General features: G+C 66.1%; 52 protein-coding genes and 1 pseudogene (1 of these 53 running past the window's edge). 30 read left to right on the top strand and 23 right to left on the bottom strand.

Annotated features, from left to right (window positions below; genetic code table 11):
* Positions 1-66 carry the start of a cation:dicarboxylate symporter family transporter gene (locus ACW2Q0_RS22805; RefSeq protein ID WP_457192925.1) on the bottom strand. Its footprint begins 1323 nt before the window's first position, so 66 of the gene's 1389 nt are visible here — the first part of the coding sequence; it begins with the start codon at positions 64-66; its stop codon lies beyond the left edge, outside the window.
* Positions 67-197: 131 nt separating this feature from the next.
* Between ACW2Q0_RS22805 and ACW2Q0_RS22800 the strand changes: the two genes are divergently transcribed.
* Both ACW2Q0_RS22800 and ACW2Q0_RS22795 read left to right on the top strand, forming a co-directional pair.
* The gene (locus ACW2Q0_RS22800) at positions 198-1865 is read left to right on the top strand and encodes a sensor histidine kinase (RefSeq protein WP_457192924.1); all 1668 of its coding nucleotides are present in this window, start codon (positions 198-200) and stop codon (positions 1863-1865) included.
* On the top strand, positions 1862-2563 hold the full coding sequence (locus tag ACW2Q0_RS22795; protein WP_457192923.1) for a response regulator: 702 nt from the start codon (positions 1862-1864) through the stop codon (positions 2561-2563). Before ACW2Q0_RS22800 ends, ACW2Q0_RS22795 begins: the two co-directional genes overlap by 4 nt.
* A 65-nt stretch (positions 2564-2628) precedes the next feature.
* Here the strand turns inward: ACW2Q0_RS22795 and ACW2Q0_RS22790 are convergent, their stop codons facing one another.
* On the bottom strand, positions 2629-3225 hold the full coding sequence (locus ACW2Q0_RS22790; protein ID WP_457192970.1) for a helix-turn-helix domain-containing protein: 597 nt from the start codon (positions 3223-3225) through the stop codon (positions 2629-2631).
* A gap of 64 nt (positions 3226-3289) precedes the next feature.
* Here ACW2Q0_RS22790 and ACW2Q0_RS22785 point away from each other — a divergent pair, with 64 nt between their 5' ends.
* Positions 3290-3826, top strand: a complete 537-nt coding sequence (locus tag ACW2Q0_RS22785) for an FAD-dependent oxidoreductase (protein WP_457192922.1) — start codon at positions 3290-3292, stop codon at positions 3824-3826.
* A gap of 6 nt (positions 3827-3832) precedes the next feature.
* On the opposite strand, the gene ACW2Q0_RS22780 is transcribed toward ACW2Q0_RS22785, so the two are convergent.
* The 3 genes from ACW2Q0_RS22780 to ACW2Q0_RS22770 form a co-directional block, all read right to left on the bottom strand.
* Positions 3833-5146 carry a cytochrome P450 gene (locus ACW2Q0_RS22780; protein ID WP_457192921.1) on the bottom strand — a complete coding sequence of 438 codons (1314 nt, stop codon included), beginning with the start codon at positions 5144-5146 and terminating at the stop codon, positions 3833-3835.
* Between the two features lie 103 nt (positions 5147-5249).
* On the bottom strand, positions 5250-5972 hold the full coding sequence (locus ACW2Q0_RS22775; protein WP_457192920.1) for a TIGR03089 family protein: 723 nt from the start codon (positions 5970-5972) through the stop codon (positions 5250-5252).
* A gap of 18 nt (positions 5973-5990) precedes the next feature.
* Positions 5991-7412, bottom strand: a complete 1422-nt coding sequence (locus ACW2Q0_RS22770) for an LCP family protein (protein ID WP_457192969.1) — start codon at positions 7410-7412, stop codon at positions 5991-5993.
* Between the two features lie 295 nt (positions 7413-7707).
* Between ACW2Q0_RS22770 and rfbD the strand changes: the two genes are divergently transcribed.
* The 3 genes from rfbD (at position 7708) to manB (ending at position 10794) form a co-directional block, all read left to right on the top strand.
* A complete protein-coding gene (gene rfbD, locus ACW2Q0_RS22765; RefSeq protein WP_457192919.1) occupies positions 7708-8574 on the top strand; it encodes a dTDP-4-dehydrorhamnose reductase in 867 nt (288 codons plus the stop codon).
* A gap of 91 nt (positions 8575-8665) precedes the next feature.
* Positions 8666-9565, top strand: a complete 900-nt coding sequence (locus ACW2Q0_RS22760; RefSeq protein ID WP_457192918.1) for a glycosyltransferase family 2 protein — start codon at positions 8666-8668, stop codon at positions 9563-9565.
* 149 nt (positions 9566-9714) lie between these two features.
* Positions 9715-10794: a mannose-1-phosphate guanylyltransferase gene (gene manB, locus ACW2Q0_RS22755; protein ID WP_457192917.1), complete on the top strand. Its 1080-nt coding sequence runs from the start codon at positions 9715-9717 to the stop codon at positions 10792-10794.
* Between the two features lie 30 nt (positions 10795-10824).
* On the opposite strand, the gene ACW2Q0_RS22750 is transcribed toward manB, so the two are convergent.
* Entirely contained in the window at positions 10825-12402 is a 1578-nt protein-coding gene (locus tag ACW2Q0_RS22750; RefSeq protein ID WP_457192916.1) for a carboxylesterase/lipase family protein, read from the bottom strand.
* Positions 12403-12555: 153 nt separating this feature from the next.
* Here ACW2Q0_RS22750 and ACW2Q0_RS22745 point away from each other — a divergent pair, with 153 nt between their 5' ends.
* Positions 12556-12783 (top strand): FmdB family zinc ribbon protein, encoded by a 228-nt coding sequence (locus ACW2Q0_RS22745; RefSeq protein ID WP_457192915.1) that lies wholly within the window; start codon positions 12556-12558, stop codon positions 12781-12783.
* Positions 12784-12796: 13 nt separating this feature from the next.
* Here the strand turns inward: ACW2Q0_RS22745 and ACW2Q0_RS22740 are convergent, their stop codons facing one another.
* The 4 genes from ACW2Q0_RS22740 to ACW2Q0_RS22725 all read right to left on the bottom strand — a co-directional run bounded on the left by ACW2Q0_RS22740 (position 12797) and on the right by ACW2Q0_RS22725 (position 17319).
* Positions 12797-13090, bottom strand: a complete 294-nt coding sequence (locus tag ACW2Q0_RS22740; RefSeq protein WP_457192914.1) for a SelT/SelW/SelH family protein — start codon at positions 13088-13090, stop codon at positions 12797-12799.
* 17 nt (positions 13091-13107) lie between these two features.
* Positions 13108-13497 carry a YchJ family protein gene (locus tag ACW2Q0_RS22735; RefSeq protein ID WP_457192913.1) on the bottom strand — a complete coding sequence of 130 codons (390 nt, stop codon included), beginning with the start codon at positions 13495-13497 and terminating at the stop codon, positions 13108-13110.
* A gap of 797 nt (positions 13498-14294) precedes the next feature.
* The gene (locus ACW2Q0_RS22730) at positions 14295-14861 is read right to left on the bottom strand and encodes a hypothetical protein (protein WP_457192912.1); all 567 of its coding nucleotides are present in this window, start codon (positions 14859-14861) and stop codon (positions 14295-14297) included.
* A gap of 34 nt (positions 14862-14895) precedes the next feature.
* The gene (locus ACW2Q0_RS22725) at positions 14896-17319 is read right to left on the bottom strand and encodes an AAA family ATPase (RefSeq protein WP_457192911.1); all 2424 of its coding nucleotides are present in this window, start codon (positions 17317-17319) and stop codon (positions 14896-14898) included.
* A gap of 475 nt (positions 17320-17794) precedes the next feature.
* On the opposite strand from ACW2Q0_RS22725, the gene ACW2Q0_RS22720 reads away from it, so the two are divergent.
* The 4 genes from ACW2Q0_RS22720 to ACW2Q0_RS22705 all read left to right on the top strand — a co-directional run bounded on the left by ACW2Q0_RS22720 (position 17795) and on the right by ACW2Q0_RS22705 (position 25715).
* Positions 17795-20650 (top strand): DUF5691 domain-containing protein, encoded by a 2856-nt coding sequence (locus ACW2Q0_RS22720; RefSeq protein ID WP_457192910.1) that lies wholly within the window; start codon positions 17795-17797, stop codon positions 20648-20650.
* A 14-nt stretch (positions 20651-20664) separates the two neighbouring features.
* Positions 20665-21747: an ATP-binding protein gene (locus ACW2Q0_RS22715; protein ID WP_457192968.1), complete on the top strand. Its 1083-nt coding sequence runs from the start codon at positions 20665-20667 to the stop codon at positions 21745-21747.
* A 127-nt stretch (positions 21748-21874) separates the two neighbouring features.
* Entirely contained in the window at positions 21875-24427 is a 2553-nt protein-coding gene (locus ACW2Q0_RS22710; RefSeq protein ID WP_457192967.1) for a DUF5682 family protein, read from the top strand.
* Positions 24428-24548: 121 nt separating this feature from the next.
* The gene (locus tag ACW2Q0_RS22705; protein ID WP_457192909.1) at positions 24549-25715 is read left to right on the top strand and encodes a VWA domain-containing protein; all 1167 of its coding nucleotides are present in this window, start codon (positions 24549-24551) and stop codon (positions 25713-25715) included.
* A 124-nt stretch (positions 25716-25839) separates the two neighbouring features.
* On the opposite strand, the gene ACW2Q0_RS22700 is transcribed toward ACW2Q0_RS22705, so the two are convergent.
* Positions 25840-27066 (bottom strand): helix-turn-helix domain-containing protein, encoded by a 1227-nt coding sequence (locus ACW2Q0_RS22700; protein WP_457192908.1) that lies wholly within the window; start codon positions 27064-27066, stop codon positions 25840-25842.
* A gap of 203 nt (positions 27067-27269) precedes the next feature.
* Between ACW2Q0_RS22700 and ACW2Q0_RS22695 the strand changes: the two genes are divergently transcribed.
* The 4 genes and pseudogenes from ACW2Q0_RS22695 to ACW2Q0_RS22680 all read left to right on the top strand — a co-directional run.
* Entirely contained in the window at positions 27270-27596 is a 327-nt protein-coding gene (locus ACW2Q0_RS22695) for a hypothetical protein (protein ID WP_457192907.1), read from the top strand.
* A gap of 5 nt (positions 27597-27601) precedes the next feature.
* Entirely contained in the window at positions 27602-27865 is a 264-nt protein-coding gene (locus tag ACW2Q0_RS22690) for a hypothetical protein (RefSeq protein WP_457192906.1), read from the top strand.
* Between the two features lie 17 nt (positions 27866-27882).
* Positions 27883-28260, top strand: coding sequence for a hypothetical protein (locus ACW2Q0_RS22685; RefSeq protein WP_457192905.1), 378 nt, complete (start codon positions 27883-27885; stop codon positions 28258-28260).
* 525 nt (positions 28261-28785) lie between these two features.
* Positions 28786-29323, top strand: a pseudogene (locus tag ACW2Q0_RS22680) (IS1634 family transposase); the annotation flags it as partial.
* Between the two features lie 1723 nt (positions 29324-31046).
* Here ACW2Q0_RS22680 and ACW2Q0_RS22675 read toward each other — a convergent pair.
* The 5 genes from ACW2Q0_RS22675 to ACW2Q0_RS22655 form a co-directional block, all read right to left on the bottom strand.
* Positions 31047-33578, bottom strand: a complete 2532-nt coding sequence (locus tag ACW2Q0_RS22675) for an ABC transporter permease (RefSeq protein WP_457192904.1) — start codon at positions 33576-33578, stop codon at positions 31047-31049.
* Positions 33578-34354 (bottom strand): ABC transporter ATP-binding protein, encoded by a 777-nt coding sequence (locus ACW2Q0_RS22670; RefSeq protein ID WP_457192903.1) that lies wholly within the window; start codon positions 34352-34354, stop codon positions 33578-33580. The genes ACW2Q0_RS22675 and ACW2Q0_RS22670 overlap by 1 nt, the downstream gene beginning before the upstream one ends.
* Positions 34355-34730: 376 nt before the next feature.
* Positions 34731-35549 carry an alpha/beta fold hydrolase gene (locus tag ACW2Q0_RS22665; RefSeq protein ID WP_457192902.1) on the bottom strand — a complete coding sequence of 273 codons (819 nt, stop codon included), beginning with the start codon at positions 35547-35549 and terminating at the stop codon, positions 34731-34733.
* Between the two features lie 78 nt (positions 35550-35627).
* A complete protein-coding gene (locus ACW2Q0_RS22660) occupies positions 35628-36206 on the bottom strand; it encodes a TetR/AcrR family transcriptional regulator (RefSeq protein WP_457192901.1) in 579 nt (192 codons plus the stop codon).
* 11 nt (positions 36207-36217) lie between these two features.
* Positions 36218-37684: an FAD-dependent oxidoreductase gene (locus ACW2Q0_RS22655; protein ID WP_457192900.1), complete on the bottom strand. Its 1467-nt coding sequence runs from the start codon at positions 37682-37684 to the stop codon at positions 36218-36220.
* Positions 37685-38014: 330 nt separating this feature from the next.
* Here ACW2Q0_RS22655 and ACW2Q0_RS22650 point away from each other — a divergent pair, with 330 nt between their 5' ends.
* Entirely contained in the window at positions 38015-38239 is a 225-nt protein-coding gene (locus ACW2Q0_RS22650; protein WP_457192899.1) for a hypothetical protein, read from the top strand.
* A gap of 148 nt (positions 38240-38387) precedes the next feature.
* Entirely contained in the window at positions 38388-38873 is a 486-nt protein-coding gene (locus ACW2Q0_RS22645; RefSeq protein WP_457192898.1) for a glutathione peroxidase, read from the top strand.
* A gap of 142 nt (positions 38874-39015) precedes the next feature.
* On the opposite strand, the gene ACW2Q0_RS22640 is transcribed toward ACW2Q0_RS22645, so the two are convergent.
* Together ACW2Q0_RS22640 and ACW2Q0_RS22635 are read right to left on the bottom strand one after the other, a co-directional pair.
* The gene (locus tag ACW2Q0_RS22640) at positions 39016-40839 is read right to left on the bottom strand and encodes a protein kinase domain-containing protein (RefSeq protein ID WP_457192897.1); all 1824 of its coding nucleotides are present in this window, start codon (positions 40837-40839) and stop codon (positions 39016-39018) included.
* A 174-nt stretch (positions 40840-41013) separates the two neighbouring features.
* The gene (locus ACW2Q0_RS22635; RefSeq protein ID WP_457192896.1) at positions 41014-42129 is read right to left on the bottom strand and encodes a serine/threonine-protein kinase; all 1116 of its coding nucleotides are present in this window, start codon (positions 42127-42129) and stop codon (positions 41014-41016) included.
* A 129-nt stretch (positions 42130-42258) separates the two neighbouring features.
* Between ACW2Q0_RS22635 and ACW2Q0_RS22630 the strand changes: the two genes are divergently transcribed.
* From ACW2Q0_RS22630 to ACW2Q0_RS22615, 4 genes are all read left to right on the top strand, one after another.
* Positions 42259-43029, top strand: a complete 771-nt coding sequence (locus ACW2Q0_RS22630) for a deoxyribonuclease IV (RefSeq protein WP_457192895.1) — start codon at positions 42259-42261, stop codon at positions 43027-43029.
* A gap of 278 nt (positions 43030-43307) precedes the next feature.
* Positions 43308-44237, top strand: a complete 930-nt coding sequence (locus ACW2Q0_RS22625; RefSeq protein ID WP_457192894.1) for a TauD/TfdA dioxygenase family protein — start codon at positions 43308-43310, stop codon at positions 44235-44237.
* 135 nt (positions 44238-44372) lie between these two features.
* On the top strand, positions 44373-45581 hold the full coding sequence (locus ACW2Q0_RS22620; protein WP_457192893.1) for a CaiB/BaiF CoA transferase family protein: 1209 nt from the start codon (positions 44373-44375) through the stop codon (positions 45579-45581).
* Between the two features lie 222 nt (positions 45582-45803).
* Positions 45804-46712, top strand: coding sequence for a hydroxymethylglutaryl-CoA lyase (locus ACW2Q0_RS22615; protein ID WP_457192892.1), 909 nt, complete (start codon positions 45804-45806; stop codon positions 46710-46712).
* Between the two features lie 11 nt (positions 46713-46723).
* Here the strand turns inward: ACW2Q0_RS22615 and ACW2Q0_RS22610 are convergent, their stop codons facing one another.
* Together ACW2Q0_RS22610 and ACW2Q0_RS22605 are read right to left on the bottom strand one after the other, a co-directional pair.
* Positions 46724-46933 (bottom strand): hypothetical protein, encoded by a 210-nt coding sequence (locus tag ACW2Q0_RS22610; protein WP_457192891.1) that lies wholly within the window; start codon positions 46931-46933, stop codon positions 46724-46726.
* A gap of 77 nt (positions 46934-47010) precedes the next feature.
* A complete protein-coding gene (locus tag ACW2Q0_RS22605) occupies positions 47011-47295 on the bottom strand; it encodes a hypothetical protein (RefSeq protein ID WP_457192890.1) in 285 nt (94 codons plus the stop codon).
* Between the two features lie 283 nt (positions 47296-47578).
* On the opposite strand from ACW2Q0_RS22605, the gene ACW2Q0_RS22600 reads away from it, so the two are divergent.
* Positions 47579-48049, top strand: a complete 471-nt coding sequence (locus ACW2Q0_RS22600) for a hypothetical protein (protein WP_457192889.1) — start codon at positions 47579-47581, stop codon at positions 48047-48049.
* 51 nt (positions 48050-48100) lie between these two features.
* On the opposite strand, the gene ACW2Q0_RS22595 is transcribed toward ACW2Q0_RS22600, so the two are convergent.
* Both ACW2Q0_RS22595 and ACW2Q0_RS22590 read right to left on the bottom strand, forming a co-directional pair.
* Entirely contained in the window at positions 48101-49255 is a 1155-nt protein-coding gene (locus ACW2Q0_RS22595; protein ID WP_457192888.1) for an acyl-CoA dehydrogenase family protein, read from the bottom strand.
* 9 nt (positions 49256-49264) lie between these two features.
* On the bottom strand, positions 49265-50437 hold the full coding sequence (locus ACW2Q0_RS22590; RefSeq protein WP_457192887.1) for an acyl-CoA dehydrogenase family protein: 1173 nt from the start codon (positions 50435-50437) through the stop codon (positions 49265-49267).
* 219 nt (positions 50438-50656) lie between these two features.
* On the opposite strand from ACW2Q0_RS22590, the gene ACW2Q0_RS22585 reads away from it, so the two are divergent.
* Positions 50657-51424 carry a hypothetical protein gene (locus tag ACW2Q0_RS22585; protein WP_457192886.1) on the top strand — a complete coding sequence of 256 codons (768 nt, stop codon included), beginning with the start codon at positions 50657-50659 and terminating at the stop codon, positions 51422-51424.
* 19 nt (positions 51425-51443) lie between these two features.
* Positions 51444-51827 carry an MmcQ/YjbR family DNA-binding protein gene (locus ACW2Q0_RS22580; protein WP_457192885.1) on the top strand — a complete coding sequence of 128 codons (384 nt, stop codon included), beginning with the start codon at positions 51444-51446 and terminating at the stop codon, positions 51825-51827.
* 9 nt (positions 51828-51836) lie between these two features.
* Here the strand turns inward: ACW2Q0_RS22580 and ACW2Q0_RS22575 are convergent, their stop codons facing one another.
* The gene (locus ACW2Q0_RS22575) at positions 51837-52754 is read right to left on the bottom strand and encodes an SMP-30/gluconolactonase/LRE family protein (protein ID WP_457192884.1); all 918 of its coding nucleotides are present in this window, start codon (positions 52752-52754) and stop codon (positions 51837-51839) included.
* A 122-nt stretch (positions 52755-52876) separates the two neighbouring features.
* Here ACW2Q0_RS22575 and ACW2Q0_RS22570 point away from each other — a divergent pair, with 122 nt between their 5' ends.
* From ACW2Q0_RS22570 to ACW2Q0_RS22545, 6 genes are all read left to right on the top strand, one after another.
* Positions 52877-53599 (top strand): alpha/beta hydrolase, encoded by a 723-nt coding sequence (locus ACW2Q0_RS22570; protein ID WP_457192883.1) that lies wholly within the window; start codon positions 52877-52879, stop codon positions 53597-53599.
* A gap of 45 nt (positions 53600-53644) precedes the next feature.
* Positions 53645-54022: a hypothetical protein gene (locus ACW2Q0_RS22565; RefSeq protein WP_457192882.1), complete on the top strand. Its 378-nt coding sequence runs from the start codon at positions 53645-53647 to the stop codon at positions 54020-54022.
* The gene (locus tag ACW2Q0_RS22560; protein ID WP_457192881.1) at positions 54015-55313 is read left to right on the top strand and encodes a PPE domain-containing protein; all 1299 of its coding nucleotides are present in this window, start codon (positions 54015-54017) and stop codon (positions 55311-55313) included. The genes ACW2Q0_RS22565 and ACW2Q0_RS22560 overlap by 8 nt, the downstream gene beginning before the upstream one ends.
* Positions 55295-56167, top strand: coding sequence for an ESX secretion-associated protein EspG (locus tag ACW2Q0_RS22555; RefSeq protein WP_457192880.1), 873 nt, complete (start codon positions 55295-55297; stop codon positions 56165-56167). Before ACW2Q0_RS22560 ends, ACW2Q0_RS22555 begins: the two co-directional genes overlap by 19 nt.
* Positions 56168-56178: 11 nt before the next feature.
* Positions 56179-56310: a hypothetical protein gene (locus ACW2Q0_RS22550; RefSeq protein ID WP_457192879.1), complete on the top strand. Its 132-nt coding sequence runs from the start codon at positions 56179-56181 to the stop codon at positions 56308-56310.
* Between the two features lie 151 nt (positions 56311-56461).
* Positions 56462-57379, top strand: coding sequence for a LysR family transcriptional regulator (locus ACW2Q0_RS22545; RefSeq protein WP_457192878.1), 918 nt, complete (start codon positions 56462-56464; stop codon positions 57377-57379).
* Positions 57380-57518 lie beyond the last annotated feature (139 nt).

Genomic DNA, 57518 nt, shown 5'->3' with positions numbered 1-57518 from the left:
GTCGCGAGGCACCGGCCGCTGTGGTGTTTTGTCGAGATCGGTTGTTCGATCGCTGCTATCGCTCATGGTGGGTGAAGTCCCCTTCAAATGGTACCGGCGTGATGTGGCGCACGCCCTCACGGCACAATATTGGCTGCTACAGGTGATGGCAGTCACGATTTGGTGCATTTCGTTCAAGTTAACGCGAGGGATAGAAAGTGTTACGCGGTGAGAAAAACCGGGGACGCGGTCGGCTATCGCTGGCTGGTCAGGCCTTCGTGCTCCAACTGGTGGTGCTCGGGCTGGTCATCGGAATCGGAGCAGTACTCGCCGTGCTGGACGCCAGGCATGACAGCGATGTCACCACCACCCGCGAGGTCACCGATGTCGCGGTGACCGTGGCAGATGCGCCGTCCACCGTCGCGGCGCTCCACACTCCCGATCCCACCGCCCTGCTGCAACCGATGACCGAACAGACCCGCAAGGCCACCGGAATGGACTTCATCGTGGTGATGACGCCGGATCGGACCCGATACACCCACACCACACCCGCGCTCATCGGGCAACCATTCAGCGGCAATATCGATCGAGCGCTGGCCGGGGAGACATTCACCGAGACGTACGCCGGAACGCTCGGTCCCTCGATTCGGTCGGTCACGCCGGTCTATGACGACGGGCGCATCATCGCATTGGTGTCGGCGGGTGTGACCCGGGCACGGATCGGCGATCAGGTCGGTGCGCAGCTGCCGTTGATTCTCGGCGTGGCCGCGGCGGGCCTGGCGGTCGCCGCCGCGGGTTCGTTCCTGCTGAGTCGCCGGATCCGGCGGCAGACACATGGCCTCGCCCCCGATGAACTGCGCACGATGTACGAACAGCACGATGCGGTACTGCATTCGATCCACGAGGGGCTGGTGGTGTTCGGGCCGAACGGGGTGGGTGCGGAGGTGGTCAACGACGAGGCGCGCAGGTTACTCGATCTGCCCGACGGGCCTGTCGTGCGTTCGGATCTGCCGATCTCGATGCAGCGGATGAGCTGGGGGATGGTTCGCGACGAGATGCATGTGACCAAGGATCGGATCCTGCTGGTCAATCAGGATGTTGTCACCTGGGAGCGAAGACCGATCGGCACCGTGATCACCATTCGCGACCACACCGAATTGCGCACCGTGATGGGTGAACTCGATTCGGTACGCGGTTTCGCGGACTCGTTGCGGGCGCAGGCGCACGAATCGGCCAACCGGCTGCACACCGTGATCACCATGGTGGAGTTGGGGCGCTATCGGGAGGCGGTGGAGTTCGCGACCGCGGAACTCCAACTGTCCCAAGCTCTTATCGATCGGCTGCTCACCTCGGTCGGCGATCCAGCGCTTGCGGCACTGCTGCTCGGCAAGGTGAACCAGGCCGCCGAGCGCGGTATCGAGTTGACGATCACCGAGGATACGGCCCTCGATTCGACCGCGCCGCTCTCGGCGCAGGAGACGGTTACGCTGGTCGGCAATCTGATCGACAATGCCATCGACGCCGCTGTCGACGGTGCCGTCGGCTGGGTGGAAGTGACTGTGCGTCAACAGGATTCGTCGATCCTGAGCGATCCCGCGCCGGCACCGGATCCGGCGCCGGCCATCGAGTTGGCGGCGGCGTTCGATTCGGTGCGATCGGTGAACGGTTCGGCACTGTATATCCGTGTCGCCGACAGCGGGCCCGGTATGTCGGCGGAAACCTTCGCCCGCGCCGCCGAACGCGGCTACTCCACCAAGGCCGACCATCAGGGCCTCGGACTGGCACTGGTCCATCGGCTCGTCGGGCGCCACGGCGGCGTGATCGGCACCGACCGCGATCCGGAAAGTGCTGTCACCGTGACGATCCCACGGAAGGATGCGCGATGATCCGAGTATTGATCGTCGAGGACGAGCCATTGATCGCCGAGGCGCACCGCGCCTATGTCGAACGGATTCCGGGTTTCACCACGGTCGCCGTCGCGCACACCGGCCGCGAGGCCATGCGCGCCGCCGCCGATGCCGCCGCCGAGAATGCGCCGATCGACCTGGTACTCATGGATATCGGACTGCCCGATGCCAGCGGCCTGGATGTAGCCGCAGCCCTGACCGGCCTGGCACCCCGTCCCGATGTCATCGCCATCACCTCGGCACGCGACCTCGCCATGGTACGCACCGCCGTCTCCCACGGCGTGGTCCTGTATCTCCTGAAACCGTTCACCTTCGCCGCATTCCGCGACAAACTCGAACGCTACCGCGAATTCCGCACCGCCCTACCCGCGGGCGAAACCGCCGTCTCCCAACAGGACATCGACCGCGCCCTCAGCGCGCTGCGCACCTCCGACCAACGCGCCACCGCCCCCAAAGGCGTTGCCCCCCAAACCCTGGACGAAATCTCCCGCACCGTCCGCGACGCCCCTGGCGGACTGACCGCCGCCGACACCGCCAGCACCGTCGGCGTTTCCCGCATCACCGCCTGGCGCTACCTGGAAAAACTCGCCAATGACGGCCTGGTAGACCGCAAATCCGACTACGGCCGGGCCGGCCGCCCCAAAACCCGCTACATCTGGAAATTCCGCCCCGAATAAACACTGACCATCGAACCCCTTGCCATTCCCGGTCGGCTCGGACCGAAATCGAGGCGGGCCACGGGTTATGTCGGGCGGGGTTTGGGGGTGGTGCGGAGGTGAGCGCGTTCGCCTTGTTTGCCGAAGAGGCTCAGGAATTCGACCGGTTCGGGGCCGGCGGTGCCGAACCAGTGGGGGATGCGGGTATCGAATTCGGCGGCTTCGCCAGGGGTGAGGACTACGTCGTGGTCGCCGAGGATGAGGCGCAGCCGGCCGTTGAGGACGTAGAGCCATTCGTAGCCCTCGTGGGTTCGGGGGTCGGGCTCGCTGCGGATGTTCGGGGGGATGACCAGTTTGTAGGCCTGGATGCCACCGGCTCGGCGGGTCAGGGGCAAATAGGTCATGCCGTGGCGGGTGGTGGGGCGCAGGTGGATGCGCGGGTCGCCGGTGGGTGGGGCGTCGACCAGTTCGTCGAGGGTGACGCCGTGTGCCTTGGCCAGCGGCAGTAGCAGTTCGAGGGTTGGGCGGCGGGCGCCGGATTCCAGGCGCGACAGCGTGCTCGCGGAGATGCCGGTTTCGGTCGACAGGTCGGCCAGTGTGGTTTCGCGCTGGCGGCGCAGCGCGCGTAACCGAGGTCCGACCGCGTCGAGGGCTCGGCCGAGGTCGTCGTTCACAATCGCCAGCTTGCCATATCGGCAATATTGTTTGCCATTATCGCACACTGGCCCGCATGGTTTTCCGGAGGAGGTGCACCAAGCACTGCTGTTCCGTCAGCTCACCGACGATGTCACTTCCCACACCGTGCCACCGAGCGCCGAACAGTCCGAGGAGTTGACCGCCCGCGGTATTCGCATACTGGACGGCGAGGTGACGGCGCTGGAAATCGTCGACGATCGCCTCGCGGGAGTGCGGTTGAGCGACGGCACCGTCGTGCCCCGCGAGGTCGCGACCGTCAGCTCGCGGATGGTCGCCCGCGCCGACTTCCTCGCGACGCTCGGACTGCGGCCAACCGAACATCCCGCCGGTGTCGGCGAATACATCCGCACCGATGCCACCGGCCGCACCGATATTCCCGGTGTCTGGGCCGCGGGCAATGTCACCGACCTGATGGCCCAGGTAGGCGCGGCCGCAGCGGCAGGGGCGGCCGCCGGGGCACAGATCAACGCCGATTTGGTTGCCGAGCAGACCCGCCGAGCCGTTGCCGCCTACCGCGAACCGCGCTCGCCCGAAACCGAAGCGCAGCTGTGCGAGGCGGTGATGGGCAACCGTCGGCACGGCAGGTAATCCGGCTCAGACTGTCGTGGGCTCGGGCGCCGGACTGCTGGCCCGGCGCCCGAGCCGAACCGGCATCCGCTCATATCCGTGCAGCGTGAACAGCTTTCGGCGCTGCGGTGTCCCGTCGAGTCGCAGGTCCGGGAACCGCTCGAACAAGGATTGCAGCGCGTACGTTGCTTCCATGCGGGCCAGGCTCGCCCCGAGACAGGCGTGGATGCCGCTGCTGAATGTCAAGTGCTCCTTGGCATTCGAGCGGCCGACATCGAAGGTGTCGGGATCGGCGAAGACCGCGGGGTCACGGTTCGCACCTGCCAGCGACAGCACCACCGTGCTGCCCTTGTGCAGCCGCATACCCTCGAGTTCCACGTCGGCCGATGCGATTCGCGCCGTCGTCTGCACTGGCGCATCGATGCGCAGCACCTCTTCGACGGCATTCGGCCAGAGGTCGGGTTCGGCGCGCAATCGATCCAATTCTTCGGGATGGGTGACCAATTGGGCGACACCGTTGCCGATCAGGTTGACCGTGGTCTCGAAACCCGCGCCCATCAATAGGCTCGCGGTCGCCTTCAAGGCGTAATCGTCGAGGTCACCCGCGGTGACCAGACTGCTGAGAATGTCATCGCCGGGTTCGCGGCGCAGTCGCGCGATATGGCCGTCGAGGTAGTCGTTCATCACCTCCATCGCGCCGAGCGCCCGCCGGAACGCCCGCCAGGAAATCCCGATATCGAGCAGCGGGGTCATCCGATCGCCCCAGTCCAGGAATAACTTTCGATCCTTTTCCGGGAAGCCGAGCATTTCCGAGATGATGGCGATCGGCACCTGCGCGGCATACGACTCGATCAGATCGGCCGAACCGCCCGAAGGCAGCGCACCGAGCAGCTCCTCGGTGACCGTCTCGACCCGTTCCCGCAATCGGCCGATCGCGCGCGGGGTGAACGCCGAGGCCACCGGCTTGCGCATGCGGGTATGCTCCGGCGGGTCGATGACCAGCATGGACGGCGGCTCAACCGGATTGGGCGGCAAGGGAAGTCGCTCGGCGAGCAACCGCAGCGGCTTCGGAATATCGAAGGCGTCGGTGGTGCGGACACCGAATCGGCTATCCCGCAGGACCGCGCGGCACAGATCATGGTCGAAACTCGCCCACGCGATCGAAGTGCGCAGCAGCCGCCCCTGCCCGCGCAGCCGCTCGATCAGTGGATAGGGATCGGCGAGACCGCCGGGTCCGCCCATCAACTGGCCGAATGGCTCTCCGCGCCGCGCCTGGGTGCGCAGGGCCAATCGCGGCGCACCCTGCACCGATAACCACCGGAACCAATATTGCGGCTTCATCTGTTCACCAACCCCATCGTTGCGCGGCAATTCCACCGTACGCAGTCCCCGGTGCCGGCGGAACGTCCCATGGTCGGACGCCGGCCCATACCAGGATAGGAACTCAGCCGCGCTGCGCGGTGATCCGCTCGGTCTCGATACGCTGCGCGCGCAGCGCCGGATCCGGATTGACCACCTGTACCAGCGAGGCCCCGGCGACCAGCACCGCGACCAATCCGTCGATCAGTTCGGCGGGAGTATCCCAGGACGTGCTCGAAAGCACCCGATCCCGCTCGGAAAACCCTTGTAGCACAGCGGATTTCCGGGCCTCGGTGAGCACCTGGGAGACCGGCATTCCGTCCAGCGCGACCCCGGCTCCGCGCGGCATGAAATGGTCGCCGTGTACCCGAACGGAGATGGCGAAATCGGTGATGCCGATCGGCAGATCGCGCACCGGCATGCCGAAGGCATCCAGCGAGAGCGCGGCGACCTCCGCAATACCGTCGGTCTCGGCCAACCGTTCGGCGGTCGCCAGCGCCAGATCGGCATCCTGATCGGGCCCGAGTACCACCTCGGTCCCCGCCCACCAGCAGCCGAGCAACACCGCGGCGGTCTGCCAGTGCGCGGGCAGCAGAACCGCGACGCGCGCCCCTTGACTCAGCCCGAATTCGTCGCGGACCAGATTGGCGGTCTTGGCCGCCCAGTTCGCCAGCGTGAGCCCGGATAGTTCGATCCGGGCGCCGGTGGCGTCGTCGTAGTAGGTGATGCGCGGACCAGCCGGGTCGCGCTCGAGGATCGGATCCAGCAGCGCCTCGGTGAGTGTCAGCACATGGTCTTGGTCACGCATGGGTCAATTCACGCATGGTCAATTCACGCATTTCGGTCCGTTCTGGCCTGCGTCGATCGGCGGGGCCGGCGGTACGGGTGTTGCGGTGCTCGACGTTCCGGAGAAGTCGAACATGCTGCTCGCGGTCGAGCCCGGACCAGAATAGTCGCTTGCCAGCACGACGCTGACCGAATCCGGGGACAACGTGCTGTCCGCGATGACCGTCAGCCCGCCCAGTGCCTGCGCGACGGCCTTGGCCGTCGGATTCGAGGAATCCATCGCGAGCACCCGACTGCCGGTGACGCTGGGACCGGTGTAGTTACCGACCAAACCTTCCCGAAATCCCTTGGCCGTCAACGCCTGTGCCACCTGCCCCGCGAGTCCGCCGATCCCGCTCGCGTTGAACACGCTGACGCGCACCGCGGCCGGATCGATCATCGGCTCGGCGTGATCGGCCCGCTTGCCGTCGACCAGCGATGCCACAAACGACTTGACCGCCTTCGGATCCACGCGCACGACCGATTCACCCTCGCTCGTCGTGTCGTTGAGATCGGCGACCGGAATCGTCTCGAATCTGACCTGACCGCCCGAAAGATTCTTCAGCTGTTGCAGAAACGCGAGCACGTCCCAATTGTCGTCCAGTACGACGGTGCGCCCGACCGCATCGCTGAGATTGCGCAACTTGCCCGGATTGCTCAACGTCTTGGCGCTGAGCACCTGCCCGACCAACTGCGCCATGAAGACCTGCTGGCGCACGATCCGGTCCAGATCGCCGCGCGGTAGCTCGTGGCGCTGGCGCACGAAGCTCAAAGCCTGTGGGCCGTCGAGCTTCTGGCGACCCGCCCGAAAATCGGCGCCGGACATCCATTCGTCCACGGGATTGTTCAGGCATACATCGACCCCGCCGACCGCGTCGGTCAGCAGCACGAAGCCGAGCAAACTGACCTCGGCGTAGTGGTCGACCGTAATGCCGGTGAGATTGGCCACGGTCTTGATCAGCGCCTGCCGCCCCGCCTGGGTGGACTGTTTATCCGCGGCGGCCGCCGGCACGCCCTGGTTGATCAGCTCGAGCCGTCGCGCCTCCTTGGTCGCGCCGTAGGCCGAGTTGATCTTGCCCTTGCCCATGCCCGGAATATCGACGTAGGAGTCGCGCGGGATGGAAATGGCGGTGGCGGAGCGGCCGTCGTTCGGGACACGCACCAGCACGATGGTGTCGGTATTGGTGCCGACCTCATCGCCCGCGTGCAATACGGCGCGCTCGTTGCTGCTCAGTGGATTACCGTGTGCGTCGGTGCGGCTGTCCACACCGACCAACAGGATGTCGACGGCGCCATCGCTGCCACCGCCCAGGCCGAGACCGCCGATGCGTTCGATATTCGAGATCAGCGAGTCCACGCTGTGCCAGGCGAAGCCGGTGATGAGCAGGACCAGCACCGCCCCGACCGCGACGAACGCGCGCATAGGACCGAAGTCGCCCCCGACCTCGAACAGTCGCGACGACGCTGTCGCCCTCATCTTCTGCGGCACCACTGCATCCTCTCGCCGAACCGAGCATCCTGCCCACGCACCACGCTGCGCTTGCCCGAGCGCTTCCAGCAGATGTTGCGACCGCGCAACGCCGGTTTCGTCCAAGCCGACGCGTCGCTGACTCGACCGCCCCGCCTTCGGTAGCCCCCGTCTTCGCTGCCAACAGGCTAACCAACGGCTACCGCGGCGGACCTCATTCGCAGGTGCCACGGCGTGCCAGACTGTGCCCGTGACCGCGATATCATCCGCCTCGACCGTAGCCGCGCGCCTCGTCGTGACCGGAGCGGGTGGGCAGTTGGGACGCGCACTGCTGCGCCGCGCGCCCGACGCCCACGCCTTCGGCCGCGACGAATTGGACATCACAGACGCGGCAGCGGTGCGCGCCGCACTCGCACCTGGTGATGTCGTGCTGAACTGTGCCGCCTACACCGCCGTCGACCGGGCCGAATCCGATCCCGAGGCCGCCTTCGCGGTCAATGCGACCGGACCGGCCGTACTCGCCGCCGCCTGCGCGCGGGTGGATGCCCGATTGATACACATTTCGACCGACTACGTATTCGCGGGAAACCACGACAAGCCCTACGACACCGACAACCCGACCGAGCCGGCCACCGTCTACGGCCGATCGAAATTGGCGGGCGAACAGGCCGTGCTGGAAACCGCGCCGCGCGCGCATGTGGTGCGCACCGCGTGGGTGTACACCGGGCGCGGAAGCGATTTCGTCGCGACCATGCTGCGCCTCGAACGCGAACGCGACACCCTCGACGTGGTCGATGACCAACTCGGCTCCCCGACCTACGCCGCCGATCTGGCCGCCGGACTGCTGGAGTTGGCGGGTCGGCCGGATGCGCCGCGGGTGCTGCACGCCACCAACTCCGGCCAGGTCAGCTGGTTCGAATTCGCACGGGCGATATTCGCCGGAGTCGGCGCGGATCCAACCCGGGTGCATCCGTGTGACTCGACCGCATTTCCGAGACGCGCACGGCGCCCGGCATATTCGGTGTTGTCCAACCGTTCCTGGTCCGATACCGGATTGCCCCCCCTGCGGCCGTGGGAGGTCGCACTCGGAGACGCGCTGTCGGGGTTGTCGCAGTAGGCTGCATGGCCGTGAGGGAGCGACAGCGAGCGAACCATCAACACAGCGTGCAATCGCACACGACGGAGCCGAGCGTCAGCGAGGCGAAGTCGTGAGTGATTCCGGATCCCCGGCCCCCGGCGGCCTTGTCGTCGTCACGGTGACTTATTCACCCGGTGAGCACCTCGAGCACTTCATCACCACCCTGGCCGCGGCCACCGGCGAGAAACCGCAGGTGATCCTGGCCGACAACGGTTCGGTGGACGGTGCACCGGAGTTGGCCGCGGAGGCGAACGCGCACGTACGACTACTGCGGACCGGCGGCAATCTCGGCTACGGCGGCGCGATCAACCGCGCGGTCGCGGAGATCGACCCGAGTGTCGAATTCATCATCATCGCCAATCCCGATATCCGCTGGGGCACCGATTCCATCGACACACTGCTCGCTGCCGCGCAGCGCTGGCCGCGGGCGGGCGCACTCGGACCGATGGTGCGCGAGCCCGATGGCAGCGTCTACCCGTCCGCGCGCTCGGTGCCCGGGCTGCTCGACGGCGCCGGACACGCGATTCTCGGCACGATATGGCCGTCGAATCCGTGGACGCTGCGCTACCGCCAGGACAACGAGCAGATCTCCGAGCGGGCCGTCGGCTGGCTATCCGGGTCGTGTCTGCTGGTGCGGCGCGCGGCGTTCGATTCGATCGACGGCTTCGACTCGCGCTACTTCATGTACATGGAGGATGTGGACTTCGGCGACCGGATGGGCAAGGCCGGTTGGCACAACGTCTTCGTACCCGACGCCGAGGTCACCCACGCCAAGGGACACGCGGCCGGACGCCATCCCGAGGTGATGCTGCCCGCGCACCACGCGAGCGCATACCGATTCCAGGCCGATCGGCATCCGCACTGGTGGCAGGCGCCGTTGCGGTTGGCACTGCGGGCCGGACTTGCGATCCGTTCCCGGATTGCGGTTCGATCTGCGCTGCGTCAACAGGCGCGCGAAGCCCAAAGCTAACGTCACACGTTCGGCACGCAACGGTGCCGGAACCGTGTCGCTGGGTACTGAGACTGGTGTCGTCCGTAGACGTGGAACTGGGCGGTGTCCGGGATCGGTGCCCGAGCGGGCGCACCACCGAGCACGATCCACTGTGAACAGGGAGCATGATGGCAGCAAATGCAGGCACCGACGCCGTGATTCTGGTCGGCGGCCAGGGCACGCGGTTACGTCCGCTCACCCTGTCGGCGCCCAAGCCGATGCTGCCGACGGCCGGACTGCCGTTCCTGACCCACCTGCTCGCCCGCATCGCGGACGCCGGAATCACCCACGTCGTGCTCGGCACCTCGTTCAAGGCGGAGGTCTTCGAGGAACACTTCGGTGACGGCGCCGACCTCGGCCTGGAACTCGAGTACGTCACCGAGGCCGAACCGCTCGGCACCGGCGGCGGCATCCGCAATGTGCTGCCCAAGCTGCGCGCCGACAACATCATGGTGTTCAACGGCGATGTGCTCGGTGGTACCGATCTCGGTGCGATCCTGGATACCCATGAAGCCACGAATGCGGATGTGACGCTGCATCTGGTTCGAGTGAGCGATCCGCGCGCATTCGGGTGTGTGCCGACCGACGAGCATGGGCGGGTCACCGCCTTCCTGGAGAAGACCCAGGATCCGCCGACCGATCAGATCAATGCCGGTTGTTATGTTTTCCGGCGCGAATACATCGAGAAGATCCCGGTGGGGCGACCGGTTTCGGTGGAGCGCGAGGTGTTCCCAGCGCTGCTCGCCGAGGGTGCGCGGGTGCAGGGTCACGTCGACTCCTCCTACTGGCGCGATATGGGAACCCCGGAGGATTTCGTCCGTGGCTCGGCCGACCTGGTCCGCGGTATCGCCCCCTCCCCAGCCCTGCCAGGTCAGCGCGGTGAATCGCTGGTCCACGAGGGTGCCGGTGTCGCCCCCGGTGCCCTGCTCATCGGCGGCACCGTGGTCGGTCGCGGTGCCGAAGTGGGCGCGGGCGCTCGCCTCGACGGCGCGGTGCTGTTCGACGGCGCGCGCATCGAAGCAGGCGCCACCGTGGAGCGCTCGATCATCGGCTTCGGCGCGCGCATCGGCCCCCGCGCCCTCGTCCGCGACGCCGTCATCGGCGACGGCGCGAATGTCGGGGCCCGCTGCGAACTATTGCGCGGCGCCCGTGTCTGGCCCGGTGTCGACATTCCGGACGGCGGCATCCGCTTCTCTACGGACGTGTAATCCGAAGGCGTGCTTGATATTCGGCATGGCTCAGCTGAACCCGACGGCTTGTTCGCCCCAGGCGGTGTGCAGGTCGCGGTTCGGATTGTCGACGACGCGGTCGATATTGTCGATGAGCAGGGTGGTGCGGGCGCTGGGGCGGTAAGGGGGCCAGTGCTTGGAGCCATCGATGGCAGCCGGGACGCCGTGGGTGGCGAAAGCGAGCCAGCGGCGTTGCATGCGGCCGGAGACTTCCATGGCTACCTTGCGCCCGCCGAGCCAGAACGTGGGGTCATGGTTCAGGGTGCCGAAATTGCCGAAGACATAAGGTAATTCGGTGGCATGACCGGCGCCGACGCGGGCCGCCTTCAACATGGGGGTGGCATGGTCGAAGCGGTACATCCAGGTCGGTGCGTGCTGGGCGTGACCGTCGGCGACCCAGTGGGCCGGCATGCGGAAGGCCGCATCGGTGGACATGGCCAGTGCGCCGCGGGTTTTCGCGAGATCGGGGTAGGCCGAGGTGATTTCGGCGATGCGCTCGGGCGACATATCCGGATGGTTGGCGGCCACATCGCGCAGCATGACGTTCACCGCATCCGGGGTCACCGGCAAGATCGGCGAGCGGAAGACGCGGAACAGCGAGGCCTCGTCCTTATTGGTACCGATAATCAGCGGCACGCGATGCGAGCGGCCCCGCTGGAAGCGGTCGATCGGATAGGTCGGGACCAGATCGCCGTCGACGACGGGCGCGGCGGCCAGCCGGCCCGGCTCCGTCAACGGAATCTCGTCCAGCAGCACGCCCGCGGCGGTCACGATCCGGTCGATCGGACATTCCAGCAATTCGCTGACACGAGAATACGGTAGTTCGATCAGTTCCAGAAAGCGTTGCGCCACAGCGGCCGCCCGTTCCTGGCCGAAAACCGTTGTCGCGGGCGGACTTTGCGCGATCGCCTGATGGAACAGACCGGCCGCTGGCGGTGCGGTCAGCAGTGCGGTCACGCATCCGGCGCCGGATGATTCACCGAACAGCGTCACATTGTCCGGATCACCGCCGAATGCGGCGATATTGTCGCGGACCCACTGTAGTGCGGCGATCTGGTCGTGCAGACCGAGATTCGGCGTGAAATCGTCGCAGAGCGAGGATAAATCGAGGAACCCGAGTGCACCGAGGCGGTAGTTGACCGTCACGACAACCACGTCACCGGCTTCGGCCAGCTTGCGACCGTCGTAGATCGCCTGGGCCGCGGTCCCGAGGCAGTAAGCGCCGCCGTGCAACCACACCAGCACCGGCCGTGGTGCACCGGTATCGGCGGAACTGCGCGGCGACCACACATTCAGCCACAGGCAGTCCTCCCCCATCCGCAGACCGGAGTCGACCGGGACCATATTGCCCATTGTCTGCGGGGCGATCTCCCCGAAGGTCGTGCACTCGCGGATTCCGTCCCACGGCCGCGGCGGCAGTGGCGGCCGGAAACGGTTCGGACCGGACGGCGCGGATGCGTACGGAATACTGCGCCACACCGCGACCGGCCCATCCCAGCGTCCACTCACCCGGCCCCAGGTCGTTTGTGCGACCGGCTCGGTGTCGCCGACCTCGGAGCCCGGTTCCGCTTCGAACCGAGTCGTCATCTTCCACACCTCCTGCCCTCCGACCCGGACAGTGCGCTGCGAGTTTGCTCCGGCCGGGTCCAAGCACCTAACGATCTCTCATTCGAGAGTACGTCGAGTTCGATGGTGGGACAGACAGGACGCAGCTCGCCCCCTTGGCGCTACGCTTGCCCGATGCCGAGTTATAGCTTCCGGTGCCGCAGCTGTGGCGACACTTTCGAGGTCAACCGTCCGATGGCGGAGGCGTCGGATCCGGCGGCCTGCCCGAACGGCCACGATGACACGGTCAAGCTGCTCACCACATTCGCCACGGTCAGCAGGAGTGGCGGCGGTGCCGCGGCGCCCGTACCCGCACCGCGGCCCGCCGGTGGTGGCTGCTGCGGTGGCGGCTGCTGCTCCTGAATCGTGGTCGATATCACGCTCGGTCGGACGGCGAGTCCCGCTTGTCGACGTGGCCGAGGTCACGGTCGGGTGCGACGCGATCGCGCACGCGCTGTTTCAGTACCGCGATATCCGGGAATCCGCCGTCCGCCTTGCGCTCCCAGATCTGCTCGCCGTCGACGGTAATGCGGAAGACGCCGCCCGTGCCGGGGATCAGTGCCACCTCACCGAGTTCGGTGGTGAAGGTGCTCAGCAATTCCTGTGTCATCCAGCTCGCGCGCAGCAACCAGCGGCATTGCGTGCAGTATTCGATCGCGACACGTGGCATGGGTGGCACGCTACCGGTCACGGTTCGATGACGCCGTCGAGGTAGACCCAGGCGCCGTCGACACGGGTGAATGTGCTGACTTCGTGCAGCGATCCGCGGCGACCGTCGGCCTTGTAGTAGGCGATGAATTCCACGGTGCCGGTGTCGTCGAACGGTCCGCCGCGCTCGGTGCGCACGATCTCCAGGAACAGCCAGCGCTGGTCCAGATCCAGTTGGAGCGTCTTCGGCCGGGTGGGCGGATACCAGGACCGCAGTAGATATTCGGTATCGCCGACCGCGAAGGCGGTGTAGCGCGAACGCATCAGCGCCTCGGCCGTCGCCGCGGACCGCTCCCCCGCCAGAACCGGTCCGCAACAGTCCCCGAACGGCTCCCCACGCTTACACGGGCACGGCTGCGACTCATCCATAACTGCGAATCTTGCTCGCCGCGCGTACCACTGCGCGCAGCGGGGGCGCCGCCCGTAGTACTCGGGCCTTGATCAAGATCAGGTGGAGCTGGTGGCGGGGCTTCGCCGACGATGCCGCCACGGATTCCACCCGATCTTGATCCATTGCGCGAAGGCGCACGGCGCGAAGGTATTTCGGCGGGCGCAATCGTTCGGTGATTCCGGTGCTTCCTGGGAATTTCGGCGGCGGTTGGCGTGTCGCACGGAGTGTCGCGTCAAGGCATACTGACATCAGCGATCCGGCGACTTCGGAGCGACGAATCCCGTTGTGAACGTGCGGAAGTGTCGACGATCAAGGAGTCATGGGAATGCTGAGTGTATTGAACATCTTGGGTACCGGTTCCGCTATTGCCTCGACCAGCATTTCGCTACTGACCAGCATCATGGGATTGTTCGGTATGTCCTGATCCGCCGCGTCGCTAACGCGCTGCGGTGCAACAGCTTCGATGGATCCACGCGCATTGGTCCGCAGATGCGGAGCGTGCCGATGTCAGGCTGCACTTTCCGCGGCCGCGTTCATCCGCGGCCGTGCCGATGCGCCGCCGCATCGACCTTCGCGGCACAAACGAAGTTGGACCACGTCCGGCAGCACGACAAGGGTGACGCCGGGCCGGGCGGTGAGGCCGACAAGGAGCACCAAGCCTCGGACAGATTGTCGACCACGTTGGTCAGTACCGCGATACCGGGCCGACGCGCGCACCCATCTGCGGCATTGCCGAACCGCCGCGACATCGGTGCGCGGCAATGGCAATGCATGGTCAGCGGGTGACGGCCGTCGCGAGGGAGGTGGCGATCGCGGCGGTCTGCTCGCGCCAGCGGCGCAGTTCGGTGACGCTCGGGGCGAGTTCGTAATCGTGATGGTGGGCGGCGCGGGATAGGGCTGCCCATACCGTCGCGACCTGCGCGGCGGTGCCGTCGCCCGCGAATACACGCAGGGCAAGCAGCTGTGCGCGCATCGGACAACGCGCCAATTCCGGTGCCACCCGCCACCACAACTCGTCGACGGACTGTTCGAGTGCGAGCCGCAGAATCCACACTGTCGCCCGCGACCACAGTCCGTCGGCATCGGTCACCGACCCGTCGAGCAGCCGATCCACCGCATCGAACCGCTCGGCCACCGTCGGCCGCGGCGGATGCGATTTCCCGGCCCCCGGTTTACGCGCACCACCGCGCCGCCCTCCCCCGTCCACCTTGCGTTGCCGAGCCCCGGCACCCCGGCTGCTCGTGCGCCGTTGCGGTGCCGCGCCGCCGCCTTGTCGGTCGCTGTCTCGTGGCCGACCGCCGCCCGCGTCGCCCGAGGTGTCCGCATCACCGCGCGGGCTCACCGCTGCCTCCGGACTATCGATGCGCGGCGCTCGTTCATCGGCGTAGCCAGTCGACGAATTTTTCGGTGTCGGCGATCAGGTCGCGCATGCTGCGGCCGATCGGGACGTGGGCGCCTGCGGTGGCGTCGCGTAGGGCGTCGACGACCCATTTGCCTTCGCGGGCCAGGTGTTTGTTGAGGTCGTCTACCCGGCCTTCGATTCCCATGACCGCCAGCGCGACCATTGCGCGGGTTGTTTGCGCGCCTTCGATATGGCGTTCGACCTCGCGGTGATCCATGCCGTCGGCGAGCAGATTGCGCCGGGCTCTGGCCAGGCTGGCCGCCTCCACGGCGGAGCGGCAACAGGTGGCCACCAGTTCGTCGGCGATCGCCGGGGGGAGTTGGGGGGTGCGGACCAGTGAGCGGGCGTCATCGAGATAGCGGCGGATGGGGTCGCTGGATACCCGCACTTCGACGACCGATCGTTCGCGGCGCTGCACCTCCAGCACGCTGGCATCCAGTTGCATGCGCCGCACCGCCTCGGCCAACCGCTCGTCGTGGGTGAAGACGATCACCTGGCGCGTCCACGCCATCACCTCGAGCACCCTGGCCAGTCCGTCCACCTTCGCCGGATCCATGGCCTGCACCGGGTCGTCGATCATGACGAAGCGAAAAGGACTGTCCTGCACCGTCGCTCGCGGCAAGAACAGCGAAAGCCCGAGTGCGTGCAGCTCACCCTGGCTCATGACGCCGAGCGCGGCGCCGTCCACCTCGTCCACGGTGACATCGAGCAGCACCCGCCGCGCGGATGCGGCATTGCCCTGCAATCGAATCGCGCCGAGTTCGACATTGCTCTGCTGACGCAGTGTGCGCCAGACCCAGCGCGCCGTGGTTTCCAGCGGCGCCATCCGCTCCCCGCGCAATCCGGCCGTCGCGGATTTGAGCCAATCCTCGGCGCGCTTGAGGGTGCGCAGTTCGCTGCTGTTCGCGACAACCGCGCGTGCCCGTTCCAGCCAACCGCTGATGCGTGGCACCAGGGGCGACCACACCTCGTCGAGGCGGTTCAGTTCCTTACGAGTGCCCTGCTGTAGCAGCACGAGTTCGTCGACCAGGCGCGTATGCGCACCGCGTAGTCGATCGGGCAGGTCAGGTGAGTAATCGGCACCGGTCAGCGCCGCCCAGTCCGTCCAGGCGCGCCGCACCGCGGTGGTGTCGACGGTGGGCGGATTGCGCGGATCGAAATCCAGTTCCGGGGGGATGTGGTCCGGTAGCGCGCGGGCGTCGCGGACAGCCTGTCGCAGCGCCTCCCGGGCCGTCGCGAGCGCATCGACTCGGCGGGTCAGCTCGGCGATGGAGGCTTGCGCAGCGTGCGACCACGCCGCATCCAGTTCCCCGCGCCCGCAGACCGGACACGCGCATTCCCCGCTGGCTCCGACATGGTCGCGCGCGCGCCGTAGCAATTCCAATACGCGCAGATCAGCCTCGGCGTCCGCGGTCGAATCGCGCGCGAGCACGGCGCGGCACTGTTCGAGGCGCGCCGCGATGGCTTCCACCTCGGCGCCCGAGGGCAGGACCAGCCGCACGATTGCCCGCAACCCATCCGGCCCGACCGGATTCTCTGCCGTGCCGAGAATTTCACGACCGATGGCGGTCAGATCGGGGCGGTCCGGGCGCAGCAGCGCCGCCATCCGCACCGCACGGTCGTCGGCCACCGTACCGAGCGCGGTCACCAGTTCGATCCGTTCCTGGCGCGAATCACGCCCGGCGCGTTCGAGTTCCAGTCGACGGGTGCGAATCCGCTCCTGTGCCACGGTCAATTCGTCCAGGCCGAGCAGCCGGTGCAGCGCGTCGAACAGATCGCTCGGTTTGCCGTCGACGAGTGCGCCGAGTTCGCTGTAGGACAGGAACGGGCGATACAGCTCCAGCAATCCCGCCCAGCGTGTGCCGTCGAAGTCCGTTGGCGCGGTGCCCGATCGCTGTTCGGTCCAGTGCGCCTGGCCCAGATCCGCTTGCGGTGACCACTCTTTGGCAATGGTCAGCGCGGGATCGGCGCCAGCGGTGAGTAGTTCGAGTTCGATGCGCGCCGAACCGCCGTCGTGCAGATTCCGCCAACCCTCGCGCCATGCGGCCGAGCGGCCGTCCCAGCGGCGATTAGTGCCGGTGAGCACCAGTTCTGCGGCCTCGGCGAAGCTCGACTTACCACTTCCGTTGCGGCCCACCACCAAGGTGAGACCGGGACCCGGCGGCAGTTGCACAGTCGCCTCGGGTCCGATGCCGCGGAAGCCGCGCACCCGGATCGCGCGCAGGAAGATGCCGGAGCCGTCGAACTCGGTTGTCGGATCATCGGACTCGCCGCCGAGAGCGCGGAGCACGGTATGCGCGACATCGGGGGTGACCGCGGGATCCGCCGCGAGCCGCCGCGATACCACTTCGGTCAGGCGGGGCACCGTCGCAGTATCGGTTCCGGGATCTGTACGCATGCGTAACCCCCTACACCACCGAACCGCGGCATGTCCTCCGACCCCGCATCGGGATTACTGTTGAAAGCTCAGCGAAACGCTACCCGATAGCGTCGAATTCGCCCACAGCGGCGCCGTCTCGTGGGGCCGGACGGGGAAAAGCGAATCTGCCCGCGGGGATGGTATGGCCATCGAACAGGCTGGGCCCCGCTCGATGTCCACCCCTCGCCAACCCCGGCGGGCAGCTCGACGGTGTGTCACCCGATTTGGGCGGCTCGGTCGGAGCCGAACTGGACAGAATGCCAGAATCGGACAACCAGTGCAAGATGTCTTTCCTGCCGAATTTGTCGTCCGCGCAGCGTATTCCAGAGAAATACCCGCTCACCACCTAACTTGTCGGTGGGCTGCGGTAGAAATTCGGCAACCGAGTAATGGGGGAAGACATGACGTACAGTCGATCCGGGGCCGCCGGATGAACCAGGCGGGAGCCAGCACCATGACAGCGCCGTGGACCGAAGAACAGGTCAGCGCGCTCGCACCGGACGCGAGCTCGCTCTCCGCGGCGCGCAAACTCACCGGGCGCTGGCGCGGCACCGGGCAATCGGACACCGCGCTGTGGGGCCTATGCCAGGGCAGCGGTGCCAAGCCCTATCAGACGATCGTGGATCTCGCGGGTCCGGCATACAAGTGCTCGTGTCCCAGCCGCAAGTTCCCGTGTAAGCACGCCCTGTCGCTCTTGCTCACCTGGTCGGGCGGTGCGGTCGCCGAGACGACCGAGATCGCCGACTTCGCGGCCGAATGGATCAACGCGCGCGCGGTCCGTGCGGCCAAGCCGATCACCGACCAGCCGGCCCGCATGGCCGATCCGGCGACTGCCGAGCAGCGGCGGGTGCGGGTGACGGCGGGTCTGGAGGAACTCGATATCTGGCTCGGCGATCAGGTGCGCACCGGGCTGGCCCAGACCGATCGCTCGTTTCGTGCTTTCGAGGCGATCGCGGCCCGCATGGTCGACGCGCAGGCCCCCGGTGTCGCCGCCACGTTGCGCCAGCTGCCGACCACCGTGGTGACCAGGGCCGACTGGCCCGGTGTCGTGCTCGCCGAATACGCTCGACTGCATCTGCTGATCGCCGCGCACCGCCGCCTCGAGGACTTGTCGCCGCAGCTGCGGGCCAGCGTCCGCACCCATATCGGCTATCCGACATCCGCCGAATCCGTGCGCGCCGAACCGGCGGTCCGGGATCAGTGGCAGGTACTCGGCATCCGGACCAGCGAGGAGGAGCGGCTTCACACCCGCCGAACGTGGTTGTACGGCAAGCGGACTCGACGCTGGGCTATGCTACTCGAGCACTCCTTCGGTGCGCCGAATTTCTCGGCGGAGGTGCCGCTGCCCGGCATGATGGTCGAAGCGGAACTGCACTACTACCCGGGCGGCGCGCCGCTGCGCGCGCTCTGGGGCCAACGGCACGGTCCCGCCGAACCGTTCACCACGCTGCCGATCGCGGACCGGACGATCGCCGCCGCATTGACCGAGCATGCCGAGGCGCTCGGGGGCGACCCGTGGCTGCGGTTGCGGCCGGTGCTGCTCAGCGATGTCGTACCGATATGGACCGAAAATGGCTGGTACATAGCCGAATCCGACGGCACCGCGCTACCGGTTGCGGCCGCCGAGCAGCCGTGGCGACTGCTCGGGGTATCCGGTGGGCATCCGGTGACGCTGGCCGCCGAATGGGGTGTGGCGGGATTGGTGCCGATATCGGTATTCACCGCGGGTGAGATCATCGATGTCGGTGGCGTGGAGTTCGGCACCGCGTCGAATGCGCCCGCCGCGCCGGTGTCGGAGGAGCTGACCGCGGTGGCGCTGCTCGGCACGGCCCGCAGGGCAGCCGATCCCGCGCGGCTCGAGGCTCCGGTGGCGGCCGCCGCGACCCGGTTGCGCACCGATCCGGCGCAGTCGCTGCTCGAATTCGCCGCGTTGCGTGGTGCTTTCGCGCGCGGCGGGGTATCGGTCAGCACGTCCACCAAGCCCGAACCCGCCGCGGATGACCCGCGGCGACTCCTGCCCCGCGCCTCGGCATCCCGCCTCGCCCGCATGTTGCGGGACCGATCCGCCTTCCTGCCGGAATGGTTCGCGGCCGCGGCCCCATTCGACTATCGCGCCCCCGACGCACTGTGCGCGCTACTGCTCGAGCAGGCGAAGGCGAATACCGAACTGCGCGAACCGCTCTTGCGCCTGGCCGGAACGCGCGGTAGCTGGCTGGCCGACCAGCATCCGGACTGGCGCGACCTGGCACGGCAAAAGCCCGCCGATGCGCCGACGGAGCAGAGCTGGCAGTTCGGCCAACCGCCCGAACGTCGCGAATGGCTCACCGACCTGCGGCATCGGGATGCCAAGGCCGCGCGTGAAGCACTGACCGCGTCTTGGCCGAAGGAATCCGGTCCGCTGAAGGCGGAGTTGCTGACCGTACTCGCCGATGGGATTTCGGCCGAGGACGAACCGTTACTCGAGGCCGCGTTGGACGATCGGCGTTCGGATGTCCGGCGCGTCGCGGCCGGCTTGCTACCGCTGCTGCCCGGTTCGGCATTCACACAGCGCATGACCCGGCGCGCGAGCGCATGGGTCACGGTGGAACATCTGCTGGTGCATCCGAATCTGGTCGTCCGCGTGCCGGAAGAACTCGATGATGCCGACCGCAGGGACGGCATTACCGACCGCACTGTGGAGTTCACCTACCGCTGGGACGGCGCACCGGATCTGCGCGCGGGTCGACTGCGGCAACTCGTCGCGGCGACACCGTTGCCGCATTGGGAGTCCGTACTCGGCGCACCGGATAAGGCCACCCGGGCCGAGATCAGTGATCGGTTCCGGCAGCCGCTGTTCGACGGTTGGGTGGATGCCGCACTGGCACAGCATGATCCGGCTTGGGCGCGCGCGCTGTTCGATGCCGGGGTGCCGACCGATCTGGCGATGCTGCGGCGGCGCGAATTGTTCGCGCTGCTGCCGTTGTCCGATCGCACCTGGCATCTACGGCAACTGGACGGCGCATGGCTCTCGGAGCTCGAAGCGCTGCTGCCCGCCATGGGCCATCCGTGGCCGGAACCCCTTGCCCAACACCTGATTCTGTTGTTGTTCGAACGCGCACGGGCCGCGGCCAGACGGCCCGAGGCGCACGGCACCGGCCCGAGCGCGCATCGGTCGCTGCTGTCCGCGGCGGCCGTGCATCTGCCCGTTACCGCGGCGCGGACGGCGACCTCGGTGGCCCGTCGCTGCGCCGATCCCCATTGGGAGCGAGCCTTCGATCAGCTCGCCCATGACCTCAACCACCGCTCGATGATGCTCGAGGAGTTGCAGTGACCACTACCGATTCGATGCCGGAGCTGTTGCGTCCGCATGCCGAACAGGCCTATGCCGAGGAACTGCGGGCACTCGCCGCGACCGACGATCGGCCGCGGCCGCCGTCCTGGCAGCTGTCGCCGTGGGCCGTGGTCACCTATCTGCTCGGTGGCACACTCGACGACGGCACGGTGATCAGCCCGAAATACGTCGGACCGCGCCGCCTCATGGAGATCGCGGTCGCGACGCTGGCGACCGACCGAGCGCTGCTGCTGCTCGGCGTGCCCGGCACCGCGAAAACCTGGGTATCGGAACACCTTTCGGCCGCGATCAGTGGTGCTTCGACCCTGCTCGTACAGGGCACGTCGGGCACTGCTGAAGAGGCGATCCGCTACGGCTGGAACTATGCGCGGCTGCTCGCGGAGGGGCCGAGCGAAGGTGCGCTGGTGCCGTCGCCGGTCATGACCGCGATGCGGCGCGGCGCCGTCGCCCGGATCGAAGAACTGACGCGCATTCCGTCCGATGTGCAGGATGCGTTGATCACCGTGTTGTCCGAAAAGACGCTGCCCGTACCGGAACTCGGCATGGAGGTGCAGGCCACCAAGGGCTTCAATGTCATTGCCACCGCCAATGACCGCGACCGTGGCGTCAACGATCTGTCCTCCGCATTGCGCCGCCGTTTCAATACCGTCGTGCTGCCGCTGCCCGCCAGCGAGGACGAGGAGGTGGCCATCGTGACCCGCCGCGTCGAACAGCTCGGCTCCGCACTCGAACTGCCGATGGTTCCGACCGCGGCCGAGGAGGTGCGCCGGGTGGTTCGGGTCTTCCGCGAATTGCGCTCCGGTATGACCGCCGACGGCCGCACCAAACTGAAGACCCCCTCCGGCACACTCTCCACCGCCGAGGCCATCTCGGTGATCACCAATGGCATTGCCCTGTCGGCGCATTTCGGTGACGGCACCTTGCGCGCATCCGATATCGCGGGCGCGGTACTCGGCTCGGTCATCAAGGATCCGGTGGCCGATGCGGTCATCTGGACCGAATATCTGGAAGCCGTGGTACGCGAACGACCCGAATGGTCCGACTTCTACCGCGCCTGCCGCGAGGTCACCGGATGAGGGCGCGCCGTCGACCGATCCGACCACACCGCATATTCAGCCGAGGGGTGACACGGTGAGCAAGTCGAATACACCCGCACCTGACGATCAGCTGGAGGTCCAGCCGAGCGCCGCCCCGACTGGTCCGGTGACGCGGGTATTCGGCATCCGCCATCATGGCCCGGGTTCGGCCCGATCCCTGCGCACCGCGCTGGAGCAGTTTCGACCCGACGCCATTCTGATCGAGGGCCCGGCCGATGCCGATCCCTTGGTCGGATATGTTGCGGCCGAAGGAATGTCGCCGCCGATCGCGCTGCTGGCCTATGTGCCGGATCGGCCTGCCAAGGCCGCGTTCTGGCCGTACGCGGTGTTCTCGCCGGAATGGCAGGCGCTGCGATATGCGGCGGAACACGCGGTTCCGGTACGGTTCTGCGATCTGCCCGCAACCAACGTGTTGGCCGCCGAGGACGAACCGGGAGACCGCATCGACCCGCTCGGCGAACTTGCCGTCACCGCCGGCTACGACGATGCCGAGCGCTGGTGGGACGCGGTGGTCGAATCCGTCGCCGACGCCGACGCATTCGAAGCGATCACCGAGGCGATGGGCGCGCTGCGCGAAGCCGCGGAACGCGGCATGTTCACACCCGGAACTGTGACGGCCACAACCGAACACCCCTCGCCCGGGTACACGCCAGTGCACGGCAACCCGCCGAGTGATCGCCCACCCGCAGGCGACGCCGACGTCGAGACACACGGGCCCGATGGCGATCCCCGCCCTGTCGCACATGATGAGTCCGCCCACGCCAATTCGCCGACCGGCGACGTTGTCGAGGTCGACCCCGGCGACGCAGGCGAACCGTCGACATGCGACCGACCCCACCCGGAACGCCTGACATCCGACGCCGCGGCAGGCCGGGCCGCACCCGGGTCGGCCAGCGAGAGCTCGCCGACCGGCGAGACCGTCGACGAAGCGGTCGGGCTCGAAGTCGCCGAGCGCGAACGTGTCGGTATCGACGCGCACACCTTGCGACGTGAGGCGTACATGCGACAGACGATGCGCAAGGCGTTGAAGGAGGGGGCGCAGCGGCTCGCGGTGGTGTGTGGGGCGTGGCATGCACCGGCGCTGGCGGAGAAGTTGGGCCCGGCGACGTCGGATACCAAGTTGCTCAAGGGACTTCCGAAGGTGAAGGCGACGGTGACCTGGGTACCGTGGACGCATTCCCGGCTGGCGACGACCTCCGGATACGGTGCCGGAATCACCTCGCCGGGCTGGTATCACCACCTGTTCACCGAGACCGAACAGCCGATCGCGCGCTGGCTGACCAAGGTGGCAGCGGTGTTGCGTGCGCACGATCTGCCGATCTCCAGTGCGCACATCATCGAATCCGTCCGGCTCGCCGATACGCTCGCGGCGCTGCGGGCTCGGCCGCTGGCCGGGCTATCGGAGGTCACCGAGGCGGTACGGTCGGTGATGTGCGCGGGTGATGAGACCATGCTGCGGCTCGTCGCGTCCGAACTGGTGATCGGTGAGGCGCTCGGCGCGGTACCCGATGGCACGCCGACCGTCCCGCTGGATGCCGATCTGCGGGCCCGGATCCGCACGCTGCGGCTGAAGCAGGAAGCCCTGTCCCGCGATCTCGATCTCGACCTGCGCAAGGAGCGCGAGGTCGAGCGCTCCCGATTGCTGCACCGGCTGCGCGTACTCGGAATCGACTGGGGCACACCGACAACCGGCGAGGTGCGCAGCACCGGCACCTTCCGCGAATCCTGGACCCTGCGGTGGCGACCCGAATTCGCGGTCTCGATCATCGAGGCCTCCCGCTGGGGCACCACCATCCGCACCGCGGCGGAGGCCAAAATCCTCGACACCGCGGGCCGCGAAGGCAGCACGGTCGGCGATCTCACCGCCGCACTCGAGGTCGCGCTGCTCGCCGACCTCGGTGACGCCACCAACGGTCTGATCACCCGCCTGGAGTCGGCCGCGGCACTCGACCACGACATAACCCACCTGCTCGCCGCCCTCCCCGGCCTGACCCGCACGCTGCGCTACGGCGACGTGCGCGGCACCGATACCGAGGCACTCGTCCACGTCGCCGATGGCCTGCTGGTACGGATCTGCGCCGGCCTGCCCGGTGCGGTCACCGGCCTCGATACCGCTGCCGCCGAACAACTCCGCACCCAACTCGATGCCGCGCACACCGCCATCCACACCCGCGACAACGACTGGGCCACCGGTGCATGGCTCGCCGCCCTGCACCGCCTCGCCGGTCGCGACGATGTGCACGGCGCCCTCGTCGGTCGCGCCGTTCGATTACTCGCCGATGCGGGGCGCATCGACGAATCCGATTCCGCACGCAGGCTTTCCGCGGCCCTCTCGATCGGCAATACCGCCGCCGCCAAGGCCGCCTGGATCGACGGCTTCCTCGGTGGTCGTGGCCTGCTGCTGGTCCACGACCGAGAATTGTTGCGGCTCATCGACGATTGGCTCCGCGGTCTGGGCGACGATATGTTCGTCGAAATCCTGCCGTTGCTCCGCCGCACCTTCGGCGCCTTCGAATCCGGGGAGCGGCGCGCCATCGGTCAGGCGGTCCGCGACGGTGGCTCCGGCGCATCACGTGCCGATGAGAACACGACCTTCGATGTGGCACGAGGGCTCCTCGCCATGCGCACCGTCGCGGATATTCTGGGGGTGCCGGTATGAGCCCGACGCGCTCCGCTCGGCCTACCGCAACGCGAGATCAGCTCGTCCGCACGCGGCCCAAGGCAATCCCGAATCACGATGCGGCGGCCCACATCGCCACTGAACTTCCCGGAGTGACCGGATGAACGCAATCGATGAAACCCACGCCAGGCGTTGGCGTTTGGTGCTCGGTACCGCCGCCGAACAATCCCTCGGCGGTTTGGGTTCCGCGGATGATGAGGCCATGGACCGAGCCTTGGGTGCGGTCTACAACCCCGACGACCAGACCTCCGGCAAACGCTCCGCGGGCCTCGGCGGCTCCGCACCGAAGGTGGCCCGCTGGCTGGGCGATATCCGCACCTACTTCCCGTCCACCGTGGTCGAGGTCATGCAGCGCGATGCCGTCGATCGCCTCAATCTCACTCAACTCCTGCTGGAGCCGGAACTCCTCGAAACAGTGCAACCGGACGTGCATCTGGTCGGCACCCTGTTGAGCCTCAATCGGGTCATGCCCGAAACCACCAAGGCGACAGCGCGAATGGTGGTCGAGAAGGTGGTGCGCGAAATCGAACAGCGCATTGCCGCGCACACCGTCGCCGCGGTCTCCGGCGCGCTGAATCGCGCCGCTCGCGTCACACGACCGAGGCTGCGCGATATCGACTGGGACCGCACCATCCGCAAGAATCTCGCCAACTACCTCCCCGAACATCGGACCGTCGTACCCGAACGCCTGGTCGGCTACGGTCGCAAGGCGCAGGCGGTGCGCCGCGATGTCGTCCTGGCCATCGATCAATCCGGTTCGATGGCCTCCAGCGTGGTCTATGCCTCGGTCTTCGGCGCGGTCCTGGCGTCCATGCGCTCGCTGAAAACGTCTCTGGTCGTTTTCGATACCGAGGTGGTCGACCTGACCGAACAACTTGCCGATCCGGTCGAGGTCCTGTTCGGCACCCAACTCGGCGGCGGTACGGATATCAACCGTGCCATCGCCTACTCCCAATCGCTCATCACCCGCCCCGCCGACACCCTGTTCGTCCTTATCTCCGATCTCTATGAGGGTGGTATCCGCGAAGAGATGCTGCGCCGGGTGAATGCCATGCGAGAATCCGGCGTCCAGGTGGTCGTCCTGCTCGCCCTCTCCGACGACGGTGCGCCCGCGTTCGACCACGACAATGCCGCCGCGCTCGCCGCCCTCGGCATACCGGCCTTCGCTTGCACCCCCGACAAGTTCCCGGACCTGCTGGCCCTGGCCCTGGACCGCGGCGACGTCCAAGCCTGGGCCAACCGGCATGCCGGAACAGCTGACCGCTGAGATGGGCGATGCCGCGATCGGCGCGGCTTATGGGTATCCGCTCGAGTCATCGGACGGCTGGTGGGACAAGGTAGAGACGTTGCAGCCCGAGTCACGGCGGAGTCGGGCGGCCGAACCTTCCTGGCTAGCGAGCGACGCCGACGCTTTGACATAGCTGGCGAACATCGTCGCGCATTCCCGACGGCGGACGCTTCAGCAGTTCATGCAGCATCTCTCGGGCGTACCCGTTGTAGCGAGTCGTTTCTGGGGCTGTCCGAAACGACTTGGCCAGCAACGTATAAGCGGCGATGGGCTCGTCGCGCTGGTAATGCGCGCGGGCGACTTCGATGAAGTGGCGGCTCCGGCGTGGCAGTGACGCGATCCGGTCGGCGTCGAAACCTTCGGCCGCACGCAGCGCTTCACCGGGTCGGCGCAGCTCGACACCTAGCGTCGTTGCGTGCGCCGCCATCACCGGCATCGAGAACGACGTCTGCACGTGCCGATATCCTGGGCCGAGTTGACGCGCGACCTTATCGGCGCGTTCCCAGTGCGCCCACGCCTCTCCGTGGCGCCCCCGCCGCGCGTGCACATAAGCGATCTCAGCCGCCAATGCCCCGACGATCCCCCGCCAGTCATCCGAGGTCTCGTCCCTCTCGACATAGGACTCGAGGCGATCGATTGCGTTGCCCGCCAACGCTATCGCCTCTTCCCAGCGTCCGGAGTCTCGCAGTGCCTGCACCATTGCCCATGCGCTGCAGGCGATGACGTACGGATCGTCCGCCTCGTATCCCTCGCTCAGTGCCCGGTCCGCAACGAGCCAAACCAGCTCGGGCGCAGGCTGATATGCGACATAGAAGTCGGCGAGCTGGTAGACGCCAGCCAAGACACGGCGGGCCGCACGGCGGTCGTCACCCTTTGTGCGAGCAGCGCTCTGCGCATCCCTGATCAAGCCCGGCAACAGCGCACCGAGCTGTGTCCGGTGATCCGGGCTTGCGTGACGCACCTGCCACGCCTGCCGCAAACGCTCGGCCAGATACTCCGCGCTGGCGGCGCGGTCAGGCGTCTTCAGCCGGAAATCGGTTAGCGCCGACTGCACATCGGTCAGTGCCACATGCCGTTCACCAGCAAACACGGAAACGGGAACAGCATGCCCGTTGCCAGTCAACTCGGCCAAGTCATCGAGCTCGAGCGCGCGCGCTATCCGCAACAACATCGGCAGCCGAGGCGTCTGGATGCGGCCGTTCTCGACGGCCTTCAGCCACTCGGCCGACTTGCCGACCAGACCCGCCAAAACCGGTCGTGACATACCGGCGCGCTCGCGCTGCCGTTTTATACGCACGCTTACGGGCGCACTTTCGTCGGAGTTGTACATCAAAGACCGAACCCCTCTCCCGCAGCTTGGTTCGATGGTTCAAGCGTAGCCGGAGGGTACGGGGTACGAAACGTACCTGGCCTCCTCAAATCGGCGGCTTACGGTCATTTTCGCACCCAGCGCCAGGGTGAGCCGCACTCGCACAAGGCCCTCGGCGCCGGGTGCATTCCAAACGGAACAACATACCTGGGGGTTATCGCTCAATGCCTGCTGAACTCGTCACAGCCATGGTTGTCGCCGCCGCAGTGATGTTCTTCCTGTGGCTCATCTTCTACGGCCTGCCCTACCTGCTCGGCTCCGATGCCGTTCCGGACGACGCGATCCCGGCAACCGACATCCTCGACCGCGTCACCCGCGAAACCTCGCGTATTCACCCCGCGCCACGCGGCGGGTACACCGTCGAAGAAGCTGGCTGCGTCCTGCAAGAACACCTCGAGTGCAGCCGAGAGATCTGCGACGCCAAGAACACCGCGTACTGGATCCGCGTCGACGCGGGCAAGCTCCAGCCCACGCGGGAAGCCGTCCGATGAGTGGCTTGATCGAATTCAGCGATGGCACATGGGGTTTCCTCGGTGATGATGGATGGGTCGAAGAATTCGACGCCGTCGACATTCCCGACCCCGAACTGGAAACCACTCCCGTGTCAGGAGCGGCGTTAATCGACACCGACGCCACCTGCGTCATCGATACCGAACTGCCGCAACGGATCCCGTTTGTTGGGCCGCCAGCTCCGCTGGATCTGCCGGTCGAGCTGATCGAACGCATCGCAGACGCTGTCCACAAGTGGGCCGATCAGTGAGAATCCCCGCCAACCGCATGCCCACAGCCACCGCCTACCGACCGGACCCACGCGACGCCGGAATCCGCCGCTACTTCGGCCTCCCCCAATTCGCGCTCATGACCGGAATATCGGCCGCGAAATTATCCGCCTGGCGGCACAGCATCCATATCTGGGTGCTCTCACCCGACATTCAGGTCGGCGACCATCCGGGATGGTCGATGGCCTGCATAGACGCGTGGAGCCCCGGCGGCGACCCGTTCCTCCGGCCACCGGTCGTGCGATTCGCCGACACCGCCACGATCAAAGCCCGTTACCACGGGATGCCCACCTCCACACTGTGGGCGTGCATCGGTGACGGCACCATCCCCCGGCCTGTCGTTTGGGTCGACAACCGACCGGGCTGGCTGTTGTGACGCGTGCCACCTCTTGGGTGATGCCGTCGGGGGTGCGGGCGCGCAGTACGCTTGGCGAGAAGGGTCGATTTCGGTTCCAGATAGCTGGTTTCGATCTCCCACCGCTGGTGGTATAGAGCAACCAGTTCACTTGCTGGATAATGCTTTTCGTTGGTGTAGTGATCAGCCGGAGCGGCCGGTGCGGTGAGCGCCACCGGCGCAGGTGAGGACGATCTCGGCGTTGATCATGCGGACGGTCACCGCTGGCGGCCTGACCGCGATAACAGCGCACCGTCTCCCGCGACAATCCCCGTTCTTCGGCCAGCCAACCCGGATAGGAGCACCGCCGCCGGTGACCACCTCCACGCCCATGAGCTTTCTCCCGTCTCGAGTGGTCCTCGTTCAACCACTCAGACGCGAAACCGTCCAGATCACAAGCCTGAGTTGCACAGGTGAAGTGGATTTCGTCTGATCGGCGCATCATCACTGCTGGTCACAGCGGTTCGGGTGGCCGATGTGGGTCACTGACAGGCCGGTCGGATCGCCGTGGCGTTCATCCGCAAGGTCAAGACCGCGTCCGGGGCAACAGCGGTGCAGATCGCGGAGAAACACGGCCGCCGAAACAAGATCATCGAACACGTCGGCTCGGCGCATACCGATGCCGAACTGGCGGCGTTGATCGACATCGCGCAAGCGAAACTCCGTGCCGGACATCAGATGCTGAACCTGGGTATCGACTCCACCGCGCCCGGGGTAGCGCCGATCACCGGAAAACGTGCTCGATGGTTGATCGAAGCGATCACCACCGGCTGGCGCGACCTCGGTTTCGACGCCCATCGATGACGAGGCATTCTTCCAGCTGGTCCCAGCGCGGCTGGTGGAACCGACCTCGATGACCGATTCCACTCGCGTTATCGCCGACCTCGGCATGACACCAGCACACCGAAACACCTATGTCAACGCGCTAAACCGTTGTGCCACACGCGATTACCGCGACCAGATCGCCACCGCCTGTTTCGCTCACGCCGGGCGAAGCGGCGGACTCTCGCTCATCATCTACGACGTCACCACCCTCTATTTCGAGTGACTATGCCGACCATTCCGCCCGGTCGCCACGCCGACCGTTCAGCCCCAACACGACCCGTCACCACAGGTCACAGACCTGCGGGCGGCGAAAACGGCCCAGGGTCAAGCAACTCAGGTTCGGGGAGAACACCGCGCATTACCGGCGGCCCGTTCACGCTGCACCAGCCGCTGCACTCCCGGCTGGCCCATGCGGCCGCCTCCATGCCGATGCTGATGACGTTGTACGGGCACACCTCGGTGAGTAGTGAGCTCGGATCGACGGTTCCGAGATGGAAAGGCGCACTTGGCCTTCTGCCTAATCTCTCCGACCAGCTCAGGAGGGACCGTTCGGCTCAGCAGTCGCACACGTCAGGGGCGTCGGAAGACGCCCTGCCCATGACAACCACGTGCCGGCCGATGGTAGCCCTGGAGAAGTTGACCAGGTAGGCGGTCCTCCTCCTCGAGAGTTCACTCATGCGTGCGACTTTCGTGTCGCACCGCCTCCTGACAGCTACCCGAACCGGACTTCCACCGGCAAGCGACGACGAGCTTACGACCACAGACGAATTACTTGGTCACCTCCGATCTGGTCGTTAAAAAAGACGTCAGATGCGCCAAAGCCCTCTTGCACGCCCTGCCGTATTCGAGCCAATTACATCCAGAGCGATCACCGGATATATCAACCGCCACATCCGGCACACCTCGCTCACGTCTTACCGCAATCTGCCGCTCAAACCACGCAAATGGGATAGCCGACGACTAATAGGAGGAGCGCCGGGATGCAAACAACCAAACCGACCAAAAAACCGACGGCGGCGCCTGGTAGGCCGCCTACGCCGATACCCAAGATGCCCCCTAGTATTGTCAGCGCGGCTGGTTCGACCGCGTCAGGAGCTGCCGGTTCAGAAGCGGGTGCCGATACAGGTACTGGTTCTGGTGCCTGGGCCGGTTCGGCGGAGGCCACACTCGCACCCAGCACGATCGCCAGAGCCATCACCAAAACTGATGCCAAGGCCCGTAATGTCTTACTCATGTTGATCCCTCCATAGACTGATGTCGAAGGCGCACCACGGTCCCCTACGACCTCGGACAGCCCCGACATTCTGTCTGTTCCCACCACCCTCGACGGTATAATCATCTCGCCGAATGCCTCTGATAGCAAGGATGTCACTCCGATAACCGGACCCCGGCAACCGCGTGTGTGCCACATACACTGACACGTTGTCATCTTGCGAGAGCACACGGCATTTCGAGCGTTAATTAGCCTTTCCTGATAAATAATCCGACGGTGATAATGGAAGAATTTCACGAGGTGGATAATCGAGGTGATTTTCCTAATCGTTAGTAGAGGTCTCGAACTGGCCGCAGACGGAGGCGGCCGGATGCACCCGAGGATACGGCGGCCTCGGCTGGATCGGCCCGAACGCCCTGGCCATCGGGGGATCCGCCGCACTCGCCGCCGAAAAGGTCGTTGGCACAAAGCAGCACGTCTTCGGCAACGGAATCCTGTTCGCGGTCAACCACTCCGGCGACAGCGATTCCGGCGTGCGAACTGCCGAAGCATTCTCGGCGCTCGCTCAGCCGCCGCGCCATCCCGCACGGGTGGCGCACCGCACTCGACGCTGGACCGATCATCGAGCGTTTGGCCGCGGACTTCCGCATCGAATTCGGCACCACTGTGCCGAGCGACGCCTCCAGAGCACCGACGCGTAGTGGCAAGCCCCGCTATTTCCGAGGTAGACCTACAAGTCCGCGATCGCGGCCAGTGGTGGGGTACGGGCGGCGCGAATGCCCGGCCACAGCGCGGCGAGCACACCGACCACGGCTGAGCCGATGAGCACCAGCACCAGTTGGTTCCACGGGATGGCGATCTGGTCGATGCCCAGGTCACGCAGGGTCCGTAGGAAGCCGACACCGAGACCGAGGCCGAGCAGCATCCCGACGATCGCACCGAATACCGCTATCAGCATGGATTCCAGGTAGATCGTCCGGCGCACTTGCGCCCGCTGCATGCCGACAGCGCGCAACATGCCGATCTCCCGACGCCGCTCCACCACCGACAGCGCCAAGGTATTGACGATGCCGAGAATGGCGATCACCACAGCCAACGCGAGCAGTCCGTACAGGATGGCGAGCAGCGTATTGATCTGCTTGCCCTGCGCGCCCTTGAATTCCTCCCGGTCTTGCACCTGTACCACGACGAACTGCTCTGTCGCGTTCTCCAGATCGGTACGCATCTGGGTCAGATCGGCACCCGGCTTCGCCTTGACGAACATGAACAGGTTGGTCCGGAAGTTGACCGGCATCACCTCTTCGTACATGGCCGGTGACACCACCAGCGCGCCGAGCAGCGGCGTCTTCTTGTAGATGCCGACGATCTCGACAGGAATCTTCTTGAACCCCAGACTCGTCACGCTGACCTGATCGCCGACCTTCCAGCCGCGCTTATCGGCCTCGTCCTTCGACACGATGACATCGTGAGCACCCAGCGTGCTGGTGCCCTTGATCATGTCGTAGTCGATGACGCTGTCGGGCGAACCGTCGAATTCGGTACCGCCGACCTGTTCGTCGCCGATCTTGAGCGCGACACCGCGCAAGCCGACCACATCCGCCACCGCGGGCACCGATTTACGCACAGCATCACCCGCGCCGAGCGGCACACCGATCATCTGTGGTCCGGCCAGCACATAGTCGGCCTTCACCCCCTTGTCGACGAGCACGCTCACGCTCGCCTTCGCCGATGCGCCGAGCATCCCGATCGCAGTCACCAGCATCAGACCGAGGGTGAGCGCGAAGGCCGTTGCGGCAGTGCGCCGAGGGTTACGCGCGGCGTTATTGCGCGACATTCGGCCGATCGGTCCGAAGGGCCGCAGCAGCACCCCGAGGCCGCCCACCACCGGGCGCGACAGCGCGGGTGCGGCGAGCAGTACCGCGAAGATCAGGCCGAGCGCGCCGATCCCGACCGTCAAAGCGGCATGTCCGCCGGTCTTCTGCGCACCGAGAACCACGAGCACCACACCCGTGACCGCCAGCGCGATGCCGACCCCGGTCCGCAGCCGCAGCGACTCACCGGTCGAGGCGAACTCCTCGCGCATCGCCTCCACGGGCGGGATCTTGGCGGCGCGACGGGCCGGCGCATAGGCGCTGACCACCGTAACCAGCAGTCCGACGAGCAGTCCGACGAGCACCGTGCGCGGCAGCACTGTCAATGATCCGGTCGGCAGGCCGAGATCGAACGCGTTGAGCAGTGCCGAAAGCCCGAAGGCCAGACCGATGCCGCCCAGTAAGCCGATTGCGCTGCCGACCAAGCCGATGACCGTTGCCTCGGCCACCACGGATCGGCCGACCTGTTGTCGACTCGCGCCGACCGCGCGCAATAGTGCCAGCTCACGCAACCGCTGGGCCACGATCATCGAGAAGGTGTTGTAGATGATGAAGGTGCCCACGATCAGAGCGATCGCACCGAAGGCGAGCAGGAAGTAATTGATGAAGTTGAGCGCGTTGGAGACTTGCTTCTTCAGATCGGCGCGCACCTGATCGCCGTTCTGCACCTTGTAATCCACCAGGACGTTCGCGATCCTGTCGCGCAGTTCGTCGCCCGATGTCCCGGCGGCGGCCGCGATATCGACATAGGCGACATGCGAGCCGTCGGTGAACAGCTGGCGCGCCTGCGCGTCGTCGAACAGCACACCGATGAGGCCGCCGGTGTCCGAAGGGACTTCGTAGATCCCGGTGAGGGTGACGTCGATCGGACTACCGTGCGAGGGAATCAGCACCTTGGTTTTGTCACCCACATGCAGTCCCGCGCGTTCGGCGCCGCCGGTATTGAGCGCGATTTCCCCCTCGTGCGCGGGCGGGACGCCCTGAACGAACTTATCCGGTTCGGCGACCGCCCGTTCCGGCGGAAGGTAGGACTGGCCGAAAGTCGGTGCGCCACCGGTCTGTACGGCCTTCTTACCATCCGGGTGCAGCAGCACCAGCGGTCCGTTGACGCTCGGCGCGACCGCTCGCACCCCGTCCATATTCGAGATCTGGTCGACGACACTGAGCGGAATGCCCTGTGCCTGCTGCTTTTGCGGGCTCACTCGCACATCGACACCCTTGGCCTGGTTGGCGAAGATCCCGTCGAAGGTCCGCTGGAGCGTATCGGTGAAGACGAATGAGCCCGCGATGAACGCGGTTCCGAGTACCACCGACAGCAGCGTCAATGCCAGGCGCACCTTATGCGCGGCGAGATTGCGCAAGACCACCTTGCGCATCGGTTTTCCACTCATTACGCCTGCTCCAGCGACTTCATCTTGTCGAGCACCGATTCGGCGGTCGGATCGCGCAACTCGTCGACAATGCGACCGTCCGCGAGGAACACCACCCGGTCGGCATATCCCGCCGCATGCGGCTCATGGGTGACGATGACGACCGTCTGCCCGAATTCATCCACCGCCGCGCGCAGGATCGAGAGCACCTCCTCCGAGGCGCGTGAATCCAGATTGCCGGTCGGTTCGTCACCGAAGATGATTTCCGGCTTACCGGCCAGCGCCCGCGCGCACGCCACCCGCTGCTGCTGTCCGCCGGACAGTTCGCTCGGCCGGTGCGTGAGCCGATCGGTGAGCCCGAGCCGCTTGATGACGGTATCCAGCCAGTCCTGGTCGGGCTTGCGGCCCGCGATATCCAGCGGCAGCGTGATGTTCTCCTGCGCGGTCAGCGTCGGTACCAGGTTGAATGCCTGAAAGACGAAGCCGATGCGATCGCGCCGCAGCCGGGTCATCTGCTTATCGGAGAGCCCCGCGAGATCGGTCTCGCCGATCCGCACGGTGCCAATGCTGGCACTGTCCAGGCCGGCCAGGCAGTGCATCAGGGTCGATTTGCCCGATCCGGAGGGCCCCATGATCGCGGTGAACTCCCCCTTCTCGAATTCGGCCGACACCCCATCCAGTGCCCTGACCTGTGTATCTCCGTGGCCGTAGACCTTCACCAGGTCGATGGCGCGAGCCGCCACGGTTGTGGTGGCAGCCGATTTCTCGAGGTCGGCACCTAGGGCGTGCGAAGTCATGGGATCCAGTCTGTCGGGATTCACGGGCCCGCGCCATCAGGGACCTCCCCCAAGTCTCGAGGTCTCAATAAACCCTTAGAACTACTCCGAACGGCCCAGACCGAAGACCGTCGGATCCCGCGCGAGTCCCGGAAATAGCGCGCCCCGTCCGGCACCGAGCGCCGTTCGGTGAGATCGAGCACACCGCCCACGCCGATGATCTGCGCCGAGACCGTCCGCCTCGCGGATCTCCTGGACGGTCTGGCGGAGCCTTGCCATGCCAGACGAAATCGCCAGTGACAGTGACTTCGTCGCCCACGGACATGCCCGTTGCCATCGATGTCCTCGGGCGCCCGGTAATCGGAAGCGCGAATCCGATGGGCTCACGGTAGCGGCCTCACGCCTTGATGAAATCGAGGATGTCGGCATTGAGCTGCGCGGCGTGCGAGATCATGACGCCGTGTCCGGTGGCCGGGTATTCCTGGTAGGTATTGACCGGAATCAGGTCCTTGATCATTCTCCCGCAGAGGTCGATGGGGGCCGAGGCGTCGGCGTCGCCGTGGATGACCAGCGTGGGCACGGTGAGTGCGCGCAACTCGTCACGGAAGTCGGCGTGGTAGATCGTGTTCATGATCTCATCCGCTGCCAGAAGTGAACAGTCCATGCACTTCTGGACCATCCACGCGATCCGCGCCGAGGACACCTGGTTGCCCAGATGCGTCGCGAAGAAGGCCTGGGCGTTCTGCTCCATCCAGAGCGGCCGGTCGGCAGCGCGGACCGCGCCCACCGCATCGAAGACGGCCTTGGGCACGCCGTTCGGATTGTCCTCGGCCTGCGCGAGGTACGGCATGGTCACCGAGACCAGCGCGACCCGGCTGATCCGATCGCTGCCGTACCGGCTCAGGTACCGGACGATCTCACCGCCCGCCATCGAATGCGCGACCACGGTGACCCCGCGCAGCTCGAGGTGCTCCAGGAATGCGGCCAGATCCGCGGCCAGCGTGTCGTAGTCGTACCCGTGCCCGACCCAGTCCGACTTGCCGTGCCCACGCCGGTCGTAGGACAGGCACCGCAACCCCTGCTTGCACAGCGGCAGCATCTGCAGCTCCCACGAACTGCTGCTCAGCCAGCCACCGGCCAGGAACAGCACCGCCTGCCCGGAACCCCAGTCCTGGTAGTGCAGCGTGGTGCCGTCGTGCGATTCGAAGTAGGGCATCGGATTCTCCAATCATCATGTGCCCCACCATCATTGCGGGCCCTGATAATGGAGTCGATTACCTCGTTGGTAAAAGACCTACTTCAGGATGAGCAGCGCCGATTTCTCGATGCGGTCGGCGATTTCGGAATAGGCGGCATAGCCCATACCCGCGCGAACCAGCGCGCCCGCGTAGACGAGTTCCAGGGACTCGACGACGTCCTGGTCGGCGTCGGGGCCGAGGGCGTGTACCAGTCGCTTGCTGATCTCCATCCCGATCCGTGCACGCAGGTGGGTCACATCGGGATCGCGGCCGAGCAGGGCGCTGGTCACCGCACCGGAGAGTTCCTGTTCGTCGGCGACCAGCATGGCGATATTGCGGAGTTCGGCGATGACCCGGACGGTGGGATCCGGGTCATCGCTGACCGGAGCCGAACTGGCGCACAGGCGACGCCAGAAGATCTCGGCGACGAGGTGTTCCTTGGACGAGAAGTAGGTATAGGCCGTGGCGGTGCCGACACCGGCCGCCGCGGCGACCATGCGGATGGTCATCCCCGCGAAGCCTTCGCGCGCAAGCACTTCCACTGCCGCCCTGGTCAACTTGTCGACCGTATCGGCCTGCTTCTCGGTGAGGCGTCGCCGGGTCGCCTCGAGGATGATGGACTCGCCTTCGGACATGTGTCTGGATCCTACTTCGCGGCGGCGCGACCGGCGCGTCGGCCATAGAAGCTGCCGTCACCGAGGGACGCACCGCTGACATAGCCACCGGCACAGAGTCCGGAGGTACAGCGACCAGCGGCGAACAGGCCGGGAATCGGTTCGCCCGAAACGTGCAGCACTCGCGAGTCCAGATCGGTGCGCAACCCGCCGAGGGTGAATCCGGCGGTGAATCCACGCATATCGAAGGCCGCGAGCGGGGTGCCGATCGGCTTGACCCACTCGGGATTCTTGCCGAGCAATGGATCCTCGCCATCGGCGGCGTGCAGGTTGTAGCAGTCGATGGTGCCCTGCAACGCACGCTCCGGCAGCCCCATGTCGGACTCCAGTTCCGCGACTGTCTCGGCCGCCCAGGTCGGCGGCTGCCGGAAGAAGGGCGTGGATGTCACCGTGGCCAGCGCCGCCTCGAGCGACTCCTCATCAATGACCAGGAATGCCTGATTCTCCTGCTGGATCAGCGTCGCCTGCCCGATCCGCCCCGGATAGGTGTCCTCCGGGATATAGCGCTGACCGCGCCCGTTGACCAGAACGCCGCGCGCCAACAGTTGCGGGTCACCGAAGAACGCCACCTCGGTGGCATCCATATGCGCCAGTTCCGCACCGAGCGCCTGCGCGACCTTGATGCCGATGCCGTCGTGCTCCTCGATGGCGGCGGCGGGACGCCCGATCAGCCGCGGCGCATAGCCCTCGATCATCTGCTGGTGGTAGGCGAAACTGCCGGTGGCGAGCACGACCGCACGCTCGGCGCGGATCGCGACCTCCTTGCCGAAGCGCGTTGCTATAGCGCCGACCACCCGATCGGTCTCATCGACCACCAGCCGCCGGAGCCTGATGTCGTATTCGACACGGACACCCAGACTTTCGGCGGTATCGGCGAGCGGCTTCATCAGCATGTAACCGCCGCTCCTGGCACCGATCTTCTTATCCGCCAGTTGCGGAACATGGCCGCGCGGAGCGGGTTTCGCGATCGCATTGAACGGTGCGGCATTCTCCCCGCCGGAGTACATCAGCCCTTCGTCGTGCGGCGGTTCCCAGCCGGGCTCACCCCAGAACTCCTCCTTGAACGGCACACCGCAGGAAACCAGCCAGTTGTAGTGTTCGACGCTGTTCTGGCAGTAGTCGGTGATCTTGGCCCGGTCCTGTCCCGGCCCCAGCGCGGCTTGCAGGAAGGTGTCCATATTCTCCGGCGTGTCCTCGAAGCCGAGCGCCTGCTGCAAGGGGGTGCCACCACCCAGATAGATGAATCCGCCCGCCATGGCCGCGGCACCGCCCCAACTGCCGGTGCGTTCCAGGGTCAGCACGTCGGCGCCGGCGCGTGCCGCCTCGATGGCGGCGCAGACACCGGCGATGCCGTATCCGGCGACAACGACATCCGCCTCGAAATCCCATGCGGCGATCGCGTCGGCACGCAGCGGCCGAATCTTTGTGGCATCAAACATGTTTCGCATTCCTCCCGTGGCTCGTCAACGCATCGCCCGATCATCACTCGCTCGACGATGCGCTGGGCGATGCGGCACTCATAGATGCTCCGACACCTTCTGGACAGGTGTATGGAATATAGTCTCGACACTTGATCTTGCGCAAGAACTTGTTCCAGAAAGTAACTGATCGGGGTCGCACATGAGCGTCGGGGACAGCAGGTGGCCACGGTCGTATCCGCCACCGGCACCGAACCGGCGGACTTCGCCGCGCTGGCACGCCATGTGCGCGGCATCGCCGATAGCGTGTTCTGATTCGAGAGCACCTGCCGTCAGCACGGAGAAGGTCCGATGAATACCACGTACGCCGCCAAGGGCACCCCGTCCGGCGGCGTCGAACAATCCGGCGTCGGCACCCGGCACGGCGATCAGGGCCTGCTCGAGTACACCGATACCGTGCATATCGGGGTGCGGAAGCGCCAGGCAATGGCCGCCCGTGCGGGTCTGCCCTACGAGAAGCAGATCGAGTCGACGCTGATGACGCTACGGCTCATGCGCCGACTCGGGTTGCGCTGATACGTGCGCCTTACTGCGTCGGGCCGAAGATCGACCTGATGCTCGATGCGATCGTCGACGTGCTGCCCAAGATCAGCTACGGCACCGATCCGGTACGGTGGCGATCGGGGTGGATCAACAGAATCAAGAACTGGCAGGTGCGATACGAATGAATATCCGCAACATTCCACTACATACCCTCTCCGGCGACCCGGCAACACTGGGCGAATTGGTCGGAGATAAGGCGGTACTGCTGGTCAACGTGGCCTCCAAGTGTGGACTGACACCGCAGTACACCGGACTCGTCGAACTGCAAAAGACCTACGGCGACCGCGGTTTCAGCGTGGTCGGGGTGCCGTGTAACCAGTTCATGGGCCAGGAGCCGGGTACGGCCGAGGAAATCGCGGAATTCTGCTCGACCACCTATGGCGTCGACTTTCCGCTGCTGGAGAAGACCGATGTCAACGGCGACGACCGGCATCCGCTCTACCAGGCACTGGTCGAGACCGCGGATGCCGAGGGCGCGGCCGGTGATATCCAGTGGAACTTCGAGAAATTCCTGATCGATCGCGAAGGTGCGGTGGTCGGCCGGTTCCGGCCGCGCACCACGCCCGACGACGCCGCGGTCGTCTCGGCCGTCGAATCCGTACTGTAGCAATAGCGGCCGGAGCTCCACGTCCGAGCTCCGGCCCGTATGCTCACGCCATGGCGAAACGCGGCAGTGCCTGACGATCGCCTGCTTGATCTTGCCCTTGCGTTGAGCACCTCGAGCCGCCGGTTACCACCGGTCCCGGAGATCAGTTCAGCGGGGCGGAACGCCACCAGCGCAGGACCTTGTCCTGCGCGCCTGCCAAACCGTCGGCGTACATGAGGAATTGGGCGCGCTTGCTGTCACCGGTGAAGGCCGTCACGATCTTCGGCCCGTCGTTGACGAATTTATAGTTGGTGTAGGACTTTCCACCGTTGGTGTCGGTCGACTTGGTGGCGTCCGAGGGCAGGTTGCTCAGCGCCTTCTGCACATCGGAGGCGTTGTTGTAGACGTAGATCGTGTAGAACGGGTCGTCGTTGTCACCGCCGCCGTAGCAATCCCACTGCGCGGCCCAGGCACCGAAATCCGGTGTGCCCGGGGTGGGCAGCGTCAGATCGCCGGTCTTGTGGGCATTGCATTTCGCGCCGTTGTAGCCGACTGAATCGGATTCGCTGGCTGGCACCATGCGCGGGAATTCCTTGCTGATCGCGGCCGCGGTCGCGCCCACCGTGCCGCTGCCACCATTGGACGAACTCGACGAGGTCGTCGTACTGCTGCCGCCGGAGCTCGACGAACGGCCGTTCGATACCGCACCGATGATCGCGAGCACGATCACCAACAGGATGACCAGACCGACACACAGCGCGACGATCAGCCCGACATTCGATTTGCGCTGCGGCGGCCTCGGCGGTCTCGGTCCGTTCATCGGTGGCCGGGGCGGGGTCGCGAATCCGAGCGGCTGCTGGTTGTAGGGATTGCTCGGATGCGGTTGCTGTCGGGTGGGCGCGGTCTGCACCGGCTGCGGACGTGGCGTGCCCTGCGCGGCGGGATTGACGGTCGTCGGCGCGGACGGCTGCATGGTGTGCGGGATGCTCATCTGCGGATACGGGCCGCTGGTCTGCGGGTACGGTCCGTTCGTCATCGGCGTACCGGTAACGGGTATCGGCTGCCCGGTGACCGGCCGTGGCGCACCCGTCACCGGAATCGCCGGTCCGGTGCCCTGGCGCGGGCCGCCGACCACCGGCATCGCCGGGGCGCTCGGATTGGTGAAGGCCTGCTTGGCCGCCTGCGCGAACTCCGAGCACGATGCGAACCGGTCATCGGGGCGCTTGGACATGGCCTTCGCCAAGACCGCGTCCAGCTGGTATGGCAGGCCGGGCCGGACACTGCTCAATGCCGGGGGCGTGCCCTGCAGATGACCTTGGATCACCGCGGCCGGATTGGTCGCGGCGAACGGACCGGACCCGGTGAACAACCAGAACAGCGAGCATGCCAGCGAATACTGGTCCGATCGGTGATCGAGTGAAGCGCCGGTGAGCTGTTCGGGCGAGGCGTAGGCCAGGGTGGCGGTGAAGGTGCCGGTCTGGGTGAGGTGGCCGGTGTCGTCGCGCAGCCGTGCGATGCCGAAGTCGGTCAGGTAGACCCGCTCACCGCGCCCGCCGCCGGAGCGAGCCAGCAGAATATTCGCGGGCTTCACATCGCGGTGCAGGACCCCCATACCGTGCGCGTAGTCGAGCGCGTCGGCGGTCTCCTTGATGATCTGGACCGCCCGCTCCGGCGGCAGCGACTTGGGATCGACCGACGCGGCATCGATGCCATCGATGTACTGCATCGAGATCCACAGCTGCTCATCCTCGAGGCCGCGGTCGTACACGGTGACGATATTCGGGTGATCGAGCTGTGCGACCAGATCCGCCTCCCGCTCGAATCGCGCCCGCACCTCCTTGTCGAAGAACATCTCCCGATTCAGCAGCTTCAGCGCCGTCATCCGTGGCAGTCGCGGATGTTTCGCCAGGTACACCGAACCCATGCCACCGCGACCGAGTTGCCGATCGATGACATAGCCGGCGAATACGTCACCACTGGCCAGCATGTCTGCTCCACTTCCCGCCGCGCACCGGGACCCACCGATGCGCACACGTACAGCAAAAGAATGCGCGATCAGGACCTCCTGACCACGGAAAACATCGAAACCTTAGCAGGATTCGCTTAAGCCTTGGTTATCGTCGACTTATCGGTATCGCGTGCGACATTCGATTGATTCCGGCTACGGCGGCGGGCGCGGCGCGGGCCCGGGCAGCGTGGCGCCGGGGCGACGTGGGATATCCGGCAGGGCGATAGTGCCGGGTCGCGGTGCGCGGCGTGGCGGCAGGGGCAGACGCGGCTGAGATGTCTTCGGCGGCGCGGAGGTCGGCTGGGGCGGACGTGCGGTTGTGCTATTGCCGACCGGCTCGGAAGCATTGCTGGGCACTGGGTTTCGGGGCCCGATCACGGTGTGTGGCGATTCCAGCGGCGGGTGGTTCGGTCCCGGCTGACCGTAGTGCGGATGCGGCACGGCCGACAGTGCTCGACGTGCGGCCAGCGCGAATTCGACGCAACCGCCGAAGCGGTCCGCGGGCCGCTTGGCCATCGCGCGCGCCAACACCGCATCCAAATCCGGCGGCACATCCCGCCGGTACTGGCGTAGCGACGGTATCGCGCCGTACAAATGACCGTTGATGATTGCCATCGGATCGGCCCCGCGGAAAGGCGCGGCACCGGTCAGCATCCAGAACAGCGAACAGGCCAGCGAGTATTGGTCGGCCGGGCAGTCGGGCGTCCCGGTCAGTTGTTCCGGTGCGGCGAAGGCCAGCGTGGCGGTGATGGTTCCGGCCGAATTCGGTATGGATTCGCCATCGCGCATGCCCGCGATGCCGAAATCGGTGAGCAGCACTCGTTCCGGCTGTCCGATCGGCGCCTTGGCCACAAGGATATTGGCCGGTTTCACATCGCGATGCAGCACGCCGTTACCGTGTGCGAAATCCAACGCGGCCGCGGTATCGGCGATGATCTGCACCGCGCGGTCCGGCGCGAGCACATTGACATCCGCGCACGACGCATCAGCGCCCGGCACGAATTGCATCGAGATCCACAGCTGCTGATCCTCGGCGCCGCGGTCGTAGACGGTGACGATATTCGGATGGTCGAGCTGGGCGACCAGATCGGCCTCCTGTTCGAAGCGACGCCGGATCTCGGCGTCGGTATACAGTTCGCGCTTCAGCAATTTCAGCGCGGTCAGGCGCGGCAGGCGGGGATGCTGGGCCAGGTACACGGTGCCCATACCGCCCTGGCCGAGCACGCGTTTGATCGTATATCCAGCGAAAACATCGCCAGTTCGCAGCACAGTGGATTCACCCCCCGCATCGGGCCGAGCACCTGGATCCTACCGATGTATCTGTTCGCACGGCCCGGACGCAACACGTTCGTTGCGGTGCCGCAGACGATGTCGGTGGCACTCGTTAGGCTCGGCCCCATGCGCATTGGAGCACACGTCCGGCTCGACAGTGATCCGATCGGCTTCGGTGAGAAACTCGGCGCCGATGTCATCCAGCTGTTCGTCGTCGACCCGCAGAGTTGGGATAAACCGACCCCGCATCCGCGGACCGAGGAGATCCTCGCCAGTCCGATCGATGTGGTGGTGCACTCGTCCTATCAGATCAATGTGGCCAGTCTGAATAATCGCCTGCGCATGCCGTCGCGCAATGCGGTCGCGCAGCAGGCGCGGGCCGCCGCCGATATCGGTGCGTTCGGTCTGGTCGTGCACGGCGGGCATGTCCGCTCCGACAGCGAACTGGAGACCGGAATCGATAACTGGCGCAAACTGTTCGAGCGTCAGCAGGACAAGGGCGGCTTCGCGGTGCCGATCCTGATCGAGAACACCGCGGGCGGTAATCACGCCATGGCCCGGCATTTCGATTCGATCGCCCGGCTGTGGGATGCGGTCGGCGATTTCGGCGCGGGCTTCTGCCTGGACACCTGCCACGCCTGGGCGGGCGGTGAGGATCTGGTCGGCGTCGTCGAGCGGATCAAAGCCATTACCGGCCGTATCGACCTGGTGCACCTGAACTCCTCCCGCGACGAGTTCAATTCGGGCGCGGACCGCCATGCCAACTTCGCCGACGGGACGATCGATCCGGAGTTGCTCGCGCAGGTGTGCCGGACGGCGGACGCTCCGGTGGTTCTGGAGACGCCCGCCGAGGGTGTCGCCGAGGATCTGGCGTATCTGCGCGAGCACGTCGGCTGATCCCCGGGCTCATCCGCTCCGCTTCGTCGTATTCGCCGGCATCCGAACAGTTCGGCAGCGACTCTTGCTGTCCCCCGAATAGATTGCGGCGGATCGAGCGGAATAAACGCCGCGGCGGAAGACCAGCGCCCGGAGCCGGGCCTGGAAAGGCGCGCTTCGATCCCCGCTGGTGGGACCGAGCGTTGCGATCATGACGACGAAAACCCTGGTCGGGGTGGTTGTTTCGGTGATGTGCTCGACGGCGCAGCAAACCGATCTCAACCAGCGAAGGTGATCCCATGACGGTCGACTACGCCCAGACAATCGTCACCGTGACCAAAATCGGCGCCCGCATCGGCGCCAAGATCGATAATGTCCGGCTCGGCGGCGATGTGGACGCGGCAACCGTCGCGGTGATCCGGCGCGCGCTGCTCGAGCACAAGGTCATCTTCTTCCGCGGCCAGGACCATTTGACCGAGGACGGCCAGTACGAGTTCGCACAGCTGCTCGGCACCCCCACCACCCCGCATCCGACGGTCACCTCGCACGGTGTCAAGAGCCTGGCCATCGACTCGGAGTACGGCCGGGCCAATAGCTGGCACACCGACGTCACCTTCGTCGACCGCATACCGAAGGCCTCCATCCTGCGCGCGGTCACGCTACCGCCCTACGGTGGCTCGACCACCTGGGCCTCCACGGTCGCCGCCTACGAGTCGCTGCCGGAGCCGCTCGAGCGCCTGGCTGAGAGCCTGCGGGCCGTGCACACCAATCTGCACGACTACGCCGCCACCGACGTCGACCGGAGCAACCCGAAAACCGACGCCTACCGCGCCGAATTCCAATCCGACTACTACGAGACCGAACATCCGGTGGTGCGGGTGCACCCGGAGACCGGTGAGCGCGCGCTGCTGGTCGGGCACTTCGTCAAACGCTTCGTCGGGGTTTCCACCAGCGAATCCCAGGCCCTGTTCCGCCTGTTCCAGGATCGGGTGACCCGGCTGGAGAACACCACCCGCTGGAACTGGCAGCCCGGTGACGTCGCCATATGGGATAACCGCGCCACCCAGCACTACGCCGTCGACGACTACGACGACCAGCCGCGCAAGCTGACCCGGATCACCCTCGCGGGCGATATCCCGGTCGGTGTCGACGGCGTCGAGAGCACCTCGCATCACGGCAATGCCGAGCACTATTCGATCATCGAGGAGGTTTCCGCACTCGAATCGTGACGGCGACCGCACGGCAGCCGCGGCGGCTGGCGATTGTGCTGCGGCAGTTGAGGGGCCGTGCGGTTGCATTACCGGACTTCGTGCTGGTAGGAGGTCGGGCCGCTGCCGGGCGGCGCCATAGTACAGACTGATGCCATGAGTATCAGCCCGCTGGACGGGGTTCGCGTCCTGGAACTCGGCAATTACATCGCCGCGCCGACCGCTGGTCGCATCCTCGGCGATTTCGGTGCCGAGGTGATCAAAGTGGAGCGGCCGAAGGCTGGGGACGAGCTACGCAACTGGCGGCTTTACGGCGGCGATACCTCGATGCTGTACCGCACTATCAACCGGAACAAGAAGTCCATCACGCTGGATCTGCGCACCGAGGCGGGCCGGGGCATTGCCCTGGATCTGCTCCGGCATTGCGACGTGCTGCTGGAGAACTTCCGGCCGGGCATGCTGGAGAAGTGGGGCCTGGGTCCGCAGGTGCTGAACGAGGTCAATCCGGATCTGGTGATCACCCGGATCTCCGCTTACGGACAGACCGGGCCGCTGGCCGCGCGGCCCGGTTTCGCTGCGGTCGCCGAGGCGGTCGGCGGGCTGCGCGAACTCGTCGGGGATCCGGACCGGCCACCGGTACGAGTCGGTGTGTCGATCGGCGATTCGATCGCCGGTATCTACGCGGCGTTCGGCACGGTGATGGCGTTGTTCCAGCGGGAACGCACGAACGCATCCATTCCGCTGCGGGAACGCGTCATCGATGTGGCGCTGAACGAGGCGATTCTGTCGGTGATGGAATCGCTGTTGCCCGACTATCTCGCCTATGGCATCAATCGCGAGCGGGTCGGCGGGCGCATGGAGGGCATCGCGCCCAGCAATGCCTACCCGACCAGCGACGGTGTCAGCATCATTATCGGCGGCAACGGTGATGCCATCTTCCAGCGCTATATGAAGGTGATCGGCCGTCCCGACCTGGCTGCCGATCCGGAACTGCAGGACAATGCCGGGCGCTGGCGCAATCGCGAACGGCTCGACGCGTCCATTGCCGAATGGACCGTTCGGCACACCCGCGACGAGGCGCTCGAACTCTTGGAGGCGGCGGCTATTCCCTGTGGCCCCATCTACACCGCCGCCGATATCGCCGCCGATGCGCAATACCAGGCGCGCAATATGATTCAGCTGTTCCCCGTGGACGTCGGCGCGCCGCAACCGAAGACGGTCGGCTTTCCCGGCATCGTGCCGGTGATCGGCGAAAAGTCCCTGCCGATCCGCAATGTCGGACCAGACCTGGGTGAGCACACACGCGAGGTGCTGTCGGAACTGCTCGGCATGAGCGATGCCGATATCGCCGGATTGGAGGCGTGATGCGCGCCGGTATCGATGGAGTGGAGGCGGTATGACGCGACGGGTATACGGCAGGCGTCGACCGCCGGGGCGCGGTGCACACGAATTGCGTGGTCCTGGGCACGCGCGTCCGACGGTGCATCCCACCCCGGCCAGCAACGAAAAGCCTTGCGGTGGGGTGATGTGTGTCCCGCCGCACGTGCGTCAGGCGCCACCGGTCGAGGATGCGCGGGAGGAGCAGTGATGCTGCGCGATGTGACACTGCGCGACGGCCTGCAGTTGACCGGAAAGGTGCTGCCGGTCGAGCGCAAGCTGGATATCGTGCGCGAACTGCTCGCCGTTGGCGTGCCCGCGCTGGAGATCGGTTCGATGGCCCGTCCCGATCTGGTGCCGCCGATGGCCAACACGATGGAGCTCATTGCCGCGCTGAGTCCCGAAGAGCTGCAACGCTGTTGGGTGTGGGTGGCGACGCCGCGTCAGGTGGAGAAGGCCGCTGCCGCCGGCGTGCGCAACTTCCAGTACTGCTTGTCCGCATCGGACGCGCACAATAAGGCCAATATCGGCCGCAGCACCGAAGACAGCGTCGCCGCCATGCCGGATGCCGTTCGGTTGGCCCGGGAAGCCGGCGGCGAAATCCAACTTTGCCTCGCCACCAGCTTCACCTGCCCCTTCGACGGCCCTGTCGATCCGGAGCGTGTGCTGGCCATTGCCAACGATCCCCGCACCGGGGGCGCTTCGGACATCGTCGTCGCCGATACCCTCGGCCAAGCCCACCCGACCCAGGTATCGGAGCTGATCTCGGCTGTGCGCGACCGAACCCCGCACCGCCGCATCGTCTTCCACGGTCACGACACCTGGGGTATGGGCGTCGCCAATACTCTCGCCGCCCTACAGGCCGGAGCCACCATGGTCGACGGTTCCCTCGGTGGCCTCGGCGGCTGCCCCTTCGCCCCCGGCGCCAGCGGCAACACCTCCACCGAGGACATCCTGTTCGCCACCCGCCCCACCTGGTTCACCCCGACGGTTCTGGCCACCCTGGTAACCCTCACCGAATCCCTGCTGACCGAACTGGAGGAACCCAACCGCTCCCGCACCGCCGAAGGCGCCCGCTCCAAAGCCTCCGCCTTCGAATGGGTCACCGCCGGTCGGTGATTTCAGATAATTCACGCGGCGGCGCGCATGGCGATACCGATGACCGTGCCGTCGTCGTCGTGGACCGACAGGAATCGCGAGTGGTCGGCATCGACCTGCATGCCGGTCAGGTGGTTGGCGATACCGGTGGTGAGCACCGTGTGCCGCAACGGATCACGGAGCAGAAACGGCTCGGTCAGCGAGCGGAACCGGGCGGCATCGGCGGTGATCTCGATCCTCATACCGAATTACGCTAGAGCCCGAAAGCCCTGCGCGCTCGCGATTTTCCGCGTCACCGCATACGGCGGCGACGTCCGGTTCAGCTGGTTCGACTCGCCCCGTCGGCCCGTAACTTCAGCAGTACCAGGCCGGCAGTGCACGCCAGAATCAGTCCGGCGACAGTGATTTCGACGTGCAGTCCGGCGATGCCGAGTACGGCACCGACGATGCCACCGATGAAAATCAGCCACGCCGTTATCCGCGACAGCATCGTGGACAGGGTCCGCACCGGCGGGTTCGACACGACTTGCTGCGAAGTTTCCGGGGCCGCCGATTCGTCGGCCGTGGCGGAGGCTCGCAACGGAGTCGTCGAGTAAGCTCCCATCATCAACTCCTCGATGACGCCGATCAGAGTGTTGCCGACGCCCGATTTGCACCGCGCGTCTCTCCTCTAGGTACTGGCGTCTCACGCGTAACTTTGATCACACACGCTACGGCCCCGGGACGGAGATCGACTACGACACGTGCCCGCGACACGCCGAAGAGATCAATTCGATATCTGAATCATCACTGTTTTATTCGCGCGCGTGCCCAGGGTGTGCTCGTCTGGCCTGGTCGACCGGCCTCGATTATTGTGATTCCACTCGAACAGACGAGGAGTGTTACCGATGGAGAGCAGCAGGGCCAAGATCGCCGGTCCGGTAATCGCCGCAGGCGCGATCTCTGTCGGGCTCGTTCTCATCGGCGCCTGCGGACTCGGCGAGCACGACATTTACGTCGCACCCCCGCCGATCAAATCCGCCAATGACGACACCGTCCCGGCCGTGCGCTACGGCATCAGCACCTCGGTGGCGCCGACGGTGTTCATCCCGCCGTCGCCGAGCTGGCAGGTCGCGCGCCCGGGACCGCCACGCAAGTCGGTCGATTTCACTGTTCCGCCGTCGGCCTTGCCGGAATCCACGACCCAAGGGCCACAGACCTCGGCGCCGGACGCCGCCCCGACACCAGCCTTCACCACCGAGATCGAGCTGCCGCCGACCACCCAACCGCGTCCTGCCGTCGACTCGACGATCGAAGAGCCGCCGACGACACGCCGCGTGCCGACAGCCAACTCGGCAGGTCAGAGCGACGACGAATAGCACAACGGCGGCGCATACCTCGCACATGCCGCCGTTCGGAGCTACCGGAACTTACAGCTCCGGCAGGTCGTAATCACCGACCTGCGCACTGAGCACCCGCAGATGCTCCAGCCCACCGCCGAGTGTGCGCTCGATCGCGGTGAGCCGGGCAACGTAGTGGCCCACCGGGTATTCCGCGGTGACACCGATACCGCCGTGCATCTGAATCGCTTCCTGGCCGACATGGCGAGCCGAGCGACCGACCTGCAGTCGCGCCCGCGATGCGATTACCGCGTCCACCGATCTTGCGGAGTGGCCGAGAGATTCAGCGTTGGCACTATCGGCCAGCGAAGCATTCGCGTAGAGGCTCATACTGCGCGCCAGTTCCAGCGAGACGTACATATTCGCCGCGCGCTGGGTCAGCGTCTGGAACTTCGACAGCGTGACGCCGAACTGCTTGCGGGTCTTCAGATAATCCGTCGTCAGCCGCAGCGCCTCCGCCATCACACCGATGGACTCCGCGCACAGCGCCGCCTGGGCGTGCGCGATCGTGAGCTGCACGGCCTCGGCGGCGTCGATGTTGTCGCCGAGCAATTCGCCGGGGACCGTGTCGAATTCGAACTGTGCGCCACGCTGACCGTCCAGCGTCCGGTACGACTTGCGCTGCACCCCGGCGGGATCCACCAGGAACAGCCCGATGCCGCCGGTCGGTAGCACCGCACTGACCACCAGCTCATCGGCGCTGTCGCCGTGCGGAACCGGATTCTTCAGACCCGTCAGCACCCACGAATCCCCCTGCTGCACAGCGGTGGTCGCGAGTTCGGTGGACGGCCAGCGCACACCGGGCTCGGCATGCGCGAACGCCAGCAGCTTGGTGCCACCGGCCACCTCGGGCAGAATCCGTTGCCGCTGTTCGGCACTGCCGACCCGCGCGACCAGACCACCCGGCACCAGCACCGCATCCAGGAGCGGTTCGGGTGCGAGCCGACGTCCCATCTCCTCCAATACGACCATGGTCTCCACCGGACCGGCGCCGACGCCGCCGTCCTCCTCGGTGAAGCTCAGGCCGAGCACGCCGAGTTCGGCCAGCTGGTTCCAGACATCGCGACTCCAGCCGAGTTCGGTGTCGGTGACCTTCAGGCGGGTCTCGGGATTGTAGTTGCGGGCCAGCAGGTCGCGCACCGTGTCGCGCAGCATGACCTGTTCATCGGTGAGTTCGAAATCCATGGCTGCGCCTCACAATCCGAGGATCGTGGAGGCGATGATGGTGCGCTGCACCTCGCTGGAGCCTCCGTAGATGGTGGTCTTGCGGTAGTTCAGATAGCCGGGCCCGCTGCGCTGCGCCCAACCGGGCGAGGCGATATCGGCGGCATCGACCGGGAGTGCGTCCTGGCCGGCGATATCGAGCAGCAGCTCGGTCGTGGCCTGCTGCAGTTCGGAACCGCGCAGCTTGAGCACCGACGAGGCCGGATTCGGCCTGCCGTCCGAGGAATTGGAGACCACTCGCAGCTGGGTGAGTTCCAGTGCGAGCAGTTCGTTCTCCAGTTCGGCGACGCGTGCGGCGAAGACCGGATCCTCGAGCAGGGTGCCCGAACCCGACTTGGTCTGGCGCGCGTAATCCTTGGCGACACCGAGCTTGACTTTGGTGCGGCCGACACCGGTAATGCCGGTGCGCTCGTTGCCGAGCAGGAATTTCGCGTAGGTCCAGCCCTGGTTCTCCTCGCCGACCAGCTGATCGGCGGGCACCCGCACATTCTCGAAGAAGACCTCGTTGACCTCGTAGCCACCGTCGATGAGCTTGATCGGGCGGATGGTGACGCCGGGAGACTTCACGTCGAACAGCAGGAAGGAGATGCCCGCCTGCTTCTTCGGTGCGTTGGGATCGGTGCGGACCAGGCAGAAGATCCAGTCCGCGTACTGACCGAGCGTGGTCCAGATCTTCTGGCCGTTGACGATGTAGGAGTCCCCGTCGCGCACCGCGGTGGTGCGCAGCGAGGCCAGATCGGATCCGGCGTCGGGTTCGGAGAAGCCCTGGCACCACCAGATATCCAGTGCGGCCGTCGGCGGCAGGAAGCGCTCCTTTATCTCCTGCGAACCGAATTGCGCGATCACCGGACCGACCATCTGGGCATTGAAAGTCAGCGGCTCGGGCACCGAGGCCAGCTGCATTTCGTCCTGCCAGATGTGCCGCTGAATCGGCGTCCAGTCCTTGCCGCCCCATTCAACCGGCCAGTTCGGTACGGCCAGGCCGTGGTCGTTGAGGATCTTGTGTGCGGTAACGATGTCATCGCGGGATAGTTCGTGGCCGTACTTGACGCGGTCACGGATGTCGGCGGGAATCTCGGTCCGGTAGAAGTTCCGCAGCTTATCGCGGAAGCTCATTTCGTCGGGCGTCAGACTTAGTTTCATACACATCTCCCGGTGTGTCTCGTACGTCCGAGTCGAACCTACCCTCCGGTAATCTCTCACTGCCGAGTGGGTCACAGGGGCAGGTTGGGCATGTGTCGCGCGTCGATCCTCAGCGGTGGGTGCACTCGGTTGTGAGTACCTCGGCGGCGTCAGTGACGAGCTGGTACGTTGCTGCAGGTGGTGCCGGGATGTCCCGGCGTTCGGTATCGAGGAGAACGAGTGAACGGCAGATCCATCGCACGCGCCGCCGCGGCAGTGACATCTCTCGGCATCGGTGCGGTTCTCGCCCTCACCGGCACGGCGGTCGCCGACCCCTCCCCCGTCGAGACCGGACTCGAACAGCTCACCACCGAGGCCGGAGCCGATCCGGCCGCACAGGCGGGTGTCGGCACGCTCAGCCAGTTCACCAAGATGGTGGATAGCGCCGAACTGCGCAATATCTCGGCCGCCTTCACACCGTTCGCCTACGCCGCGCCGACCTTCGGCTGCGGCAGCGTCGGCCCGGTCACCACGATCATCGCGGCTGCCTCCACCGACGGCACCAACCCCAATGGCGCCGCGGACCCGCTGCCCGGCACCCTGCGGTTCAGCGCGACGCCCGCACATTCGGGTGCGCCGTTGTCCTCCGGACTCGTCGTGGCCTGGGTGAATGTGAACACAGGCGCCAGTGGCCTCACCACCCTCGACGACCGGAGCGAATACAACATGCCGACCCTGTCGAAGACCGTTTCCAGCGGTCCTGGCACGGTCCTCGCCTCGATGTGGGGAATGATCGACTACCCGTTCGCGCACTGTGTGATGACCCCGACGGTCGGGATGTTCTACGTTCCGGATCGTCCGGTGCTGCCGCCCGCCCCCACACCGGAGGCCACCGCACCTGCTCAGCCTGGCTCGACTCAGGACCCGGCCCCGCAGCCCGTGGCCCCGGCCGCTCTGAACCGCGCGGATTCCGTCGCGCAGGACGACATCGGGCACCAGAACAGCTGACGCCGTCACATGAACGCCCGTGACCGTGGTGTTGCACGATAGGAGTCCGATTTCCGAACCGGAGGCCCGAACCGTGCTCGACGCCGACGACGTGCGCCGCATCGCGTTGTCCTTTCCCCAGACCGTGGAGAAGCACCGCTGGAACCATCCCACCTTCGATGTGGCGGGCAGGATGTTCGTCACCATTCCCGACGATCAGACCTCATTCGCCGTCCGCTGCCCCAAACACGATCGCGAAGAACTCATCGCCGCCGAACCGCACAAGTTCTGGGTCCCGCCGCACGAGGCATACTCGTCCTGGGTCCGGGCTCGGCTCTGCGCCATAGAAGATATCGACGAACTGCACGACATCCTGCTGGATTCCTGGCGCCAGGCCGCACCCCCGCACCTCATCGGGGACTGACCGATTCGCTCAGTGCGGCAAGCGAATCCGTAATATCGTGCCGGTCTCGGTACCGGCGACGAGTTCATCGGAACGGCCGGGCACGGCGGCCACCGAGGTCATCGGTTCACCGTTGAGTACCGCGCACGCGGTATGCGCGACCGGATCGACGCGGACCAACTGCCCGGTCAAGGTGGTGACGTAGAGGACACCCGCGTCATCGATGACGAAATCGTCTACGAAATCCGGTATTCCGGGTGCGACCATCAAGTCCGCGATCACGGCGACCGCGCCCGGATCGTCGACCGGGAAGCGCACGATCCGACCGAGCGGATTGCCATTCATGCTGAGGTAGATCGAATTATCGCGCACCACAATGCCGTTGGCGCCGGTGAACTTCGCCCGCGCCGTCCAGTCCGCATCGACACTGCCATCCGGGCGAATCCGGATCACGCCGACGGTGGAGGCCAGGTACAGATTGCCCTGCGCATCGAAGGCGGCGCCGTTGGGCCAGGTGAATCCAGCGGCGAATACCGCAGGCTTGGGATCGTCGGGATCGAAGCGCACTACACCGCCCGGGCGCACCACACTCGTCGGCGAATCGCCGGAGACGACGTAGAGCAGACCGTCGGGCCCGAGCCGGATCGCGCCCGGGAATTGCACCGGCACCGACGCGGTCAACCGGCCGGCGCTGTCATAGCGCTGCACCTCATTGCGGTACAGCCGCGATACCCACAGGTTGGCCTGCGCGTCGTAGCCCACATTCTCCGACCAGTCGAGCACCGGCAGACCCGCGGGCACGGCGGTCGCGGCCTGGGCCGACGCGCATGCGGCGACCGCGCCCGGTTCGGGCTCGGCTATGGCGGGCGGCGCACCGACACCGGCACAAGTGAGCGTGAGTGCGGCCGTTGCCCACACTCGCACGTTCGGAAGATAGAGCTTTCTCACGCTAACCTCGACTCTCCAGCCTGATCCTCGCCCGGCAGTCCAGCCACCTCGTCAGTTATTCATCGAGAACTAGTTATGCCAGGGACTCGACTGGACCTGAGCACGTTTGCCAGTATCAACGGATGCCATTCTTCGACAGCGCGCGGGGCCGGATGCACTATCGGCGGTGGACGGTCGACAACCCGACGGCAGTTGCGGTGCTCTTCCCCGGCATGGGGCAACACAGCGGCCACTACCACCGGTTCGCGCGCACCCCGAAATCCGCCGGAATCGAGGTGTGGGCGCTGGATACCTCGGGGCACGGGTTGAGTGAGGGCGATCCGAATAATCCCGGCACGCTGGTGGAACTGGTGGCCGATGCGATGCGGCTGATCGAGCTGGCCCGCGCGGAATTGCCGGGGACGCCGCTGATCCTGATGGGCCATTCACTCGGGGCGGTGACCATCTTGGGCATCCTGGGCGCGGCAGTGCCGGATCGGACCAGTCCGACCGACGACCTGCGCGGACTGGAGGCGAAGTATCCGCTGCGGCCGAGCCTGCCGCCGAGCGAGCTGGTCGGGCTGGTGCTGTCCGGAGTGCCGAAACGAGCGCTCGGTGGCGGCGCACCCGGTGCACCCGGCACACCGTTGCCGGGCAACCTGCCCATCCTCGCCGTGCACGGTATCGAGGACCGACGGGCGCCGATCGATGCGATGAGGGTCTGGACTCGTCGTCACGATTGGGTAAGTTTGCGTGAGTACGCCGACGCCGGGCACGACCTGTTGCACGAGCCGGTGCACGCGCGGGTCGCTGCCGACATCGCGGACTGGATGCAGGGTGTCGTCGTGGGGTTGGCGCACCGGTGAGTTGATCACGGCTGCGCGCGCAGCACGACGAGGAAGGGGGCCGAGATGTCGGACGTGACGGCGCTGAATCAAGCGATCGACGATGGCCAGCTGTGGATCGATGGGGTACTGGTCGCCGAGGGCGCGCATGAACAGTGCGCCAAGCGCTATGAACGACTCGCCGATGAAGTCGAGGCCCAGATCGCCGTATTGAGCGGGGCCACAGCATTGCCCGGCTTCGGCGGCTTCGATTCCGGTGCGGCACTGCGGCGCGGCTTCGAGGATAAGGCCGACGGCGCGATCACCCGATTGCGTGTGTATGCCAACGCCGCGCGGGCACTCGCGCAGACCTTTCGCGCGGCCGCAACGGCGTACGCCCAGGCCGATACGGATCTGGCAGCCGCGGTCGGTCAGGTCCAGGTGGCGGGAGCCGCGCATGCGTAAGATGCCGCACACCGGGCAGAAAACCCCCGTCCGGTATGCCGATCCCAACTACACCGATCCCAACTACGCGCAGACGGTCGAAATCTTCGACAACCTGTCGCATCAGGAAATTCACGACGGCGTGCAGCTGATGAATCCGGTTGTACTGGCGGCCGGACGGCAGGCGTGGCAGGGCAGTTCGACCGGACTCGCCACCGCCGTCGAGCAGGCGCACAGCGAGATTCGGGCCGCGATGGCCGACGGTTGGCGCGGGGCCGCAGCGGATTCCGCCGCGGCCGCGGTACGCGAATTCGAGCGGCATGGACAGCAACTCGCGGATGTGATGGCCGTGGTCGGTCAGCGACTCGGCCAGGCCGGCGATGCCGCCGAGGCACTGCGCGCGGCGGTGGTCGAACCGTCCAGCCAGACAACGGATCTGGCTGGCGCACTGCTGGATCCGACCAGGGCGACCGAGAACACCGCAACCCAGAAATCCGCCGACGGCACGCGCCTGGACGTGGTGCAGGCGATGGACAGCATCTATACGAACGCTTTCCTCACGACCGGATCCGGCGTACCTGCCTTCCCGGATGCGGTGACCGCCGACGCACCGCGGCCCTCCGACAGCGCGGCTGCCGCCCAGATATCCACGACACCCGTCCTCGATACCAGTACGCAAACCCTCACCACCCCAATGGTTTCGGCGACTACGCCGGCGCCGACCACGCCGCACCCCACGGCCGAGCCCGCCGCCGCGACGACTCAACCGGCGGCGGCGCCGACAGCCGTCACTCCGGTGGGCACCGTCGCCGACACAGCGCCCGCCGCGACCAAAACCGTTGTGCCCATGACGGATTCCCCCGCAGCTACAGCCGCGGCCGCAGCCACCACCTCGACGACCACGCCGGTTCGGTCGGTGCGGCCGGGTAGCGCCACGGCCGTGACCACCGCCGCATTCACCTCGATAGTCGCCCCGACGGTTCCCGGCACCTCCACCACCGACGATGAACGCAAACGCGATGAGCGCAAACGCGACGCGAGTGGCGATGCGATCAACGGCGTCGGCGCGGGCGCGGTCGGCGGACTCATGGGCGGTGCCATGGTCGCGGGCGACAGCCCGCGCTCCGGCATGAGCACCAGCGCGGCCGCCGCCCGCGCACAGGCCCGCGACCAGGACGAATACGACGACGATTACCAATTCTTCGACGACGATCTGACCTTCCTGGAACCAGCCGATGACGGCGGTGAACTGATCGGCGATATGGATCCGACGACACCACCGGTCCTCGGCGAATGGACCGAACTGGAGTGAACTGGACGCTGACCCCGGACCAGTTCGCCATGGCCTGGGCCCGCACCGATGGCGACCGCGTCCCCTACCCACTCGCGGTCCGCCTCTCGGCTCGCGATACGGCCGAACGCACCGCCCAACTCCCCGCCCTGAACCGTTGGTGCGAGGAGACTCTCGACGCCGATCTGGAGGGAGCACTGCGGGTGCTCGCCCGCCCCAGCGTGCGCATCGAGGTCTTCGGGGAGCGCGGTGCGGCCGAGCCGTCGGCGGGCGTCGAGGGTGGGCCGGACGGCACGGTCGAGGCGACGGGTCTGGTCCAGCAGACCGGTCCCGTAGCTGTACAGCCGGAGATAGCGGCGCAGTCACGTGCGGTGCGTGTGCTCGGTGCGATCGCCGGGGATATAGCGGTGGTCGCGGCGCAACGCTCTGGCGCATCCGCGGATCGCGGCGGCGATATCCGGGTATTCGTCGACGGGGTGAAAAATCTTTCCGCACGGGTGATTTCGGTGCTGCCGGAGAATACGCCCGGCATCACGCCGCAACTGACCGCACCGCTGGCCCGCGTCAACGAGGACAGCCGGAATCTGGTGACCGTGCCGGTGGCCGGACCCACCACGCCGACCCGAATTCGCAAGCTGCTCAGACAAGCCCGCGACGGTATCGGCCAGATCGTGGTGTCGGTGCGCCGAGCCGACGGTGAGCTGCATCCGTTCGGGGTGCTGTGCTGGATCGACGTGATCGGCGACGGCCGGTATTCGGTGCGCACGGGCGTCGATGTCGATATCGTGCCGGTCACCGCGCAGCAGTTCACCACACAGCTGCGACCGATGGTCACCGCGGCCGCACGCACCCTCGCCCTCGCTGAGCACTGGTGAGATTCGCCTACGTGGCAACCGCTCGCGCTTGTCTCGTCGCGATCACCGCCGCGGTCAACCTATTCGCCGCTTACGGCCAGAAACTGGCGAACATCGGCTCCGACCGCAGCCTCGGCTACGCCGATCACGATGTCGCAGGCTGAATCACGGTGTTCGTCTGCGGAATCCAGTGCAACTGGATGGTTTCCACCGGCGTCGTCGGTGCGCTGCTCCCAAGGACGTCCGTCCCCGCCGTGACCCGATCTTTTGCGCGACGTCGACGAGAACGGCGGAGCGAACATGGTCGAATAGGTCATGCTGTTCCGCCAACTCGAGTACTTTGTGTCACTCGCTCGCGAGCGCCATTTCGCACGAGCCGCCAAGGCCTGTTACGTGTCACAACCGGCGTTGTCGGAGGCAATCCGCAAGCTCGAGCACGAGCTGAAGGTCCCGCTGATTCGGCGCGGACACAATTTCGAGGGCCTCACTCCCGAGGGGGAACGGCTTGTGCCATGGGCCCGCCGCATCCTGGCCGACCATGCCGCACTCCAGCAGGAGGCCGCGGCTCTGCAACGAGGTGTAACCGGTGAGCTCCGACTGGGGGTCATCCCCGCCGCCTCGACTACCGTCACATTGCTCACCGATCGATTTTGTGCCGATCATCCACTTGTCCGGGTAAGCCTGGAAACGAGCCTTCAGTCGGCGCGCATACTCGATCGGATTCGAGCGTTCGAGCTGGATGCCGGGGTCGTCTATCCGAACGGTCAGAGCACGGCCGGTTTGCTTGTCACTCCGCTTTATGAGGAACGACAGGTGCTCCTCGTCGGCCGAAGGCTGGTCAGCAGCCGATCGGACTTCATCAGCTGGTCGGATGCGCTGGAACTGCCGATGTGTTTGCTTAATCGGGGAATGCGCGGCCGCCAGCTCATCGACGAGGCGCTGGCCACTGCGGAACTCGAGGTGACACCCCAACTCGAGACCGACTCGATCGTGGCACTGCTCGCACATGTGGATACCGGGCGGTGGGCGACCATAGTCCCGCAAACGTGGCTGCGCGCCTTGCGTCCATCCGCCGATGTCCGAGTACTGCAACTGGACAACCCCTCGGTCACTGCCCTCGTCGCGCTTGTCACCCATGCCGTGCGGCCAGGCTCGGTCCTTACCCGGGCATTGCTGCGGACCACCGAGAACACCGATATCGACGCGGCCCTGTTCAGCCCCACGGGCAGCTGAAGCCGAAGGCACGAACTCGATCGGCCGCGCCTATCACTTGGTCGACGCCACGTCTTGGACGGTCTCGCGGTCCTGCGGCCAGACTGAAACCTGTTTTCGGCAACGCTTGATTGGGCGGCTGTGAGGCCGCGTTCGAAAG

This window comes from Nocardia citri, assembly GCF_054065835.1.
The sequence above is the reverse complement of the archived record's forward strand: the minus strand, read 5'-3'. Positions and strand labels throughout refer to the sequence as shown.

Bases quoted from the DNA above. Each gene is read 5' to 3' on its own strand.
- ACW2Q0_RS22795 (WP_457192923.1), top strand. From the start codon at position 1,862: ATGATCCGAGTATTGATCGTCGAGGACGAGCCATTGATCGCCGAGGCG.
- ACW2Q0_RS22780 (WP_457192921.1), bottom strand. From the start codon at position 5,146: ATGAAGCCGCAATATTGGTTCCGGTGGTTATCGGTGCAGGGTGCGCCG.
- ACW2Q0_RS22775 (WP_457192920.1), bottom strand. From the start codon at position 5,972: ATGCGTGACCAAGACCATGTGCTGACACTCACCGAGGCGCTGCTGGAT.
- ACW2Q0_RS22770 (WP_457192969.1), bottom strand. From the start codon at position 7,412: ATGCGCGCGTTCGTCGCGGTCGGGGCGGTGCTGGTCCTGCTCATCACC.
- manB (WP_457192917.1), top strand. From the start codon at position 9,715: ATGGCAGCAAATGCAGGCACCGACGCCGTGATTCTGGTCGGCGGCCAG.
- ACW2Q0_RS22750 (WP_457192916.1), bottom strand. From the start codon at position 12,402: ATGACGACTCGGTTCGAAGCGGAACCGGGCTCCGAGGTCGGCGACACC.
- ACW2Q0_RS22745 (WP_457192915.1), top strand. From the start codon at position 12,556: ATGCCGAGTTATAGCTTCCGGTGCCGCAGCTGTGGCGACACTTTCGAG.
- ACW2Q0_RS22740 (WP_457192914.1), bottom strand. From the start codon at position 13,090: ATGCCACGTGTCGCGATCGAATACTGCACGCAATGCCGCTGGTTGCTG.
- ACW2Q0_RS22735 (WP_457192913.1), bottom strand. From the start codon at position 13,497: ATGGATGAGTCGCAGCCGTGCCCGTGTAAGCGTGGGGAGCCGTTCGGG.
- ACW2Q0_RS22725 (WP_457192911.1), bottom strand. From the start codon at position 17,319: ATGCGTACAGATCCCGGAACCGATACTGCGACGGTGCCCCGCCTGACC.
- ACW2Q0_RS22720 (WP_457192910.1), top strand. From the start codon at position 17,795: ATGACAGCGCCGTGGACCGAAGAACAGGTCAGCGCGCTCGCACCGGAC.
- ACW2Q0_RS22715 (WP_457192968.1), top strand. From the start codon at position 20,665: ATGCCGGAGCTGTTGCGTCCGCATGCCGAACAGGCCTATGCCGAGGAA.
- ACW2Q0_RS22705 (WP_457192909.1), top strand. From the start codon at position 24,549: ATGAACGCAATCGATGAAACCCACGCCAGGCGTTGGCGTTTGGTGCTC.
- ACW2Q0_RS22700 (WP_457192908.1), bottom strand. From the start codon at position 27,066: ATGTACAACTCCGACGAAAGTGCGCCCGTAAGCGTGCGTATAAAACGG.
- ACW2Q0_RS22695 (WP_457192907.1), top strand. From the start codon at position 27,270: ATGCCTGCTGAACTCGTCACAGCCATGGTTGTCGCCGCCGCAGTGATG.
- ACW2Q0_RS22685 (WP_457192905.1), top strand. From the start codon at position 27,883: ATGCCCACAGCCACCGCCTACCGACCGGACCCACGCGACGCCGGAATC.
- ACW2Q0_RS22675 (WP_457192904.1), bottom strand. From the start codon at position 33,578: ATGAGTGGAAAACCGATGCGCAAGGTGGTCTTGCGCAATCTCGCCGCG.
- ACW2Q0_RS22670 (WP_457192903.1), bottom strand. From the start codon at position 34,354: ATGACTTCGCACGCCCTAGGTGCCGACCTCGAGAAATCGGCTGCCACC.
- ACW2Q0_RS22665 (WP_457192902.1), bottom strand. From the start codon at position 35,549: ATGCCCTACTTCGAATCGCACGACGGCACCACGCTGCACTACCAGGAC.
- ACW2Q0_RS22660 (WP_457192901.1), bottom strand. From the start codon at position 36,206: ATGTCCGAAGGCGAGTCCATCATCCTCGAGGCGACCCGGCGACGCCTC.
- ACW2Q0_RS22655 (WP_457192900.1), bottom strand. From the start codon at position 37,684: ATGTTTGATGCCACAAAGATTCGGCCGCTGCGTGCCGACGCGATCGCC.
- ACW2Q0_RS22650 (WP_457192899.1), top strand. From the start codon at position 38,015: ATGAATACCACGTACGCCGCCAAGGGCACCCCGTCCGGCGGCGTCGAA.
- ACW2Q0_RS22645 (WP_457192898.1), top strand. From the start codon at position 38,388: ATGAATATCCGCAACATTCCACTACATACCCTCTCCGGCGACCCGGCA.
- ACW2Q0_RS22640 (WP_457192897.1), bottom strand. From the start codon at position 40,839: ATGCTGGCCAGTGGTGACGTATTCGCCGGCTATGTCATCGATCGGCAA.
- ACW2Q0_RS22630 (WP_457192895.1), top strand. From the start codon at position 42,259: ATGCGCATTGGAGCACACGTCCGGCTCGACAGTGATCCGATCGGCTTC.
- ACW2Q0_RS22625 (WP_457192894.1), top strand. From the start codon at position 43,308: ATGACGGTCGACTACGCCCAGACAATCGTCACCGTGACCAAAATCGGC.
- ACW2Q0_RS22620 (WP_457192893.1), top strand. From the start codon at position 44,373: ATGAGTATCAGCCCGCTGGACGGGGTTCGCGTCCTGGAACTCGGCAAT.
- ACW2Q0_RS22615 (WP_457192892.1), top strand. From the start codon at position 45,804: ATGCTGCGCGATGTGACACTGCGCGACGGCCTGCAGTTGACCGGAAAG.
- ACW2Q0_RS22610 (WP_457192891.1), bottom strand. From the start codon at position 46,933: ATGAGGATCGAGATCACCGCCGATGCCGCCCGGTTCCGCTCGCTGACC.
- ACW2Q0_RS22605 (WP_457192890.1), bottom strand. From the start codon at position 47,295: ATGGGAGCTTACTCGACGACTCCGTTGCGAGCCTCCGCCACGGCCGAC.
- ACW2Q0_RS22600 (WP_457192889.1), top strand. From the start codon at position 47,579: ATGGAGAGCAGCAGGGCCAAGATCGCCGGTCCGGTAATCGCCGCAGGC.
- ACW2Q0_RS22595 (WP_457192888.1), bottom strand. From the start codon at position 49,255: ATGGATTTCGAACTCACCGATGAACAGGTCATGCTGCGCGACACGGTG.
- ACW2Q0_RS22590 (WP_457192887.1), bottom strand. From the start codon at position 50,437: ATGAAACTAAGTCTGACGCCCGACGAAATGAGCTTCCGCGATAAGCTG.
- ACW2Q0_RS22570 (WP_457192883.1), top strand. From the start codon at position 52,877: ATGCCATTCTTCGACAGCGCGCGGGGCCGGATGCACTATCGGCGGTGG.
- ACW2Q0_RS22565 (WP_457192882.1), top strand. From the start codon at position 53,645: ATGTCGGACGTGACGGCGCTGAATCAAGCGATCGACGATGGCCAGCTG.
- ACW2Q0_RS22560 (WP_457192881.1), top strand. From the start codon at position 54,015: ATGCGTAAGATGCCGCACACCGGGCAGAAAACCCCCGTCCGGTATGCC.
- ACW2Q0_RS22555 (WP_457192880.1), top strand. From the start codon at position 55,295: ATGGACCGAACTGGAGTGAACTGGACGCTGACCCCGGACCAGTTCGCC.
- ACW2Q0_RS22545 (WP_457192878.1), top strand. From the start codon at position 56,462: ATGCTGTTCCGCCAACTCGAGTACTTTGTGTCACTCGCTCGCGAGCGC.